The sequence below is a fragment of the Undibacterium sp. GW821-FHT11B02 genome (assembly GCF_058808955.1).
The window spans coordinates 576715-630348 of sequence record NZ_JBXASD010000002.1 but is presented as its reverse complement, the minus strand read 5'-3'; the positions used below and the strand labels follow the sequence as shown (position 1 = coordinate 630348).

Genomic DNA, 53634 nt, shown 5'->3' with positions numbered 1-53634 from the left:
AATTTGTCATCCGTCAATTTGGTTTCCTGTATGCACAGGACATCGACAGGATTGGTGTCCAGCCATTGCAAGACTTGCGGCAGCCTGACTTTCAGGGAGTTAACGTTCCAGGTTACAAGTTTCATGTTTTTATCAATAGTGTTGATGCGTTTTTATCTCGCATCCAGGATTAAAGTGGCTGTGCTGGCACAGCTTGTCTGAGCGTTATTATACGTTTTCTATTTAAACAAGAACTGTTGCGTTGCAGGTGCCGGAGTTGTCAGCTTGTTGTCTTGCTTTATTGTATTTTATTAACAAAACAGAAAGGCCTCTGCCTGGTATTTCCAGACAGAGGCCTTTCTGTTTATTTCTAAGCTATATTGCAGCCCTAAACGCCGTGTAGATCAGCCTGCGCGGTTGATCAGGAAAGTGGTCAGCAAAGGCACTGGGCGACCAGTGGAGCCTTTGGCTGCGCCAGATTTCCAGGCTGTACCAGCGATATCCAGATGGGCCCAGGTGTATTTCCTGGTGTAGCGTTCGAGGAAGCAAGCTGCGGTGATGCTGCCACCGGCCGGGCCACCAATATTCGCCATATCGGCAAAATTGGATTTCAGTTGCTCGTTATAGGCTTCTTCGATAGGCATGCGCCATGCGGTATCACCAGTTTGCTTGCCCGCTGCCAGCAATTCAGCAGCCAGTTTGTCATGCGCGTCGTCATGGCGGGTGAACAGACCGGAATTATGGTGGCCCAGGGAAGTCACACAAGCGCCAGTCAACGTAGCCACGTCAACCACGGCTGCCGGTTTGAAGCGTTCAGCATAAGTCAGGGCGTCACACAGGATCAGGCGGCCTTCGGCATCCGTATTCAGGATTTCGATGGTTTGGCCAGACATGGAAGTGACGATATCGCCAGGGCGGGTGGCGCTGCCGGATGGCATGTTTTCGCAAGTAGGGATGACGGCGATGACGTTCAGCTTCAGCTTCATTTCACCAATGGCGCGCATGGTGCCCAATACGGAGGCTGCACCACCCATATCGTATTTCATTTCATCCATGCCAGCACCGGCTTTCAGCGAAATACCGCCGGAGTCAAAGGTAATGCCTTTGCCAACCAGGACAACTGGCGCATCCTTGGCTTTGCCGCCATTGTGCTTGAGTACGATGAACTTCGGTGGTTCTACCGTGCCATTGGTCACAGACAGGAAACTACCCATTTTGAGGGCTTGTATCTGTTTGCGATCAAGCACTTCAACAATCATTTTGTACTCGGTCGCGATTTTCCTGGCGGTATTTGCCAGATGAGTAGGCGTGCAGATATTCGGTGGCAGATTACCCAGTTCCTTGGTCAAATCCATGCCATTGGCCAGGGCTTCACTTTGTGACAAGGCATGTTTGGCAGCAGTTGCTTCTGCAGCAGAGACTGCAAATGCGACTTTTTTGACACCGGCAGTAGAGGTGTCTTTCTTGCTTTTCAGTGCATCAGCCCGGAAAATACTTTCGCGGAAAGCCAGGACGGCACAACGAACAGACCAGCCCAGGTCACGATCCTTGACTGCTGGCAGGGCCAGAACGGCATCATTTGCACCCAGACCAGCCAGTGCGCGGGCGGCAGCTTGTACTGCCTGATTAAAGGCTTTATCGCTGACAGCGGCAGCTTCTTCACCCAAACCTACCAGCAAAATGCGTTCGGCGGCGACGTCGGCTACTTTACGCAACAACAGAGAAGTGCCTGGTTTTCCTGTAATATCACCAGATTTAAGGGCAGCGGCGATGTCGCCAGCCTTGTCCAGGCTTGCTGCAACAGTGGAAAGTTTCTTGTTTTCGAACACACCGACTACGATACAGCCGGTTTTAATTGCTTTATGGGCGGTCGAGGCACTTTTTGCGTCGATTGTTTTTATGCTAAAGTCCACGTATTACTCCTCTTTGTAAGTCTCGTAAAACAGACATTATAATCCTACTCATGATTTTTCAGCGCGCGCTTCGACGTGAATTAAACAGTGCCGCAGGCGCAGTCTTCACTACGTTATTCACCATCACGATCTCCGTGATGCTCATTAAAATCCTTGGACATGCGGCAGGAGGTAAAGTTGCGTCGTCCGATGTGGTGGCCCTGATTGCCTTTACCGCCCTCATGAACATGCATATTTTGCTGTTGCTGACGGGCTTTATTTCCGTACTACTGGTGGTCACCCGTAGCTATCAGGATTCTGAAATGGTGGTCTGGTTTGCTTCGGGCCTGAGCCTGACGCAGTGGATCGCGCCGGTGGTACGGTTTGGGGCTCCCCTTATCATTCTGACCGGCTTGCTGAGTTTTATCGTCACCCCCTGGGCTAACCAGCAAAGTGTGGAATTCCGGGAACGCTTTGAAAAACGCTCGGATATCGCCAAGGTGGCGCCCGGCAAGTTTCAGGAATCAGCCTCGTCAGACCGGATTTTCTTTGTCGAAGAAGTGGCTGGTGACCTCAGCAAAGTCCAGAACATCTTCATCAATACCTATAAGGATGGCCGTTCCAGCATCGTCGTTGCCAAGGAAGGCATGATAGAAATCGACAAGCTGGGCGACAAATTTCTGGTCATGAGCCAGGGGCGCCGTTATGACGGTGCACCAACTGCCCCTGATTTTCAGATGATGCAGTTTGAAAAATATGGTGTACTGGTATCCAGCCAGAATGCTGCGGTGGCCAGCGACAAGTCGGCCAAATCCATGCCGCTGATGGCTTTGCTGGAAAATCTTGACAGTACCAGAATGGGGGAATTGTTGTGGCGTATTTCCCTGCCAGTCATGTGTGCGGTATTGCTGCTGCTGGCTATTCCCCTCGGTTATGTCAATCCCCGCGTTGGCCGCTCGGCCAACCTGATCGTGGCATTGCTGCTGGTAGTGATTTACCTGGCTGTTACGAACATTTTGCAGGCGTTGGTGGTGCAGGAACGCAGCACTTTTGCCATGGCCTGGTGGCCGCACCATTTGGCGCTCACCATACTGGTCATTGGTTTGTTCTTATGGCGTTTGAAAGTGAATAGCCGCTGGCATCCGCTAGTGTTGTGGTCCCGCTGCAAATCGAGCTTCCGCGGCAAAGAAAAGTGTCCAGCATGAAAATTTTACAAAGATATTTTGGCGTGGAAATTTTACGCGCCGTGTTATTCGTCATGCTGGCATTGCTGGCCCTGTTCTCGTTTTTTGACTTGGTGACGGAATTGCAATCTTCTGTCAACAAAGGGGGGTACCAGCTCAAGCATGCGGTGTTGTATGTCTTGTTGGGTTGGCCAGGCTATATCTATGAATTCATGCCGATTGCAGTCTTGATCGGTACCATTTACGTGCTGGCGCAATTTGCTTCCAATTCCGAATTCACCATCATGCGCGCATCCAGCATGTCCACCATGATGGCTGGCAGCATACTGCTGAAGATAGGTATGCTGTTTGTGTTGCTGACTTTCTTGTTTGGCGAAGTGATTTCCCCGGTATCAAGCAAATTTGCGGAGAAAATCAAACTCAATGCCATCGGTGAAGCGTTGGCGCAGGAATTTCGTACCGGCTTGTGGACCAAGGATCTGGTACGGGAAAATGGACTGACCGGTGAAGTAATCGGTTCATTGTTCCTGAACGTTAAAGAGATACTGCCAAACCGGCATTTGAAGGGTGTCCGGATATTTGAATTTGACAAAAACTTCCACCTGTCCCGTGAAGTGACCGCGACAGATGCTGAATACCTGGAGAAGAATACCTGGCGCTTGTTTGACGTAACCGAGACATCTTTCCCCAAAACCCTGACCAGTGAAGACATCGCTGCGGTGAAAAGCCAGAAGCTGGATAGCCGCGATATCGTGTCAGAAGTCACGCCGGACATTTTATCCGTCCTGTTTGCTGACCCTGACCGCATGTCTGCCACTGATCTTGCTGCATTTACCAAACATCTGGCAGACAATAAACAAGATGGCGAACGCTATGAAATCGCCTTCTGGAAAAAGATTACCTACCCGTTTGCGGTACTGGTGATGATGGCGCTGGCTTTACCATTTGCCTATCTGCATGTCAGAAGTGGCGGTGTCAGTCTGAAGATATTCAGCGGTATCATGATAGGTATGGTGTTTTACCTTATCAATGCATTGTTTTCACATGTGGGCCTGCTTAATACCTGGCCGGCACCGGTGACGGCGCTGGTACCCAGTGTGTTGTTTCTGGTGATTGCCGCTATGGGTTTGCGTTACGTGGAAAGAAATTAATGGCAATGAAATCGGCAATGATACTGTTCGCCCACGGTGCACGTGACCCCAGATGGGCGCAACCTTTCCAGCGCTTGCAAAAAATGACGCAGGATAGTTTGCCCGACACGACAGTAGCACTGGCTTTTCTTGAATTCATGCAGCCATCACTGCCTGAGCTAGTTACCAGCCTGGTGACAGAAGGATGCCAGCAAATCACACTGGTACCGATATTTCTGGGACAGGGGGGCCATGTGCTGCGTGATTTGCCTATATTGGTGGACGAACTGCGTGCCAGTCATCCGGCACTCGAATTCAAACTCGTCAATGCAGCCGGGGAAGATGAAAGTGTTTTGTCTGCTATCCGCGATTATTGTTTGGGCGCTTTGTAATTCCCCGTTTTTCATGCTGTAAGCAGATATGATTTGTAGCAATTTTCTGCCACAAATATTTTGACCTCAGGGGCTATATAAATATGGCATTGCTGAAATCGGTACTGACATTCCTGTTATTTACATTATTGAATCTGACAACTCCTGACAGTCATGCCGCTCAGGTATTGGCTGTAGGGACAGAGTTTGCCAATGTATTCGAACGTAATGCCAGCGGTGAATTTACCGGTCTGGGTGTGGATATTTTGCGTGCACTGGCGAAGCAGAATGGTGACGACATCAGGTTTGAAATCTATCCTTGGGCCAGGGCGCAATGGATGGTTGAAAATGAACAGGCGCAAATACTTGTGGGTCCATACAAGACTGCCGAAAGAGAAGGTAAATTTATCTTCGCAAAAAGGGCCTTTTATCGTGACCTGATGGTCCTCTACATACGCAAAACTATGGAAGTGCGGTGGGATGGCAATTACACCGCTATTCCTGGTCACAGGCTGGTTGTCATCAATGGCTGGGTATATGGTCCGCAATTCGAAAGTCAGCGTGCCAGCATCAAGCCCGTGCTTGCCAACACGCTCACCAATGGCTTGAACATGCTGGCAGCAAAGAGGGTGGATTTTCTGGCAGCGAATGTACGCAATGCTGAAGCCACCATGAAGGCCATGGGCATCAACAATGAGCTACAGATGCTGGAACCCTATATGGACACACAGGACGGTTATCTGGCATATTGCAAAAATACGTCCTGTGAACAACTGCACAATCGTTATGATGAATTGTATGAGCAGTTAAGGGCAGGTGGCGCTTTGCAATCGATGGCGCGCAAGCTGGGTGTCAGATTGCCACCTTGAAATAAGTGGATAGTCTCTCAGGAGGATGCACGTGAGCGCATTGCTTCACCCATCATCACCAATACAGGTCCGGTACTGCCGGGCAAGCCTTTGGCCAGTTCATCCAGGCTCATGGACAGACTGCGTTCATCCGGACGGCTGCAGTTTTCGATTATGATCACAGGCAGATTGCCAGGGAAATTGGCTGCCAGCATACGCTGGGCAGTCATCATGGCTTCCTTACCCCCCATATACTGCACCAGAGTGTCGCATTCAGGTATGCGCGTGTCGGTACTTTCGCCAGGCGCCGTACTCGACGTGAACAGAGCCACGCTACGGGCGATACCTCGTTTGGTCAGTGGCTGACGTACACTGGCTGCAGCGGCTAGCGCAGTGGTAATGCCAGGGACTATTTCATAGGCAATTCCAGCTGTTTCCAGCGCCGTCAGTTCTTCGTCTGCGCGGCCGAACAGCATGGGGTCACCCCCTTTGAGGCGCACCACCAGCTGATATTGTGCGGCTGATTCCAGCATTTGCTGATTGATATGTTCTTGCGCAGCAGAGCGTTGCCCGCTACGTTTGCCTACCGGTATTTTGACAGCCTGCGGGCACAGATCCAGCATTTCAGGCGTGACTAATGCATCGTACAGCACCACATCTGCTGCTGCCAGCAAACGGGCACCTCGTACGGTAATCAGATCTGCGGCACCTGGGCCGGCGCCGATCAGATAGACCTTGCCTGTGGTTGCGGTCACTACTGAATTCACCAGTTTAACCAAGACGTATCATGCCTGCGGCAACCGTTTGATGAGTCACTTCATCGATGAGGATAAAGGCACCAGTGGAACGCAGATCCCGGTAATCATCTGCAGCCAACGCCTGGGCGACATTCAGCGTCACAGTCGCAATATCATTCAGTTTGAGGCTGTCTGCCGGGCGGCGTTCCTGGGTATTGATATCCAGCAGGGTATCGATGGCAGTGACCCTGGCGGCGATTTGCCGGGTCGTGTGTTTCAACCAGTATTTGCGGCGGATATCCAGCGCATCTTCTGACAGCCAGCACAAATCGGCATTCACGGTTTTCAACAGGGTTGCCGGACGATCTACACCCACCAGCATGTCACCGCGTGAAATGTCCACATATTCGTCCAGCAAGATGGTGACTGATTGACCAACCACCGCAGTATCAAGTGAAATGTCCAGCGTCAGGATATCTTTAACTGTGGCAACCTGACCACCAGGTTGCACCAGCAATTTGTCACCTTTGCTGACCTTGCCAGCTTCAATACGGCCCATATAACCACGGAAATCATTCGCTTCATGACCATTGTGGCGCGCCACCAGTTGCACTGGGAAGCGGAAAGGTTCGTCGTGGCAGGCGTCGTATACGCTTAAGGATTCCAGCAATTCAATCAGGGTTGGTCCCTTGTACCAGGCCAGCTTGTCACTGGCAGTCACCACATTGTCACCTGCCAGGGCAGACAATGGGATGGGGCGTATGTCTCTCAGACCCAGTTGCGTAGCGAATTCCTGATAGGCAGCGATGATGCGGTCATACACGACCTGATCATAGTCGATCAGATCCATCTTGTTGACGGCAACAATCACGTGTTCTATCTGCAGCAGATGGGCAATGGTGGAATGGCGTTTGGTTTGTGTCAGCAAATCCACACTGCCATCATCATTCAGTTTGACCTTGGAAACGTCGATCAGGATGATCACCGCATCTGCAGTTGAAGCACCAGTCACCATATTGCGCGTGTATTGTTCATGGCCAGGTGTATCGGCGATGATGAACTTGCGTTTTGGTGTGGCGAAATAGCGATAGGCCACGTCGATAGTGATACCTTGCTCGCGTTCAGCTTCCAGTCCATCTGTCAGCAGGGACAGGTCTATCGTGTCACCCACAGTGCGTTTATGTTTGGCGCGCGAAATGGCGTCGAGCTGATCTGCAAAAATACCCTTGCTGTCAAACAGCAGGCGACCGATCAAAGTGCTTTTGCCATCATCCACTGAACCAGCCGTGATGAAGCGCAAGAGGCCACGTTCTCTACCAACGGCGGCAGTCAATTGTTCTACGGCGTTCATTAGAAATATCCTTCTTTTTTACGTTTTTCCATTGATGCTTCGGATGTCTGGTCATCCATGCGGGTAGCGCCACGTTCGGTAATCTGGGTAATCGCTGTTTCGGCAATGATGGCTTCCACAGTTGCCGCATCAGATGATACCGGGCAGGTGCAAGAGATATCGCCGACAGTGCGGAAGCGTACGATCTGGGTTTCTACCGTTTCACCGGCGCGTGGTGGCGTCAGGTCAGTCAGCGGCACCAGCAATCCATTACGGGGGATGACCTGGCGTTCATGGGCAAAATAAATTTGTGGCAGTTCCAGCTTTTCGCGGGCGATGTATTGCCAGACGTCCAGTTCGGTCCAGTTCGAGATTGGGAACACGCGCATGTTTTCACCAGCATGAACGCGGGTGTTATACAGATCCCACAATTCTGGGCGTTGTGCTTTTGGATTCCATTGACCGAATTCATCACGGAAAGAAAATATCCTTTCCTTGGCGCGGGCTTTTTCTTCATCGCGGCGGGCACCGCCTATGCAGGCATCAAATTTATGTTCAGCAATGGTTTCCAGCAAGGTCACGGCTTGTGCAGCATTGCGTGAGTCGGTTGCAGGGTTGCGCAGGCGTACTGTGCCGCGACGTATGGATTCTTCAACCGAACCAACGATCAGGCGTTCACCCAGTTCAGCCACGCGTTTGTCACGGAAGGCGATCACTTCAGGGAAGTTATGGCCAGTGTCGATATGCACCAGCGGGAAGGGAAATTTACCCGGGCGGAAAGCCTTTTCTGCCAGACGCAACAAGACGATGGAGTCTTTGCCGCCGGAAAACAGCAGCGCAGGGTTACTACATTCGGCCGCGACTTCGCGCATGATATGGATGGCTTCCGATTCCAGCCAATCCAGGTGGCGATTGCTCGCAGCATCAATAAAATGGTTTTCCACGACAGTATTCATGATTTTTCTTCTTCAGACAGCTTGTTTAATTCGGATCAGTTTGCCATCGACTACATGCAGCCCGCATTCTTTTGAGTCCGGGTTTTCCCACCACCAGCGACCTGCTCTGACATCTTCACCTGGCTGTATGGCGCGGGTGCAGGGCTCACAACCTATTGATGGATAACCTTTGTCATGCAGAGGATTGTAAGGCACATTGTTGCTTCTAAGATAGTGCCAAACGTCTTCTTCTGACCAATCCGCCAAAGGATTGAACTTTTGCAGGCCATGTGTTGCGTCGTCTTCTTGCACAGCCAATTCGGTACGGGTAGCAGACTGGGCACGGCGCTGTCCGGTAACCCATGCCTTGTTGCCTGCCAGGGCACGCTTCAATGGTTCTACCTTGCGTATGCGGCAGCATTCCTTACGCATTTCCACGCTATCGTAAAAGGCATTCAAACCATTTTGGCTGACATAATTTTCTACAGCGGCGGCATCAGGCTTGAACAGCTTGATTTCTGTACCATAGGTTTCCTTGACTTTATCGAGCATGCCCAAGGTTTCTGCATGCAGGCGTCCAGTTTCCAATGAGAAAATCGTGATGTTAAGCTTATTGCGTAAAATCAGGTCAGTCAATACCATATCTTCGGCTGCCAGGCTGGAGGCAAACACGGCTGGTGCGTATTCAGCGGCAATCTTGTTCAGCGTAGCCCGGGTCGCGGCAAGACGTTCCTGGAAATCATTCATACTTGTGCTCCACTGCGTTCCGCGCGGCGGAACAATGGGTTCTTTTCATCCCAGGATGTCTGATATTTTTCAGAAAAATCAGTCAAGCCTTTGATGGCATCATGGATGTTCTTGTCTTCACGTGTGGCAAAGGCATTAAAGCCTACGCGCTGCATGTAAAACAACTGGTCGCGCAAGACATCGCCTATGGCACGCAACTCGCCACTGAAACCCAGGCGTGAACGCAAATTGTAGGCGATGGAATAACCACGGCCATCAGAGAACTTAGGGAAATCCACAGCCAGCAGGCTGAATCTGCCAATATCCTCTTTCAAATCCTTGGCCTGCTCATCGCTGCTGAACCAGACTGCCAGGTCGGTACGTTGCAGCAGACTTTCGCGCTGCAATAACCAAACCTTCAACGGCACGATAATTTTGCCAGCGGGTACGCTGACAGCATCCGGTGTTTCATCTTCCGCAAGGCGCAATACTGTCCAGTCGTCGCTTACTATGGTTTTGTCTTTAATGATTTCTCGCATAATGCACTTTCTCAATGAACCCTAGTAATTCAGTAACTGACGACAGAACCGGCATCTTCGCCATGATGCTCTGTCGTTTTGATCGGTGTTGCGTAGACAAATTCCTTGAACGGCGCTATACCCAGGCGTTGTGCCGTATCGATGAAACGTTCATTTTCAATGCGGTCACGTATATAGACCTGAACGATGCGTTCTATCACTTCCGGCATTTGGCCAGCAGAAAAAGATGGACCTATGATCTTGCCTATGGCTGCACTATTACCTTGTGCACCACCGATGGATACTTGATAAAACTCGCTGCCGTCTTTGTCCACGCCAAGTATGCCAATATTGCCTACATGGTGATGGCCGCAAGCATTGATGCAACCAGACATATTCAATTCAAGATCACCTATGTCATGCAAATAATCAAGATCGGCAAAACGGTCGGTGATATCCAGTGCAATCGGGATCGATTTGGCATTCGCCAGTGAGCAGAAATCGCCACCCGGGCAGCAGATCATATCGGTCAGCAGGCCAACGTTGGGTGTTGCCAATCCCTGGGCTTTCGCTTCTTGCCACAAGGCGAACAGGGCAGATTGCTGTACGTCTGACAGCACAATATTTTGCTCATGCGTGACGCGCAGTTCTGAAAAACTATAACGGTCTGCCAGGTCAGCCATAAAATCCATTTGGCCAGCTGTCGCATCACCTGGGGGAACACCGGGTTTTTTCAAGGACAAAACCACGCTTGCGTAACCAGCGACCTTGTGCGGTTTGACATTGCGTTTGATCCAGTTGGCAAATGCCTTGTTGTCTGTCTTGTGCTGTTCATAGGCTGCGTCGCTTGCTGGCAAGCTCAGGTATGCAGGCGTACTGAAGTACGAGGCCACCCTTTGCAATTCTTCCTGCGTCAGCGTACCCGGACCATCTTTGATATCGGCCCATTCTTCTTCAACCTGTTTGGCAAATACATCTGCACCAATGGCTTTGACAAGAATTTTGATGCGTGCTTTATATTTATTGTCGCGTCGTCCGTGCTGATTATAAATACGCAGGATCGCTTCCAGATAGGTCATCACGTGCTGCCAGGGCAGAAATTCGCGAATCACACTACCCAATATAGGCGTGCGACCCATACCGCCGCCAACCATGACCTTGAAGCCGACTTCGCCAGCTTCGTTGTGTACCACGGTCAGACCAATATCATGTACCGCAATCGCAGCACGGTCTTCCAGTGCGCCATTGATGGCGATCTTGAACTTGCGCGGCAAGTACGCGAATTCAGGGTGGAAGGTAGTCCATTGACGCAAAATTTCGGCATAAGGACGTGGGTCTATCACTTCGTCAGCCGCAACGCCAGCAAATTCGTCCGAGGTGATATTGCGCATGCAATTACCGGAAGTCTGGATGGCATGCATTTCTACACTCGCCAATTCTTCCAGAATCTTGGGTGAATCTTCCAGGTTGATCCAGTTGTACTGGATATTTTGGCGGGTAGTAAAGTGACCATAGCCACGGTCGTATTCGCGGGCAATATGGGCAAATTTGCGCATCTGATTCGACGACAGCATGCCGTAAGGTACGGCAACGCGCAGCATGTAGGCATGCCGCTGATTGTACAAACCGTTTTGCAAACGCAAGGGCAGAAATTCTTCTTCTGTCAATTCATTAGAAAGGCGACGTGCTACTTGATCGCGGTATTGTACGATACGTTCTTTAATGATTTGGTGATCGTGCTGGTCGTAACGATACATCTTTAATTACCCATAAAATGCGCGTGTAAGTACGCGATAACAAATACAGTTAGAAGACAAGTTTGGCGGCAACCAGAGTCAAAGTGGTTGCCAGCAAGCCACGTAAAAATTTTTCAGGTACGGCACGTGCTGCCATGGAACCCAGGGTGATACCAGGCAGGGAGCCAATCAGCAAACTACCCAGCAAGACCCAGTCTATTGAACCCAGCCACCAGTGTCCAAAAGCGGCAATGGCGGTCAATGGTACGGCATAGGCGATATCAGTACCAGCAATGTGGGCAGCAGACATCCGGGGATACAGCATAACCAGCAAGGTAGCACCGATGGCACCGGCACCAATGGACGAAATGGTCACCAGCGTTCCCAACAAAGCGCCAGCGGCGATAGTTGCAGCAGCCAAATTTCTGCCATGCAATTGTTTTTCAGGATGCTTGTTTAGCCAGGTCAGCATCTTGCTTTTGAACAGCAATGCAACCACGGTCAATAACACTGATACAGCGATGGAATAACGTATGAGTTGACCAATTTCTTTGTCCAGCGCGCCAAAATGTTTGAGAAACAAGGTGGCAATGACAGCAGCAGGCAAGGCGCCAATGCATAACAAGCGCACCACAGTCCATTCAACTGTGCCGCGCAGGCGATGGGTGAAGGTACCAGTGGCTTTGGTGATCGAAGCGAAGGCGAGGTCGGTTCCTACCGCGACTGTTGGTGAGACACCAAACAGCAGGGTAAGCAAGGGAGTCATGAGCGAGCCACCACCTACGCCGGTCAAGCCGACCAGGGTGCCAACAGCAAATCCCGAAAATATATAGGTTAAAGTCATATCGCCTCGCGCAAAGTAGGTGCATCGTAATGAATCCAGGCTATATTCCAAACTACTTACTATTCATTTGCTTATATACGTATTTGACATATACAAAATCGCTAGCCTGATATTGTCTTTAGTGTAATTCATGAACTGCAAACAAATTATTTAAAAGATAATTTAAACAGGAAAGCCTGAGTTTTTGACATGTTTTTTGCCTGAATGACATTGGAAACCAGCATTCGTGAGTGTTAATCGTTTGCTGGTGCAAGAAGGCTTTAGAACCTGTTCACGATCTTACTGCGCGGGCGTGATCGGAGCTCATGCGCTGCTCAAAATGCTCATGTACTAGAGTACATTCCGCTTTTTGCGCTGCGCTTAGTTACCCTTACCCCGCTGACGTCCGCTCGCTACAGATCGTGAACAGGTTCTTAGGCCTTCAAATATTAGCTTAGCTGTTGCCGCATGGAAATGCCAGCTATTTACGACAACATTTTTAACAATTCTGCGTACTGATGTTTTTTGAAAAACAAACGCATGGCTTGTGCCTATTGTGACGGGAAATTCGATTGATAAATGTCACTCAAAATGGGGTTGTTTCCTGTGCAATCAGTCAGGATTTAAAATTTTACGTATAATCAACATGCCGAATAACTCGGTAGGTTGTACGTCTTCAGGGCGGGGTGTAATTCCCCACCGGCGGTAAAATCACAGTGCAACTGTGAACAAGCCCGCGAGCGCTTGCATCAAAGGCAGGTTCAGGAAATAGCTGAACCTGTTTGCAAGGTCAGCAGATCTGGTGTGATTCCAGGGCCGACGGTCATAGTCCGGATGAGAGAAGATGCGCCTCATACAAAATGCCTATGGTCAGGACCATGGGCGTTTGTGTCTGGCTATTCGTTTTTTTACTCCCTGAAACGTCTTTTGCACATTTACTTTTGCCGGAGCGTTTCATTATGTTGAATACCATTATTACCCATCCTTCTTCCAGTTCAGCCGAACCGGAAATGCTTTCCCTCAGTCCATTCGAACAACGCCTGCCCAGAGCGCTGGAAGACCTGCGTAACGGTCGCCCGGTGTTGCTCATGGATGATTTTGACCGCGAAAACGAAGCAGATCTTATCGTCGCTGCCGAAAAAATAACGCTTGAATCCATGGCCAGACTGATACGTGATTGCAGTGGCATTGTTTGTTTGTGCCTGACTGACGACAAGTTACAACAACTCGATTTACCTCCCATGGTCAGCAACAACGAAAGCCGTTATGGCACGGCCTTTACCGTTTCTATAGAAGCCAGACAGGGCGTAACCACGGGCGTTTCTGCCGCTGACCGTGTCACCACCATACTGACTGCCATTGCCCCAAATGCCAGGCCAGAACATCTGGCCCGCCCTGGTCACGTGTTTCCCTTACGGGCTGCACCCGGTGGCGTTCTCAGCCGGCGGGGTCATACTGAAGGTTCAGTCGATCTGGCACAAATGGCAGGCTTGTTACCAGCAGCAGTCTTATGTGAATTGATGAATGCTGACGGCAGCATGGCTAAGGGTGAACAAATCATCGAATATGCAGTCACCCATGATATGGTAGTCCTGACGATCGATGAGTTGGCGCGCTACCGTGCTCAAACCAGAGTGTAAAATCGGGACATATAAGTCGTAGTTAATATCAGAGGTGACGGTCATGAATTTACTCAGGAATCTGCTATTGCTGGCAATTTTGTCGACCATCACACTCGCGTATGCTGAGCCAGCCGCCTGGTATAAATGGCGCAGTAAACTGAATACCCATGTAGTCTGTTCCCAAACCTCACCAGGCGAGGGCTGGGAACAACTGACTACCGCTTACCGCGATGCCCGCTGCGAAAAGCCAAAGAAAGATTGACGGCGTTTCCTGTAAATCTACTTGCACGCGCCTGCTTCTTTGCATAAAGTTAATTCGTCGGCAAATGGCATGCTTATATCTTTACCATAAGCAAGAAATGACGCCAGTTTTTCGTTCAACTCCACGATTCGCTTCTTCATAAGCCAAGGATAATCAGTTTCTCAGACCGCACACAAAACGATTTTAAAAATTGTTTGTTGCTGGCGAAAAATTGACTGTCCTGTAGCACTTACCAGATGGCAGCCACACCATGAAACCAGGAAACGAAGGAGTTACCATGTTGAACGAACGTGAGGCAGAGAGCTGCTACCTCGGTCAGTTTATTCCCTTGCAATACCATCACAACATGTTGATGGATTTAAACCGTATGGATAACTTCAAGGCGGCAATACGACGCCAGGTTTTTGAAGGTGCCAAGGTGCTGGAGCTGGGTGGCGGCACTGGTGTGCTGTCCTGGTTTGCTGCACAGGCTGCTTCCAAGGTTTATTGTGTCGAGTTCAATCCGGACATGGTGGATGAGGCAAGACGTTTGCTGGCCATGAACCGGTATGGTGAAAAGGTTGAAGTTATCCATGCCGATGCATTTGAATACCTGCCTCCAGAGCCTGTCGATGTTGTCATCTGCGAGATGATACACGTTGCGATGTTGCGCGAAAAACAGGTTGAATGCATCGAAAACTTTAAGAAACGTTATATGGCCAAGTTTGGTGGTCCGCTGCCTATATTCATCCCTGAAGCGGTGGTCATGGCAGTACAGCCCTTGCAGCAGACCTATGATTTCTCTGGTTACCAGGCACCTATTATCCAGTTCCAGCAAGCTGGTGTTTTTTCAGCTGATACCGTGGAACTGGCGCAGCCAGCCTTGTACAGCATTATCGACTTCAATCAAGACAATGAATTACAAATTCGCTGGGAAGGCAATTTCACCATAGAACGTGCAGGTACAGTCAGTGCGCTGCGTTTTGTCACCAAAAACATCCTGGCGGTGTTAATGGAAACCTCATCCACCATAGACTGGCTCAATAACTATATGGCTTTGCCGGTGGCACTGCCAGTGGCAGTGAAAGAGGGCGATATTCTGCAAGTCAGCTTTCAGTATCGTGCTGGTGGCTCTATCGCATCCTTGCAGAATTCCATGCGTGTGGAAGTCAAATCCACCGCATCGACACGTGCCAGTCATTTGTCGCTGGCATATGGCTAAGTAGTTTTGGAAATCTAAAAGAGCCTGCATTTGCTCATTTTTGTTCATTCAAATGCGGGCTCTTTTTCTTTGATGATACAGGTTCATTCAGAAGAAATATCTTCATTGTCTCCGGTATCTGCCAGTGCCTGTTGTATCAGCTCGTCATCAGTAATCGGTGGTAAGTCATTGAGTTCTTCTGGCGTCGGTTGATCTGCTAATTCCAGTGCGTGGTCACCAAGAAATGCCAAGTCCGCCTGTACTGTTTTTGGGGCATCATGCGAACGGACCTGTACTACCAAGCCGCCGTCATTCGACAGGTCTTCCACACTTTCATCGAGATTATATTCATTGCTGTCTCCTTCGCATGCCAGGGCTTGCTTTAGCAAATCATCGTCTGATATGGGCGGAAGCTCAGTCAAATCCTGATCCGTTATGTTCTCACTATGTGGACGGGGAAAGGCAGGCAGAGTGGTACTTGTCGCCGGATCTGACAAAACATTTGAAATATTGGTTTGGCCTTGCTTATTTAAATTATCTAAATTTTTTAGATAAGCAGCAAAATCGCCGTTTTCTGGAGCTTTGTTATTCATCATCTGTAGAGTCGTTCAGTGGTCGACAAAGGCATTGCTTGCTAGAGCAGAGGTTCAAGGTTGGGGCTCCTCCGTAATAAATGAAATTCATCAGCAAGCTTGTACCAGGACACCAGATTTTTGCAATATAACAAGCCAGGCTTGCAAAAAATAACATGTAAATAAACCCAGTGATTTTACATTGCCAATATACTATTTGTATATTGGTGAAACTATTTCCTTCACGTATGGTCTGAAATCCTTGTTGTTGCCTTATTTTCTGCTTCTTACCTGGAGTCAAACAATGCATTTGCGTTTTGCTTTTCCATCTGCCCCAAAATTACTGATTACCCATCTTGTTGCCGCTCTCATGGTATCCGGGGTGGCTCAGGCAAAGCCTGCCACAGTCAAGGCGGCACCGCTTAAATCAAAACAGACGGTGCCGGATTTGATCAAGGCTTCCAGCCCTACAGACTGGCGTCCTTTGAATCCGGACAATACTCTGTACATGGAACTGGAAAAGGGCCGTGTCGTGATCGAGCTGGCACCCGATTTTGCACCCAATCATGCGAAAAACATCAAGGCACTGGTACGTGAGGGCTATTTCGATGGCCTGGCCATCGTGCGCTCACAAGAAAATTATGTTGCGCAATGGGCAGACCCGGATGAAAAACGGGAGGTGAAAACAGCCAGGCGTCAGCTGGAAGGCGAATTTACTGTCAAATATCCATCCAGCATGCCCTTCACCCGTTTGCCTGATGTTGATGGTTTTGCCCCGCAAGTCGGGCATGCGAATGGCTTTCCGGCTGGGCGTGATCCCAAGGCAGGCACAGCATGGCTGGCACACTGTTATGCCACCGTAGGTGTCGCACGTGGTACAGAATCGAATAGTGGTGATGGCACCTCGCTATACGTCGTCACTGGCCATGCACCAAGACAACTGGACAGAAATATTACCGTGGTCGGTCGTGTCATGCAGGGCATGGAATTGTTGACGACGCTGCCGCGTGGTAAAGGCAATCTTGGTTTTTATGAAAAAGCCGAAGAGCGCACGCCTATCAAATCCATCAAGATTGCGGCTGATGTACCCGAAGCAGAACGCAGCAAGCTGGAAATTATACGTACCGATACAGCGACATTCAAATCCATCGTCGAAGCACAAAGAAACCGTGGCGGTGATTGGTACAAGGTACCGGCGGGCTATATTGATCTGTGCAATGTACCTGTGCCGGTACGCGCACAAAAATAAGCTGTTTGCGGTGAGCCTGGTCGGTTAAAGAGGCAAACGAAAATGCAGGCCCAGAAAAATTTCTGGCCTGCATTTTTACTTTGCCGCGATGATGTTGGTCAGGCGTTTTGGTCTGGCGTGTCTGCCTGTTTTGCTTTGGCAGACAGGGTAGTGACATCAACCCCGTTTCTCATCGCTTCCAGTCCAGATGGATCGGCATTAAACCAAAGCCAGCCGGTATCGGTTGCACCCTTGTTGAGACTCCATTGCTTGAATTCGCCAGTGATATACACACTGACAACCCCCATGGCAAGAACGGCAACGATGATGATGACAGAGAAATACGCCATCTTGAACAACGAAGCGCCAGGAAAGGCGCTGTATGCAAATGTCATCAACAATCCCATAATGGCCAGGATGCAGACGGCAAGTTTGATGATCGTAATACGCAATTGGGACATCTCGGTTCTCCGGTAAAAGGATCAATAGGCGTTTGTTGCAATTGCAACTTCATTCTACGCTAAATTCATCGAATTCGCCGGGCATTAGACAACAGGGGGCGCTACCTGCTGCCCGGCGGATAGCCATTTACCTCTACATTATTTATTGCCCGGGATTATGAAGCTCTGCATGAATCTCGTTGATTCCCGCTATCAGCTCATCATTGAGACTGACTTCCAGTGCATCAATGTTTTCCTTCAATTGCACCAGATTTGTCGCACCGATGATAGTGCTGGCGACGAACCAGCGCGAATAGCACCAGGCCAGCGCCAACTGACTGGGTGTCAAGCCGTTGGCACGTGCCAGTTCTGCATAGCGCTTGCTGGCAGCAAAGACGCTGGCACGCAGGTAGCGCGGGCTCCAGCTAGGTGGGAACAACGTCAGGCGGCCAGATGCCTGGGCATTGTCTATGTATTTGGCGCTGAGTTGACCAAAGGCCAGTGGGCTATAGGCTAGCAGCCCAACTTTTTCGCGGTAACAGGTTTCATCCAGACCCTGTTCAAAAGCACGGTTCACCAGGTTGTAGGCATTTTGTATGCTGGCGATACGTGGTGCACCCTGCAGGTCGGCTTGTTTGACAAATTCGCTGACACCCCAGGCACTCTCATTTGACACACCAAAAGCGCGGATCTTGCCTTCCTTGACCAGTGCATTCAAGGCGGCCACAGTATCTGCAATGGCGGTGCAAGGGCGTTCCAGTTCTGGGTTAAACTGCTTTTGACCAAAGATGGGAACATTGCGGCTGGGCCAGTGCAATTGATACAGATCGATATAGTCAGTCTGCAAGCGTTGCAAGCTGGTTTCTACTGCAGCACGCAGGTTTTTTTCATTCAGATCCGTCTCGCCATTGCGCATCCAGTTCATGCCACGCGAAGGGCCGGCAGCCTTGGTCGCCAGTACGACATCGCTGCGCTTGCCGGATTTTTTCAGCCAGCTGCCTATATATTGTTCCGTCCTGCCCTGGGTTTCGGCGCGTGGCATGACAGGATACATTTCTGCGGTATCGATAAAATTGATACCGCGTTCCAGCGCATAATCCAGCTGCTCATGCGCCTGCGCTTCGGTATTCTGTTCACCAAAGGTCATTGTGCCCAGGCAGATTGTGCTTACATTTAATTGGCTGTCGCCCAAAAATACTTTTTTCATGTTTGCTTTCATCTGAACTTATTTGCTTGGTCTATTTGCTTGGTCTATTTGCTTAGTCGTATCGCGTCGGCACATTCTCTGACCAATGCCGGGCCCTGGTAAATCAGGCCAGAATACAATTGAACCAGTGCGGCACCTGCCTGCATTTTCGTCACCGCATCGGCACCGGAGAAAATCCCGCCTACACCTATGATGGGCAATTCATTTCCCAGTTCTGCCTTCAAGGCACGTATGACACGATTGGATGCCTCAAACACTGGCTTGCCCGACAGGCCGCCTGCTTCTTCAGCATGGGGCAAGCCTTGTACCGCGTCGCGGGTAATCGTGGTGTTGGTGGCAATGACACCATCCAGCTTGTGCCGCAACAAGGCTTCGGCAATGGTCTTGATTTGTTCCGCATCGATATCCGGTGCAATTTTAAGCGCAACTGGCACATAGCGCTTGTGCTCGTCCGCCAGACGTAGTTGGGCTTCCTTTAATTGCGACAGCAAGGCATCGAGTTCACTGGCCCCCTGCAACTGACGCAGGTTCTTGGTGTTGGGCGAAGAGATGTTTACTGTCACATAACTGGCATAAGGATAGACCCTGGACAGACAATGCAGATAGTCGTCGGCTGCGCGTTCTATTGGGGTGTCGGCATTCTTGCCTATGTTCAGCCCCAGTACACCTTGCTTGTCCTGATAAAAGCGTGATGCCTGTACGTTGCTGACAAAGGCATCCACACCTCCATTATTGAAGCCCATACGGTTGATGATAGCTTCTGCCTGTGGCAGGCGAAACATGCGCGGCTTGGGGTTGCCAGCTTGTGCACGTGGCGTAACGGTGCCGATTTCAATCGAGCCAAAACCCAGAGCGGCCAGACCATCAATGTAGGCACCATCCTTGTCCAGGCCAGCGGCCAGACCAACCGGATTGGGAAAACGCACACCCATGACTGTGTGCACATCGTCGGTGGGTTTGCTGCCCAGCATGCCGCCCAGGCCCAGTTTGCTGGCGCGTTGTAGGGCGGGTAAGGTCAGGTGATGAGCGTTTTCCGGGTCCATTGCAAACAGGGCAGGGCGGACCAGGGAATAAAGAAGTTTCGCGGGCATGAAGTTATGAAGGGAAGAATAGGTGAAAAAATAGTGGTGTTGCTAATGCTGATACGGTGAGGACTGTATGCAGTGGCCGGTATCAATTGTCCGATAGTGCTAAAGTTCCCGCAATGTTTGCCAGCGCCCCTGCATCAGTGCATCCAGCGGACGGAAATTGGTTTTGTAAGCCATCTTGGGGCTGGCCGCAATCCAGTAACCCAGATATACGTACGGCAGCTTTAACAACCGGGTTTGTTCAATCTGCCATAGTACATTGTAAGTGCCATAAGACGCCGAGGCATCATCCGGGTCATAAAAGGTATACACCGATGACAGGCCATCCGTCAGCACATCGATAATGCTGACCATGCGCAAGACTTGCTGTTCATCCCTGAACTCCACCAAACGGGTATTCACCCGGCTTTGCAACAAAAACTGCGCATACTGATCGCGACTGTCATGGTCCATGCCGCCACCGGCATGGCGTTCACCCTGATAGCGCTGGTACAGCTCATAATGTTCTTGTGCATAACTGAGGCTGGTGACGCGCGCAGTCAGGTTGCCGTGTTTTTTCCAGGCACGGCGCTGGCTGCGGTTGGTTTCAAATTCCTCCACGCGAATACGGACTGGCGTGCACGCCTGGCAGTTATCGCAATGTGGCCGGTAGATAAAGATGCCGCTGCGCCTGAAACCACTCTTCACCAGTTCTGAATACGCATCCGCGTTGATCAGATGTGCAGGCGTAGCCACTTGCGAACGCGCCTGCAAGCCTTCCAGATAACTGCAAGGGTAGGGCGCTGTCGCATAAAACTGTATGCTGGCGAAGGGTAATTCGTTAAGTTGGGTCACAGACTGATCTTGTTGGTGATGGTCCAATTCGTAATGGCGGGCAAAACAGTGGCATGCTCAAGCCAGCGCAAAAACTCGCTTCGTGCAATCGGTTTTGCGCCCAGAGATGCCAAATGTCCCGTCTCTTGCTGGCAGTCTATCATTTTCACGTCATGTTCACGCAAGAAAAACACCAAGTGGGCCAGGGCGATTTTAGACGCATCCGTAACCCTGGCAAACATGGACTCGCCATAGAACATGCGCCCTATGCAAACGCCATATGCACCACCTACCAGCTCACCATCCAGCCATACTTCTGCCGAATGAGCGTATCCCTGTTTGTGCAAATCACAATAACCGGCCACGATATCTTCAGAAATCCAGGTGCCTTCTCTGTCTTTGCGCGGCGCGGCACAGGCGCGCATGACCTGTTCAAAGGCGGTGTCAAAGCGCACCTGCCAGCGGGCGTCTTTACTGACCTGCCGCAGGCGCTTTTTCAGGCTGGCGGATACCTTGAAGTCTTGCACCTGCAGCACCATACGCGGGTCGGTAGACCACCAGAGTATCGGCTGCCCCTCAGAAAACCAGGGGAAAATGCCATTCTTATACGCATACAACAGGCGACTGGCCGACAGATCGGCTCCGGCTGCCAGCAAGCCGGCTGCACCGTCTTTTTCTGTCAGCGCCGCGCTGGGGTGGGGGAAAGGGCTATCTGCTTCCAGCCAGGGGATCACGTTGCCATCCCATCACGATGCACCAAGAAGACGCCATTTTTTAGTGCAGACACATGTCTCATTAAATCATTCAAATTCAAATTCTTCATTAAATCAATCACTTATCAATTTGCACTAAATTGGAACGTATTTTGCTTTATTGGTGCGCCATTTATATAAATCTGCACTTTTATTGGGAGAATTTTTGCATGACTGCACAAAATAGTAGCGCTGATGCACTGTTTATCTTGCTTGGCGCGATCATGATTCTAGCAATGCATGCCGGCTTTGCGTTTTTGGAATTAGGCACCGTACGCAAGAAAAACCAGGTCAATGCCCTGGTCAAGATTCTTGTTGATTTTGCTGTATCTACCATCGCTTACTTCTTTGTCGGCTATACCGTCGCCTACGGCGTACAGTTCTATTCCGGGGCTGAGGTGCTGGTTGCCAAAAACGGTTTTGAACTGGTCAAGTTCTTTTTCCTGTTGACCTTTGCTGCCGCCATACCCGCCATTATCTCAGGTGGTATTGCAGAACGGGCAAAATTTCACCCGCAGTTGATTGCCACGGCCTTGCTAGTGGGGGTTTTATACCCTTTCTTTGAAGGCATCGCCTGGAACCAGCGCTTTGGCGTACAGGCGTGGTTGAAACTTGCATTCTCTGAAGAATTTCATGACTTTGCTGGTTCGGTAGTCGTACACGCGTTTGGCGGCTGGGTTGCCTTGCCTGCTGTATTACTACTGGGGGCACGCCGTGGCCGTTATATGAAAAATGGTGCCATTGCTGCCCATCCGCCTTCCAGTATTCCTTTCCTGGCTCTGGGCGCATGGATACTGACGGTCGGTTGGTTCGGCTTCAACGTCATGAGCGCACAAACGCTGGATAAAATGAATGGCCTGGTTGCCATTAATTCCCTCATGGCCATGGTCGGCGGCACCCTGGTGGCGTTCTTGATGGGTAAGAATGACCCCGGCTTTGTTTATAACGGCCCGCTGGCTGGCCTGGTGGCTGTGTGTGCCGGTTCTGACCTCATGCATCCGCTTGGCGCGCTGGTCACCGGTGGTATTGCTGGTGCCATCTTTGTCTGGATGTTTACCTGGACCCAGAATAAATGGAAGGTAGATGATGTCCTGGGTGTCTGGCCCCTGCATGGCCTGTGCGGTGCCTGGGGCGGTATCGCTGCCGGCATCTTTGGCATGAAGTCTTTGGGCGGCCTGGGTGGCGTCAGTTTCATGTCGCAACTGTTGGGTACGACCATGGGCGTGGTGATTGCCTTTGTTGGCGGTTATGTCATCTATGCCAGCCTGAAAAAGGTCATAGGTATACGCCTGGAGCCAGAAGAAGAGTTTGAAGGCGCAGATTTGTCGATACATAAAATCTCATCGACGGCGGAACGAGAAACCAGTTGGTGATGACGAAAAAAATGGGCGATCAATTCAAATCGCCCATTTTTATACTTATACCAGTTTCAGTTGTGCATATTAGCCGTGCCGTATGGGCTTAAAAATATCATGCGCATGCACTTCATATTGACCACCCTGTTTTACCTGCGCCAGATTGGCAAAGAAAAATTTCAGCGTGTGTGTCGTGGTCGGAAAGGCGATATCTTCCCACGGAATTTGTTCTTCAGAAAATAACGCCACTTCGAGACTTTCCACACCCGCCACATAATCCAGATCAAGCAAGGTGGCGCGATAAAACAAATGTACCTGATGTACATGTGGCACGTTCAGGATCGAGAACAGTTCATGCAGCTTGATATTGGCACCTGCTTCTTCCTCCGTTTCGCGCTGCGCTGCCTGTGAAGTGGTTTCATTGTTTTCCATAAAACCGGCAGGCAGGGTCCAAAAACCCAGACGCGGCTCAATCGCCCGCTTGCACAACAAGACCTTGGTTACGCCATCTTCTTCCCATACGGGAATAGAGCCAACCACCATCTTTGGGTTTTGGTAGTGGATAGTGCCGCAAGCCGGACAGACATAACGTTCACGGGTGTCATCGGCAGGAATTCGCAAGACGACTGGGGACGCACATTCAGAACAGAATTTCATGAGAAAAAGAGTGGAAATTGGCGAATCCTCAGAGTGTAACACCTGTCCGCCCAACTACCGCAATAGTCCGAATCCCATAAAAGGATTGCGCAGAGCAGCAAAACAATGTATAGTTTCATTCTTCAGACGCGGGGTGGAGCAGTCTGGCAGCTCGTCGGGCTCATAACCCGAAGGTCGTAGGTTCAAATCCTGCCCCCGCAACCACATTAGACGATGCGCCACCGGCTGCGATCAGCAGTTTTTCGGTGGCGTTGTCGTATGTAGCGTAGATACCGTCGTCCTGTTTCAGGATATGGATATCACCAAACAAGTCACCAATGATTTTACGGGCGCGCTGGGTATCAGTGTCCAGGGTTGCTTGCAAATCCATCAGAATACGCTTGATACGTCCCTGCACTTCTTTCGCATTGGCTTGCGCTGATGGCCCGGCGACCTGGTCAATTTCGGTTTGAATACGTTTTTTCTCATTTTCAGCAGCGATCAGACGTGCTTTTAAAGCATCAGACAGGCCGATGGCCGCGATGGCGTCCACCAGGCGTGTGATTTCCTCAGTCAGCTCACGCATGCGCGCTTTGCCGGATGATAAGCCGGTTGCCTCCATCTTCTTGCGCTCAATAAGGTTCTTTTGAACCTGAGCCTGCAGCTCTTCCAACGCAGATGGCGACAATAATTCTTCACGAATGGCCGCAACCAGTCGCTTATCTGTCAATTCACGAGAAATATTGATGCCCTTGCAGACGTTTTCACCCCGGTCCTTGCGATTGTTGCAACCGTACAACCGGGTATTCACCGCGATCATGGCCCCGCCGCAGTACGGGCATTTCATCAGGCCACCAAACAAGGTACGCGCAGGCGATCCGGAGCCACGGCCACCACGCAGCCGATGGCCAGACAAGCGCGTCTGTACACTATTCCAGACGCGCTGGTCCACAATACGCAAATCCGGCACCTCCGTAATGATCCACTCATCCTTTGGGCGGCTGATCCGCTGGCGCTGGCCCGTATCCGGGTCTTTTACCCATTGTGACCGGTTCCAGACGTAGCGGCCTACATACAATTCATTGTTCAGGATGCCGCTGCCCTTATTGGCACAACCATAAATAGCAGAGACAGCCCAGGTACCATTCCTGGGCGATTGCACCCGTTTTTCATTCAACATGGCCGCGATCCGCTGGGCGCTGACACCTTCAGCGTGTTTTTCAAAGATGAAACGCACCCAGCCCGCCTGCTCCTGGTTGATAACATAGGTACTACCGGCATCTGATTTAACGATGTCATACCCGTAAGACTTACCACCGGCCACAAAGCCCCGGCCAACCTGGCCAGCCTGGCCGCGATGGGTCTTATGGCGTAAATCGTCCAGATACAGCTCGTTAATCAAGCCCCGGACGCCGCGCATGATCTTACGGCCACCCATGCGGCTGTCATAGCCATCTGACACGCCCAGGATAATGATGCCCTGGTGCTCCAGCCTACGGACGATTCTTTCCTGTTCTACCTGGTCGCGTGAAAGCCGGTCGAGACCTTCCACGACCAGGACTTCAAAACGCCCGGCCAGCGCGTCGGCTAACAGCCGTGCGCCACCGGGTCTTTGTTGTACGGGGGTACTCCCTGAAATGCCGTCGTCACCCAGGACGGAGACGACGGTAAAACCTTCAGCTTCTGCGAGGCGTCGGCACTGTCCGGCCTGATCCTCTATGGATGATTCGCGTTGTTTGTCAGTGCTGTATCGGGCGTATAGGGTTGCGCGCATAATTTTCTGCAGTATGTTGATTGCAAAGATTATCACGCAAGTCTGTACCCGACTCACCACCCGACAAAATACTGTCTGTGATTTGCTCGGCCAGCAACTTGATGAGCTGCTGCCAGGCTTGCGGATTTTGAGTCTTTAGCATTCTTGGATTATAGTAAATTACCTGGGGTTAAAACCATTATCAGCCAGTGAAGCGGCAATCTTTATTGCCGCCTCCTGCATCATGTAGGTTTCTTGCTCACTGACAGCTAGTCCTCTGAAATCGCACAACTTGGCGCGCTTCAGAAACTGAGCCATGGCCTGCGCCTGGTCTTCGTTGAGGTAAGTAATCAGTTTGATGATTTTCATATTTATCCTTGGTGTGGATCTGGATTAAAACGGGCAGAACCAGCGATACAACTGATCCAGCGCATACTTGTACGAATTGGCTTTAGCGATGTGCACCCGACCGCTGTAAAACCGTTTTTGCTTCATTGCCCATCTGGCTTTCTTGCGTTCGATTTTGATTTTTTGTTTTAATCGTTTTACTGTTATCCAGAGTTGTGCATCTATTTCCTGAAACGTCATGCCCGTGATCAGCAGCGTTTCGCATGGAGCCGTGAATTTCTGTTTTTCGATTTGTTGTTGATTGTTCATATTTCCCCCACGGTGTTATCCACAACCTCGGCCACAATCGCGGCCACGGTTTCAGCATCGATACCCAGCGTTTCAGCCACTTCTTTGCAGCGGTCGGCGTTACCCTTGCCTGGGGCGTAAGTGATGGCGAATACCTGCAAAATACGGTGTTTGGCAACAATCATTGATCACCCCTCACCGGGTTCACGGTAACGCCACAGGCGCCCCAAAAATCATAGGCAGCGTCGAACACGGCACCGGCCTCTGGGGCGATGGCGAAGTATTGAAACTCGCCTATGTCGGTTTTTACTTTGACTCGGAAACTCATTTGTTCTGTCCTTTCAGTGGTGATTTTTCACGCTGGAACACCCAGCATTTAACGGAGACAGCCGGGGTTGCAACTTTGGATTCCGTGCAGCGCAGGACACTATTCACTACCCTGTTTGCCTCTATAAATTTGCGGTGGCTGCTGGTCTTCAGTACTTTTTTCAGGTCGCGCAATGGCGGCACCTGTTGGCGTTTCTCGGTGGCCACCTGCAGGAAGTGGTTCAGATTCACGGCGATCAGGCCAGTGTCACGCGAATGATTCAGGATCGACATAGCGCCGTTGTCCAGGTAGTCGAAGGCTTCCCAGAATTCCTGCACCAGGATATGGTCGTTATTGATGACTTGCTGACGCTCCTCGGCCATGGTCACAATCTGCGCTTTTAATGCGGCCTGTTGCGATTCAGACAGCTTCACTACCAGCGCCAAAGCATCAGCCAGTGCCAGCATCTGGGCGTGGGTTTCTACCAAGCGTGGCATCTTGATATTCGCGTTTTGGCGCAGTTCTTTCAGGTATGCGGGCGTATTCGTACCCACCAGCTCCATAATCGCTTTCTCGCGCTTGGTGGCGGCCAGAATGAAGCCTGAAACCTGTTCCACAGACATATACTTCAGCTTGTCCGCTGCCTCTCCGGACGCGGCAGTCTGCGTAGACCGGTCAAAATACAAGTGCACAATGCGTGACAAAATCGCCTCAGACGCATTCACCGGGTTGTTTTGCGATATCACGATAGAACCCCGGAAAGGCGGCTCGTAAGTCTCATTGCCACCGGTCGCCATACCCCTGGCCCGCGTACTGCGCCCGTTATAGGCGGTCTTCAGTTCGTCCCAATCAAAAGATTTGACGTGGCTTTTGTCGTCACCCATGCGTTCACGGTCAGATTCAATCAGCACTACCGGCAAGCCCGATACCTGGCTAAAGTTACGCGCCCGGGCGGCCAGGCTGGATTTGCTGGGGTCAAAGCCTTCATAGCCATTGCGGCCAAACAGTTTCCACAGGAATTCAATCAGGGTTGATTTACCTGCCCCGGCTTCGCCCACCACCTCCAGGAAGGGATAAGACGATTGTTTTGCCCGGATCTGTTCGGCAAACAGCGATCCAAACCAGAAAGTGAGCGCGACCAGCCCTTTTGCCCCAAAAGCTGTCCAGATCAAGCCCGGCCAGTCGGTGCGGTAGTCGTTGCGGTCGCGGTTAATGGTCAGGTGCACGGATTTATTCAGTGATTTGATCGACAGCTTGCCGATATCAAAGAAGTCTTCGCCGTTGACTTCATTCAACACGCCGTCTTTCATTGCCACGTCACCCAGCACATAACAACCGTGTTCAAGGCTGTAACCTATGTAATCAATCGTGTCCACGCGCTTGATGTTGTAAAGCTGATCGGCCAGAATGCGCTTTAACTGGTTACTGCTGCCGTTGTACATAGCCCCACCGGCCATACCCAACAGACGTTTATTAAATTCCGCAGAACACGCAATCTGCGCCGCAGTAAACGTGTTCTTGACTGGCTTGCCGTCGTGCGGGAAAGTCACCCGGAAGTAATACCAACTCTCATTCGTAATCAGGTTTTCCTGAAAATACAGCGCCTTCGGCAAACAATTGGCAATTTCCCGTACGGTGCAAGATGTCACCAGCGCCTGGTCACGCAAGGCATATTCCGACAGGCTTTTTGCCTCTTCGCTGTTGTCTTGCTGTTCCCTGGCCTTGTTGTACCTTTCAAGATCCAGACGGAACCAGAACAGGCGGTTACCAAAATCAAAATAGAATTCTGTCTGGTCGCCTTCATGCTTATAGATCAGCAAAGCCTTCTCGGTAGGCGTTCTGGCCAGCAGCAAATCACCGTGATAGCGGTATTGCTCGATATCCTTCTCAGTCAGCGCGTCACGCTGGTGGGCATCATTCCAGTCAATCTTATTCTTACCTTGCTGTGGTATCTGTGCCGCCACACACTCCCAGCCCGCAGCCTTCGCCTTTTCCACATGCTTCTTGCTAAAGCTACGCCCTGCAGTGTCACCGTCCAGCGCCCACACCAACACACAATCTTGATTGCCACGCGATGCGGCATAGTTGCGTAGCGCCTCGTCCGGGTAGTTATTGCAACTGCCCAGGGCAACGGCTGGGATGTCGTGGTGCATCAGCGCCAGCGCGTCAAAAATGCCTTCTACGAGCCACAATTCCTTAACGTCTTGAATTACCACCGGGTCAGGCTTCCACCAGGAGCCGTAATACTTCATGCCGGTTTTGAAATTGGCCTTCTTCTTGCCAAAGCGGTGCGGCTGGTCAATGATCCTTTCCCAATAGCCGTTACCAAATGGGAAACGCACGGTCGCGCTGCCGATCTTTAGCTCATAGTCCTGGTAATACTCTTGCGTATACATCCCCTGAACCTTGGCCAAGTCAAAGCCGCGCCCATGCTGCATATAGGCGTCTGCGGCTATGTTGGGGTTCTTGTTCTCTGGTGTAGCCGGGTAACGATCAGACCAGTTATCAAACAGATCCGGGTACAGTTCCTTGACGTGGAAAGTCTCGCCGCAATTGTTCAGGCGGCCACAACGCAACACCCATGGGTTGTCTGCATAGGTGTAGAGTTCTTTTTTCTTGCAAGACGGGCATTCTCCGCCGCGCAGCATGCCTTGCTTTTCTGGCTTGAATTTAAATTCATCCAGACGTTGCATAATTTCGTGGTGCAGCGATGAATCCATTACGCGTCCACCTTGCTGCCGTCTGCTGTTTCTATGTCATTGATGGCGCGCTTGATGCTGGCTACGAGCATGCACAGACCTTCAAATACTTCTTTCTCAGTTGGCTCAATATGATCAACTTCGGCCAATACGCTGATCAGCTTGTCTTTCAATGCGTGTAACTCGCTGGGATACAGCATCGTCACCATTTTGATGATGGGCTGACGGTCGCGCTCAGGTAAATCTAAAAGATAGGATGTGGTATTCATATTCATTCAATCAAAGTCACCGCTGGCGCGGCGTTTAAAGTCATTTATGGGGTGGCTAGCGGATGTCGGCAGGCCATGGGTGGGCTTGACATCGCGGCGTTGCCCAGATGCCGTGGCCGGAACACCAAACAAATGCGCCGGCACACGGCCACGCCAGCAATGCGCCACCATTTCCAGGCTATGGCGTAAAAGCTGTGGCATTTGCTCAAATGGCACCGTAATGCGTAAAGCAGCGTGCACCTTGCGCAGCTCGTCATCGGTCGTAGTTGGGATAGGCATGATTTTGTGTGACGCGTCACGGAAATTAATGAAACTGCTCAACATTGAGCAGGCTGCGGGCTTCTTCCAGCAGGCGTAACTTTTTGGTATAGGCTTGCTCTGCCTCCACGTCTTCCAGACGTTCAGCAATTGCATGCAGTCGCATGGTTTGCGCCAGCTCGGTACCGATGGCCCCCATCAGGGCCACAAACACGTTATCCGGTAATTTCATTACGCTTGCCTCTCAGGAAGTTGAATTGACGCTCTTTTAGCCGGTCGCGGTATTCTCTGGCGCGCTGGGCTGCTGTCTTGGCGTTGGCTTTACGTGGGCGGCCACGGCCAGGCTTGGTGAAGGCATCTATGGTGAATTTGTCTTCAGGCTGTTTCATGCTCACCATTCCCCGGCCATGCCGCCCAGGTCGTGAATCATTTCGCCAATCAGCGTCAGGCTATACAGACGGCTGATCATTGGGCCGCGACGGGATGAAACAAGCTCTTTGTGTATTTCCCGTGCCAGTACAAAACGGGTTGCAAATGTCAAACGCATGGTGGCCTCCAAAAGATTTAGGCAAAAAAAGTCCCTCATGCCTGAAAACAGGCATGTTGATTAAATAAGAGTGGTTAAACTGGTGCTGCTGGTGTGACTGGGGGCAGCGTCACCCGACCGATAAATTCAGCGATAGCTGATTCAAGGCGGACTGTCTGACATGTCTTGAAATAGGAATTCTGACCTTGTAGTCAGGCGTAGCTGACAAGGACAGCGTGCGCAGCACTTCAAGGCCCGCCACAAAGACGTGGCCGCATTCCTCGTTATTGCAGCGATAGGTAATTTCTTTAAACATTGGCGACATCGTGCGGCTTTTGATGGCACGCACGCGCTGTGCGCAATGAGGGCAAGGCAAACCGATTACTCTCATTCCGTTGTCCTTTCTAATTCAGCAGGTGGTACTAAAAACATGGAACGGCTTTGGCCTGTCATTCTCTTCGCGCCTAAACGCAAGGCGCGCTTGGCCAAGAATTCAGCCGTTTCATCCAGATCACGCAAGCCCCATTGAATACGCACCGTTTCAAGCATTGCTAATTCTTCGTCGTTCAATTCGGTATTCAGTTCGGGCATCTTCTCGGCGGCTTAAAAGTGACTCGTTGGCGACTGTCAAAATTATGACTTTGTCGCTACTATAGGATTGCCATCTTGATCAAGCATGGAGGCGGCTTCTTTCAGCACCAGCTCGCGCAACAGTGCAGCAGGCTGCTCACCTTGATACTTGGCAATGGCCATGACTAAATCAAACTCATAGTCGTCAAAACGCAAAGTGAGTTTGTTATTTTTAAGGCGCTTAGGGTCTAGATACATGACGTGTCCTATCCTGGTTGTTGGGCGCTGTTGAGTTGATGCTCGTAGTCCTTCAGGCCACGCAGGTACATGACACGAAGGAAGGAGGCTAAAGAACGTTCCTCGGCTGTGGCATAGGCATTTGCCTGCGCAAACTCTTCCGGGGATAGGCTGATTGGCGTACGAGTAGCCTTTTTAATTCTTGCGGCACGCCGGAACGATGTGTGAGTGTCAATGGACATGTTGTATCATTGTGTTACGTTAGGAGTAACGTGAATATAGTCCTCAAATGAGGACTTGTCAACTATTTTGAGATTCATATGAGTGATTTAGGGGATAGGTTACGAGATGAGCGCAAGCGCTTGGGTCTGAACCAGATAGATTTTGCGATTTTGGGCGGTGTTAAGAAAAATGCTCAAATGAACTATGAAAGCGGGGAAAGAAGCCCCGACGCTGACTATTTATGTGCTCTGCTCAAAGCAGGTGTGGATGTGATGTATGTGCTTACAGGATCAAGGGCTGCTGAAAGTTTAGCGTCAATAGAGAACGAACTTTTAGCAGGATTCAGAAAACTGGACCAACGTGGTCAAGCTGGTGTAATTGCTCTGATTGGCGGAGTGAGCCCAGTAAAAGACGGTCCGCGAAATGTCTTTCATGGCGGTGTTGGTCAAGTTGTGAAAGGCGATATTACTACACCTCAAACATTCGTTTTCAACAATAAAACCAAGGGATAATCAGTGCTTGTCGTACCGGTTGCCATCGTCATAGTTGCCATATGCGGCCTGTGTTATGGGCTTTGGAATACCGTTCTGGGCGTCCTTGTTCTCATCGGGCTAGGATTCTTCAGTTGGTTTTACCAAGGGATTGCGCATCGTTCTTTATGTAAAAAAGAAGGCCGAAAGGTCGGCACGATCCGGTACCACATGCACCTTGTTGAGCAAGAAGAAAAAGCAAAAAGAGGCAACCCCGCCTGCATTGATGAGGAATTTATCGAAGCTAACAGCACCATGATTGTTAGTTCTCAAGTTACTTATCTGGAATCTATTCACGGGTCGAGTCACAAGACCAATACAAGCGAATAACCCAGCAGTCCGGGCGGCGCTGTATATCGACTTGCGCCGGGTTTCTGACCTGTTAGACGCTGACATACCAGAGCTGGGTGAGTTTGATCAGTCAGACGCACGCGACATGCCTACAGTTAAATTAAAAGCAGTTATTTAAAACAGCATATGCTGTTGATCTATATGAGTTGGTAATGACGAAAAACAATGAGTTTAAAGGTGATATTGGTCAGGTTGTAATGGGTGATTCAAAGATTGGGCCGTCGTTGAATAATGTAATGACTGTCAACCTGGGCGGCGAAGAAGAAAAACATCTGACCAGACTGCAGCGCAATACGATTACCAAAAAAGTAAAAGATTTGATTGCAGTATCTGGATTGGGTCATTTAGAAATTTACCGCGAATTGCTGACCAAATTTGGCGCTACAAACATGGATAATTTCCCGCGCAACAAATTTATGGATGCCTGTGAAATTCTCGATAAACGGCAGGCAGAATTTACGGGTGAAGACGTGGTAACTGAACAAACAGACCAACTAGCACCTATCCAAATCAAAGAAATTCCCTGCGAAACTTGCCATACAAATGCCGTACTGCTGAAAAAGACCAATTTCAAATTGCACGTCCTGTTTGGCTTGATGGTGCTGATGCTCATCACTGAAGCCACTTTCATACTGTTTGCATCGCCTGAAAAAAGCGTACCGGAAAAAATTATCAGTGAAAGGCCTGCAGATGAAAATTGTCACTTTGACGGTAAAAATCATTCTATCGGTAGTACGGTAAGAATGGCTGATGGCATTATTCGGCAATGCATGGATGCGCCGGGTGACGCGCCATCCTACTGGGAAATACCCACTAACGGCAGGCATTGATTCTGATATCTCTTTAAACCTATGTTGCATCCAATTTCTTCGTTCATTTAAATATTTTTATGCATAAATTTAAAGCGCTTTTGTTTTCATTTGCTGAAACAGTCTATTTGCTCACGCCAATTTTTATTTGTCTGATTTTTCTTGGCGCATACAGTAGTCGCACTCTGGACGGTAAATATGTTTCCTGGTGGACGTTGTCGGAATGGGGATTCATGGCAACATTTCTATACGTTTCAATTCTGAGGGAAAATTTTCGTGCTGCCACCTCAAGTTCAAATCCCGAAAGCCATTTACGTATTTTCATTATTGGTAGTCTTGCTGTAAGTAGTAGCGCTGTCACTGGTATTTTATATGCTGTGAATGTTGGCTTGATTTCATCACCGCCTGGCGTTGGTTTTTTGGGGAATATTCAGGCAGTGTTAGTTGTCGGCGCACTTGGGTTCCATTGGCTATTTCGGTATCACGAGTATGTCCAGGCTAAAACTCCTTAAAAAAATGAGTAAACATCAAAGCCATGATTTAAATGGCTTAATTCGCAAATCCTTTCTTCCTAATCTTTCCTTGTTTCCATTTCAAGCTGAGTAGTAAATCCCTGCGCGCTCAGGCTGTGGGTGGTTTTGATGATGATCCAGTCCGTATCCCCGATAGGTGCTTTTAAGCCGGGAATGCGTACACCCATCATGGGCGTCACATCCGGCCTACCCAAGGCCAAGGTAAATTGCAAAGTCGCCTTACCACGCTCCACCCGGTTCCATTCCGCCTTGGCTGCTTCCTCTGCCGCTTCCTGATTGGCATAGGTATGCCGCAGGCGTTTGGGGTTGTCGTCTTCGCCTATCAGCTCACTCTTTTCTTTGGCATCGTTAGCGTCATGCCATTGCGCCCGCACCCCGCTGTAAGCGTCACGGCTGGCGGTGTGGTAGCGATGTTTATCACCGTCGCGGCGTTCCAGTGTGATGGTGGGCAGGCTTTCGCCTTTGCTGTTGCTGCCCTCATCAATGGGCAAGAAGAGCAGCGCATCTTTCTTGACGGTGGCGACGGCATCAAAGCGTTTCCCCAGCCGGTTTAAAAAATTCACATCGGATTCATTGGTCTGGTCGATGTGGTCAATGATTTTTCCCTGCAGGCTCTGGCTGACCTTGGGTGTCAGTCCATTATCCCTGGCAATCTGTCCCACAATATCGCCCACGGTCTGTTGATCAAAGCTACGGTCTTTACGGGTGCGTACTGGTTTGGCCATTTCTGCACTGCGGGCGCGCAGGACCAGCATGTCTGGTGCGCCTTCGTGTTCCACTTCATCCACCACGAAAGTGCCTTTGTCCACCAAAGGACTGTTTTGCCAGCCAAGCTGCAAAGTAATCTTGACGCCTTTACGCGGTATCGCCACGCGGCCATCACTGTCGTCTATGGTGATGTTGAGTTCATCCACGGCGTTTTCTCGTGCCTCGGTCAATGTCAGGCTGACCAGGCGCGGATAGATTTTGTTGGTGATGTCCTGGCCGTCCAGGGTGATGGCGAATGCCGGTTTATGGTAAGTCGTCATGCTAAGTCTATCTCTTCCCAATCAATTACGTCTTCACTGTCTGGCTGGCCGGTATGCGGGTCCACCTGGTCGCCCAGGTCTACGCGCTTCAAACTCAGTGAGAACTCTATGCGTTGTGGCAAACCATCCTCAAAGAAGATGCTTTTGCCTTCTGTCAGGTGCGTGATTACAAATTGCCCATAGATACGCCCGGTGCCTTCCACCAGCACATAGGCGTCACCCACGTCGGCCATCTCGCGCAAGTCGTCCAAAGATGCCGGGTCACCCGCAAAGGCCGGGGCCATCCAGCCGGACAGGGTAATGGTGTCGTCACCGGGGCCGATGTACTGGTGGGCATCACGTTCCCCCACGCGGCTGGTGTTGGGGTGCTTCCATTCGCTCTGGCGTTGAAACTCTTGATAGGCAGCGGTAGGCAGGCTAAAAACAAACTGGCCTAAACTCATCATCATGGTGCTGTGTCCTTCGTTGGTTAGCTTTCGTCATAGTCATGCATGGCAGACCGGCGCTGCTGGCTCTTTTGTCGTTCGCGCCTGTCCAGCTCGGCGGCTACGGCCTTGGCTATCGCTTGCGGGTCAATGCCTGCAGGTGGGTTAATGACAATCTGGATGCTGTCCGCACTGTGGTAAGTGTTGCCAGGTGCGCTGGTTTGCTGTGCCACTGGCGGGCGGCGGTCAAACTGCAAAGGCGCTGCCTGGCGAGTTAGTTCCGGCTGTTGTGCAGCAAACTGCACCATGGCGGCTGGCTGCTGGTTGAATAAGGACGGTGGCAATTGTGCAAAGGCTGGTGTCATGGTGGCACTGAGGGCCATGCCAGTGCCGATAGCCGTCATTTGCCGGGTCACGCCGCTAAGTTTGTCCAACGGCAGCGCCTGGGCCTTTTCTATGCCTATCGACAGCCCTTGCATGGTGAATTGCCCCAGCTCGGCAAACACTACGCTGGGGGAATGAATGCCCAGCTTTTCTTTAAACCAGGACACTACATTGTCTGCCACGTTGCTGATGGTGTCGCGCACGGTGGCAGCGGCGCTGGTGATGCCATTCACCAGGCCATTCATCATGAAGCTGCCAAACTCGGTGAACCTGGCCGGGATGTTGATCCCAAAGTATCCCAATACGCCCGCCATAGCGCGGTGGAACAGGCCCAAGGGGTTCCAGTTGAGCACAAATGCGCTCATACCCGTGATGCCGCCGTTAAAGGCTTGTTTGACCTCGCCCCATAGTCCTATGAAGAAGGCGCTGACCTTGCCCCAGTTGCGATAGATCAGGTAAGCCGCCACCGCAATGGCGGTGATAGCCAGACCAATGGGATTCAGCAACAAGAACCGGCCCGCCACCAGGAAGGCACGCCCCAGCCATATGACCGCGTTACCCGCCAGACGCACAGCAGGCAACAAACCACGCAGCCAGCCCCCTACGCGTGCCAGGAAGGGGCCAATACGCGCAAAGGTTGCCCCCAGCCGGGTAAAGGTAGCAGCCAGCAAACCGCCCCTGATACCCAGCATCACCATCCCAAAACGCACCATGGCCAGCGGCCCCAGCAAGGTTGCCAGCATGATGGTGGCACCACCCATCACGACCAGAGTTGCAGCCAGGCCCGCAAAGCCCACCGCCAGCACTTTGGTGATGGTGCTGTGTTCTTTCATAAAGGTAGTGACGGTTTTTAAACCACTGGCCAGCTTTTGCAGGGCGGCGCTGTAGATGGGTAATATCTGTTCGCCTATTTCTTTCTGGGCGCTACGTATTTTGGCGAGGGCTTCCAGCTCTTGCCCTCTGGATGTCGTTTTACCGCGCTTGTCCAGGGTATCGATATCGTCTGCACCGGCGTTTAACCTGGCGTTTTTGTGGATCTGCTCACGCTGCAAATACATTTGCGTGAACAGGTTAGACGCCGTGCGGTTGGTCATGATGGTGGCAATGCTATCTTTAATCCGCTCCTGGTCAGTGATGCCCTTGGCGGCCAGTTTGGGCAGCAACACCGTTTCCAGCCAGGCCATGGGGTCAGTCTTCAGCAAATCGCCACCGGCCAGCGCACCTGGCTTGATTTGTTTGATCATGCCTATCTTGTTGTATTCCACCTTGCTGGTATCCAGCAGATCCAGCCTGCCCATCTCTTGCGCGGCGCGTACTGTGGTCTTGCCCTGGTACAGGTTGGCATAAGCCGACATCAGCCCGGTACCGACCCGGTTACCGCCCATTTCTTGTATCAGCGGTTCCATTTTGTAAAAGAAGGCTTCATCCTGCAGGGATTTGGCCGCCACGCCGCCGGTCTTGATAAAGTTCAGCCATTCATTGGGGCCAACGCGGCCACCGGTGGCGGTGAGTACCTTTTGCACAAGGTTGGCTTCATGTTCAAACTTTTGTTGATTGGCCAGGCCGCCGCGCAGTTCGATAACCTTCAGCATGTTCATGAAGGTCTGGCCTTTTTCTGCGCCTTCTTCCTCCCCATAAAACGCGGCATTGGCAAATTTCATCTTGGCCAGAGTAGGTAAAACCATTTGTGCATGGTGCAGGTCGGCAAATACCGTGAGCGAATCGCGCATCAGTTCCAAGTTTTCCAGGCTGCTGGTGCCGTAGGTTTTCATGGCCTGGCTGTACTGGATGGCGTCGGCAGCGGTTTTTTCACCTAAGCCCAGGGCGTGGATGCGCTGGATCTCGGTTTCAAAGTGTTTGGATTCGCCCAGGGATTTGACCATGGGCATGCCTATGGCCGTGCCTGTCATCACCATATCAAAGCCGGTGGCCTTGGCATTGGAGGCGGCCATGCGGGTTTTTTCCATGCGTTGTTTTGCTGCTGTCACTTGTTCATGTCGCTTGGCCAGCTCGGCCAGTTTGGTCTTTTGGGCGTCGATCTGGCTATTGGTACTGGTGATGCTGTTGCGCAGGGTACGTTCATGGCTGCTTAAATTGCTGGTGCTGACGCCTGCAGCGTGCAGCTTGTCGCGTAAGACTTGTAATTGCTGGCTTTCGCGCTGGTGTTGTTCTTTGATCAGCCTGGCGGCAGTCGTGGCGCGGTTAAACTCTCGCGTCATCGCTCGCGTGGGCTTTTCTGTGGCGGCCAGTTGTTCGGCCAGCTCTTTGACCTTCAGGCGGGCCGCATCCAGTCGCCCGCCAGTTTCGCGTAATCCGGTATGCATTTGCCGGAAACTGGTCACGCTCTTTTGTTGGGTGTCCAGCTCTTTTAATTTGTCGCGCAAGGCTTTCAGCGCCTTGCCGCTGGCGCTGCTTTCCTTTTGTATGGATTTAAGCGGAGCGGTGACTTTCTCTATCATGCTAAAAATAACCTGCAATTTTAAATCTCGTTCAGACATCGTTATTTCGCTCCACTTATTGTTACTCCACACCGCTTCTGACTCTGGCGCGTTCGCGCCAGTCCATTAATTCCAAAAGACTTAATTCATTCATGGCAGACGGTGGCCAGTGGAACACCACGGCCACATCTGCCATAGCGTCTTCTACTCTTTCAGGTATGCCATGCGGTCCGCTTTCTTGATAAAAAAAGCGGCCACCTCTGCACCCAGTTCCATCAAGTCAGCCGGGTCAAGGTTGCTGACATCTTGTTTGGTCAGTATCGGGCTGGTGATGCGTGGCAAGATTTGCTGCAAGGCGGCCACGTTCAGATTAGCCAGCTCCACCAGCGAGACGCCGCGCAACTCGCCTGCGTTTGGTTTGCGCAGGGTGATTTCTGTAATTTGCATTTCACCGCGTTTGATGGGTTCATCCAGGGTGATGGTTTTGTTAGTGATGGTGTTTTCGGATGCTTGTGCTGTTGTCATGGTGTTGCTTTCTGTTTAAAGTAATTGGCGGTTTGCGATACTGGTTTGCTGCTTACATGCCGATGGCGGCGCGCAGTTCGGCGCGGCGGTCTATGCCGCCAACGAGTTCCACGCCATTAATAAAATCCAGTTCTATGATGTCCTGGCCATTGATGACCAATTTGTAATAGCTGCAGGTGGTTTTATATTTGTGGTCGTTCTTGTCGCCCATCTTGGCATTGCCCATTTCTATCTCTTTATGGCGGCCACGGACCACCACTTCCACGGCGGTGACTTCGGCGGTGTCATCATTCTGGTAAGCCCCGGCGAAACGCAGTTGCACGCCGTTGTGGGTGGTGATGCCATATTGCAAGAGCGCATCTTCCAGCAAGCCGCCTGCAGTCCAGTCGAGTTCTATTTTTTCGTTATGGAAATCAATTTCAATGGGGCCGGACATGCCACCGGCGATATAGTCTTCCATCTTGCGTGACAGCTTGGGCAAGGTCAGTTCTGGCACCTGGCCCAGATAAGACTTGCCGTCATTGAACAGATTGAAGTCCTTTAATTTGCTAGGTAATCCCATGTTTTACTCCAGTGGTTATGGTTGAATTAGTTGGTGATTTGCTTGGCAAAGTCAGCCAGGTAACGGTCAGTGATGCGTTGTTGCAATACCAGGTCTTCGACTGGTGGTACGGGTGTGTAATCGTAGTCAATTGTCAGTGAGCCTATCTTCAGCGAATCCTTGCTGTTGGCTGCGGCATCGAACCAGGCTTTGCCGTCAATGATCAGGCCCGCCGTTTTAAGGGCGCGGAATTTGGCATTGATGGATTCGATCAAGTCACGTACCAAGGACGGGTGCATGGGCTTGTCCACGTAAGTAAAATGCACTTCGGCTATGGTGTCGGCCAGCACTTGCGCGGTGCGGGTGTAGTTTTCAAAAAAGAAGAACTCGGCTTCCTCGGCTGTGCGGCTACCCCAGAATCGGTAACCGGTTTTGTTGATCAGGGTGGTGACGCCTGCAGCGTTCAAGACACCGGCATCTGTGGCTGATGATTGCAGATCCCAGAACACGTCCCGCGCTATCCCAGTAGGGCCATTGACGACGACATTGGATAAAGACTTGTGCCAGCCAGTGTCATTGTCGATCTTGGCGCGCAAGCCCAGCGCATAGGCTACGGCGGGGATGGATGCGCTGGCACTGGCGGCGGTATCAAAGTGCACAAAGTCTGGCCAGATGATCATGACTTCGCGCTGGCCGAAGTGCTGGCGGTAGGCAATCGCTGCCTCCTTGGTCTGTGCGCCCCAGGCGCTGGCGTACACAAAGGCGCGCAGCTTTTGGGCGACGGCGGCCAGCTCGGTGGTGACGGCTTGCGTATCGAGACCAGGCGCGCCCAGAATGCGGGGCTTGATACCAAACTTGGTTTGGGCGGCCAGCAAAGCCTTGACGCCTGTGTACTGGCCGCTGGGCGTTACGGTGCCGACCACATTAGCGGTTTGTGCGGCCTCATCCACATCACTGGCAACCCGCACAACAATAGTGACAGGGTTGGTTTGTTGTGCAATGGCGTCCAGCGTGCGGGCTAAGGTGCCGGTGTTACCCGCCTTGGCAATAGACGCTTGAATATTGGTCAGCAGCACCGGCGTATTGAGTGGGAATACTGTTGCGTCTGCATCGTCAGCCGTGGCTACCAGGCCAATGACAGCCGTGGAAACGGTACGGATTGGGCGTGTGCCTTCGTTGATTTCGATGACGCGCACGCCATGGTGATAAGTTGTTGCGGGCATTTGTGTGGCTCCTGTGGTGAATAAATTTAAACGTCAGGCAAGGATGGCTGCAGCGCGGCCAGGCTGGATCAGCCCGGCGATTTCCAGCGCCTGCAAGCCGGGGGCGGCTTCGGCTGGTTTGATCCAGTCTGAATTCTCCAGACGCATGACCCATGCCTTTAAGCTGGCGTTGGCGTCTGCAGCAGCCAGAATGGCGGCGGTTTCTTCTTTGCTGAAACGGTCTAAGAATTCTCCGCGAGTGATGCGGTTGGGGGCTGGTACGGCCACGTCCACCGACCAGGTGAAGGCTTGTATGGCTGTGATATCCGTCATGGCATTGACGGCCAGCTCTGCGGCGCTGCTTGAGCGTCGAATTGCCTCCCGTTCTGCCAGCACCTGGTCAATGTCGGCCAGACTGCCCCAGCCTGCGGCGTCACGCTCCTGGGCGCGTTGTAGCTTCCAGTCTGTGGCGGCAATCAGTTGCGCGGCTTCAGCCTTGATACCTGCGCAGCGGCTTGCTTTGGCGGCGGCCAGTGCTGTATCCATGTTCAGGGTGATTGTTGTCTTGCCCTTGGACACTTTGACCAGGTAGTGCGCCAGCAAGGCCGGGGTAAAGTCGTCCGGCGCGGGTACCAGGCGCACACCGTCCCATGCCTGCAGGTTGTCGTCCTGGGTGTAGCCGGTGATTTGATTGGCTGTGTCTACAATGAGTTGTGTCATGGGTATTCCTTTTGATTTGCCTTAAATAACGAGATAGCCGATAGACATGTAGTAAATGCCGGTGCTGGCGTCAGTGAAATACATCGCGCCGGTTTGACTGCCGACTTGTTTATTAGCGGTCGTCAATGTCGGTGAACTGGAACCGCTGGGCGTGGCAGCGTATTGACTGGTAGTGCTGGTCAGATAGAAGTTACCTGCGCCACTGTTATAGGTACCCGCCATGGCCAGGGTCAGGAACTTGCCGCCTATGCCCGCGTTTTGCTGGCTGGTATTGGCGTTGTAGCTGCGTTGCGTGACAGTCATCTTGTTGGTGAACAGCCATTGATACAGGGCGGTTGCGCTACCGGTCAACGCTGTGGTGATACCGGTATTGCCGTGTAAGGCTGTGCGTATGCCAGCATCAGCAAAGAAGGTGGTGGCCATCACGGTGCGGCCTGCAGTGATTTCGCTTGATACAAAGTTCCAGGCATCTATAGCGGCGGTGGCGTCGGCAAACAGGTAGACCATGATTGTGGTCAGCTTGGTATACAGCGCAGTCATGCCGGCAGACGACTTGCCCAGCTCGCGCAAGGCAGTCAGGCTGGCCCCGATTGCGTCTTGTGCCGGTGTGTTGGCGGCAATGGCGTTTAACCAGTTGGTGCTTGCAAAAATCAATGTCATGGCCGCTTGCACGCTGGCGAATTTGTCCATGGTGGTACGGCTGGCTGCGGTAAGTGATAAACAGCCAGGTATTGCGGCGATATACGGCACCAGGTAGGCGGCTTTGCTTTGTATCCATGTCTGCATGACGCTGGATGCAAGGATATCTGTCCATGCCAGGGTGCTGCCCATGAGTTTGGGACGTAGTACATCGTCCTGCAGCGCCACTTGGATGGTGCGGGCTTCATCGGTGCACAGGCGTTGCCAGGTGCTGCGGTGGCTGGCGTCGGTCAGCCATATATCGATATCTGCGCTTGTCATGGCATCAAACAAGGCCAGGGTATCGCGGCCTATGAGTGCTGCATTGATGACCTTATCCAATGCCCCAAACAAGGCACCATTGATGACCATGGCGTTGGTATTGGCTTGCGCCAGATCCACGCCTTGCAGCAAGGCACGGGCGCGGGCAATGTACTGGTCGCGGAAATCGCTTAAATTCGTTGAACTCATATCAAATCAATCCTGCAAAGATAAGGGTGGTCAGGTCGTCAATCTGCGCTTGCAGGTTGACGGTGGTGGTTTTGTCGGCCTTCGCGTTGTCTAACTGATTCAAGCCCACGGCCACGGCGTTGATGTCTGCATCTATCGCCGTGAAGGCTGCACGCAGGCGGTCCACCTCCTGCGCGCCGTTGTTCTGGATGTGGGGCAACGGGTATTGCCGGTTGGGAGTCTTTTGATCAATCATGACTATCCTCAGATGACAATGACACGCAAATTGCGGTGACGTGGCCGGGCTGCGGTGTTGCCGGACAGGTCCAACCTGGCGCGCAAGCGGTCGGCGCTGATGCCGTTCAACTCGTAAGTCAGTTCGTGCCAGTCGGTGGCGATGTCACGGCTGGAAACATAGGGGGCTGCTGTGTAGACTGGTGCGCCTGCAGCTTCTGGCGCAACACTCACGGCCAGGGCAGCACCTGCAGGTAAATAGCAATCCACCACGATGCGGGCGCGCACGTTCTGGCCTGCAGGAACCAGCGGGCTGATGTAGTTGCCCTGGTTAGCCACAGTGCCAGCCAGCAGCGTGACGCCTGGGTGCAGCACTGGCGACAAGCTGGCCGTGCCGGTTAATTTGGCCGTAACGCTGAATTGCCCGGTCATGGGAGCTGCCAGGCGCACCGGCTGGCCGTCGTCCACGTTCATGACGCTGCCACCCGGCAAAGTAATTTGATATTCAACACGGGTCTGTGCGCTGGGTGTTTCTACCAGGCTTAACAGCATCAGGTCTGTGACGTTAGCAAGATTGGCATTGCCCAGGTCTATGGTGCGGGTGCTGGCGGTAAATTCAGCGGCCAGCAGGCGAAACGCTAAATCTCTGTCCTGGTGTGGTGTCCAGGTAGTGGCGTTACTCGATGACAGCAGCACACCCACGGTGTAAGGCTGGCTGGCCACCCATTGCCCTTTATGGTCGTCATACTTGCCCAGCTCGGCAATGCTGGCCGCTGTGGTGGCATCGTCACATAAAATGACCAGCGCATAGTCCACGCCACCGGTGAGCGAAACCGGGTAATCGAAATTTATCCTGGTTGCCTGGCCGTCGATATTGATACTTGATGCAGCAATGCGTGTTTGTGCGATGACTTTCTGGTTAGGAATGCCGACGCTGGTTTCACGTATTTGCACGGCCAGCAGAGAATTGCCCTTGGCTGTGAACCACAGGTCCAGCCCGGCAATCTGCCTGTCAGCGGCCAAGGTAAAAGTTTGTGCCAGCGGGTCAGCCTTGAGGAATGTCACCCATCCGGATGCATGCACAGTCACCAGTTGCTTTACATCTTGGATTTCGACGCCGGTACCGCTGTAGATAGCCACGCCAAAGCTGCCAGCACTGCCGACGAATTCCACGCGCTTGCTGCCTGCAGGTACTTTGGCGGGTATCTGGAAAGTGCCGGTGATGGTGCCGGGTGTAGGCACGGCCACGGCGGTGGGGACTATGGCAATGCCGTCAAAGCGCAAGGTCTGGATGGTTTCGCCAGCTTCAAAACCCTTCACAGTAAAGCTGACGCTGATTTGACGGATGGTTTCAGCGGCCTTGCTCACATGGCTGATGTCGCGTGTAATCTCGTTGGTGCTGTCGTAGGCTTCGCCGTTTTCGACTATCCACAGGCCCACGCGGCGGGTGATGTTTTCTGTGATGGTTTCGGTGGTGGGGCTCATCCATTGGGTATCTATGTCGGTCCAGCGGTCTATTGCCGGGGTCAGGGTGACATCAGAGGGCAGCGGGTCAAAGGCGTCGTAGGGGTTAATCTTCATGCTACCGGTGCGCCATGGCTGTTCCAGCAGTGTGACCGGATTAAATGGCAAGGTCTGGGGCGCTGCCAGGCTGATGGATAGCAAGTTAGGCTGCACTGATACCGGCAAGGTCAGTTCACCGCCAAAGATGGCGGCGGTTTGGGGCAAGCCCTGGTCACGCACACTGTCCGATATGAAAGGATCTACCAGCAAGCCACGCTTGGCAGTGGCATCGCGCAATTGGGTACTGGATTCAAGGCGCTGCTGGGCTACCAGCTCGGTCAACATATCAAGGCGTTTGCTGTAGGCGGCCAGGGTTTCCATCGGCACGGTACGCACGCTGTCTATCATCACTGTGCGCTGACCAGAGCGCCAGTTTTGTAAGACAGATGCCAGCGGCAACAGATTGGCCGGTACGCTGGGCGGCCTTGGGTTGCGGTCTGCGGCCACACCAGACAGCCAGACCAGCGCACCGGCGCTATCCATGCACAGACGGTCTATACGGGGCAGCATGCGGTTATAGCTGATCAGGATAGCCGTGCCTTGCACCGCGCCGGTAACGGTGCAGCCGTCGGCGTCTATGGCCGTGGCTGGCACGGTGGCCAAATATTGGTAGGTGACCTTGTAGGTGCTGCCTGGTGCGGGTTCTGCACCTGGCAAAGACCAGTCTATCTGCTGGGCGGTGAATTTCCAGTCTACGTCCTTGGTGTAGGTGGTTACGCCTTGCTTCACTGCCAGCACGACCAGGACAGAACCGTCTTCCAGCGGGTCGAGTGCACCAGTAAAACCACCATGCGCCACATCTATTGTTTTTTGCGCGGTGATGGTCACGTGGGTGACATTCGCTGCCGGGGCGCGGTCAAAGTTCACGCGCTGGGCGGCGGTGCCAGTGGACTGGTGCGGCTCGTTTTCGATGTAACGCAAGTCAGGCGTGACAGCACGCACCAGGCGGCGACTGGTGGGCAGTTCTACCGCAAAGCCAGACACGCGGGCGCGGCCTTCGCTGACGGTATACACCTGTTCACCGCTGGGTAAATCGTCTGCAGCAGTGACGTTCAAACCATTCACCACATAGCTGCCACCGGATGAATCGCGGTCATACCGGGCTAATGCTTGCGTGACGCCATCCAGCTGGGGCGGTGGTTCTTTGCTGCGGACGGTGCCGTCTTCGACGGTATAGACCGGGTAAAAGTCACCGGTCTGGCCATCACCGGCAAAGCCCCAGACAAGCAACTTTTGCAGGCGACCAGCACCGGCTTTGTCAAAACCACGGGTATTCTGGGCGCGGTTGCGTAGTGTTGGGTCTTCCAGCTCGGTGATGATGTGTTGCTGCAGGTAGACGCCGACAATGACGATGCCGACCACCGCAATATTCAATGCTGCAGGCGGCACGCCACGTACCGCACCATCGACGTACAGCGCGCCGGATTCGCAAGTGGTTGCGCCTGTCGTGGCGTTGACGACGATACGGGCGTCACGGATCACCGCGCCGTCAGCCAGCAATACATCCGCCACGCCTTTAATGCGGGCTTGTAGCAGGCTTTGTGTTTCGTTCAGTTCGTCTGACTGGATAACGTGGTCAGCGCGGAACAGCATCGTGTCAAACTGTCTGGCTGGGTTGTGCCGGTTCAGGTAGCCAGCTAAGTTAATGTTTTGATCCATGTAATAAGGTCCAATCAGAAAGGCAAAACGTAGCGGTAGACTTGCTCAGTCGCGCCGGAACGTATCAGGCGCGGGATGTGGTCCAGCATGTACAGGCGGCCAGGCGTCACTACTTGTGCGGGTGTGAAGTAGCGTTGACCTACTGGCAGGGCTGCGGCGACTTCGGTACCTATGAATAAACCTAGCTCGCGTATGCTTTCGCCGGTGCCGTCGCCATAGTCAAAGACAAATTCCAACAGCAACCAGCGGGAAGGTGTGTTGACGATGCGGTACAGGTCACCACCCGGCACTTTGATGGTGTTGGCGGCGTTGGGGTCGCTCTCTGGTACCACGAATTGCTTTTGTGAGGCGATGCGGCGGCCTATCTCGTCCATCAGGGCGCTGGCGGTGATGGGTTCAGAATCCGGGGCGGCGTCCCATGCGGGCAGGCCACGGCCCCAGGCCAGGTGAATAGGACGGTTTTTAATCAGTTCGGCCAGCTCGATGCGGCCATTGTCTTGCAGGACTGCCATGTCAGTATCTTTCTAGGGAATGGAAATAAGCGGGTAAGAAACAGCCCAGCCATTGGCCCACTGGTCGGCCCAGCCATACACAGGCAAGGCCGGACTGGTGACGCTGGTGGTGGTACCTGGTGCAATGGCTTTGATAGGTGCAGGCATGGCGCGTACCACCAGTACGGCGCAATAACTGGCGTGGTGACCAGGTACCAAAGGCAGCAAGGCTGGTTGATTCACCATGCCGCTGGACAGGTCACTGATGCTGACCACACTATTCAAGCGGATCTCGCTATCCAGTACCCAGCTATCCAACTGCATCAAGGCATCGTCAACGATGGTGTTTAACTGGCGCGGGCGGTGGGCGGTAATCGGGGCCAGCGCAGGCGGCGCATTCACTGCACCGGTGTGCGTTTCACCAAATGACAGTTTTACGCCGTCAGTTGCAGGGTCACCGGACCAGATGCCAGAATCATCATCAAACAAACATTGATCCAAGCTGGTGGCATCCAAGCGGCCAGCGCGTAAATCAAGGCCGTGGTACAGACGATAAAAGCGGCTGTGCGCCGGTATTGATGCATTCACCACCTGGCGACTACGTGCCAGATCCAGCGCGGCGGCTGTGGTGCCGGGGTCGATGTGGATCAGGAATTCATCTTCTTCTATCGTCACCTGGTCATACCCCAGCCAGGACAAGGCACGTACCACACTGGCGGCGCTGCCGCGTTCCAGCAGCCAGGGCAAGCCAGCGGTGATCAGGTCGGCATTGCTGGCGAAGTGCAGCGAGAATTGCGCCAGGTTCCATTCAGCGGCAAGCCAGGGCTGGAAGGCGGCAGGCATGGTGCTGGTGATGTTGGCCGGTGCGTCTGCAGCCGTGTCCAGATCCGCACGCGGCGCGATACGTACAAGATTGCGTTCCAGCTCGCTGGCGTTGGGTGGCAGCAGTAATGCAAGGTCAGTTACAAGCGCAGTCATGCCACACCGCCATCTGTCAGGGTGATGACACCGACGACGGCGTATTCATCAGCGGCCAGCACGGTATTGCCAGCGGGTTGGTCAGCGATGGGAAATTCAACGCGGGCAATGCCGGGCTGTTGCAGTTGGGCTGTTACCCAGGACAGCGGAACACTACGGCCCAGGCTGGCATAAGTGGCAAGCGAAGCAGTAAAAGAGGCGGTAATTTTTGTGACGATATCAGCGGGCGCGCTGGTTTCGCGCCATAGGGTTGCGGTGACGTTCAGGGCCACAGGCCGGGCCACGGCCACGCTGACAGGTATACCCAGCGGGCGGGCGTTGGGCGCATTCATGGCGGCCAGCACGGTGGCGCTGGTGGCCGCTGCCTGGGCTGCATCAATCAGCCACAGCACCACATTGATGCTGCCTGGTGTTGGGCTGCTGACATTGGCATCACGCACGTTGGTGCTGGCAGACAGGGAAAGCAGGCGGTATTGCTCTGCTGTGCCATTGCCAGCCAAGGCGGCAATGCGCAACTGTATGCGGTTGCGGTAACGGTCGTCTGTTTCACCTGGCAGACGGGCCAGATTGTAGAAAGCGCCTTTATGGTCCAGATCCGGGCCGGTGGCAAAGGCCAGCAGGTTGGAACGTGCCACATCGTTGATATGGCCACGCAACAGCAGTTCACGGTAAGCAAAGGCTTCCACCTGCTTGACCAGCGGTTCAGACGCCAAGCCCAGCACATCGGCGGCGCTAGGATGGCGCTGCAGCAAGTCTTGTTTGTGCACGGCGACCAGTGCTTCATAGTCCAGTTCTTCGACGACTGCAGGCGGTGGCAGCTTGGTGAGGTCTATCATGCTTGGCCCTTGACCGTGACAGGCAAAGACAAGCTAAACGCCTTGGAGGCGCGTACCAGTTGACCTTTTAAATCAATGATGACTTTGCCGGGTTGGTCTGTGCGGTACAGCTTGACTTGGGTGAGTTTGATGCGGGGTTCCCACTTCAACAAGGCTTCAGCCGTGGCGGCATACAGGCGCACTTGCGTGCTGCCGTTGTGCGGCTGGTCGATCAGTTCAAACAAGCGGCTGCCATAGTCGCGGCGCATGACACGGGTGCCTATGGGGGTGGTCAGGATGTCGACAATGCTCTGGCGTAAATGTGCCATGCCTGCGATGCGTTCACCTGTAATGAGATTCATACCTGCCATAGCAATGCCGCCTCAGTCAGGAATCAAAAACCAGCTACGGCCAGTGCTGGGGTGGGTGCAACTGGCATGATGCCCGGCGCGGCATACGGGTATGCCGTTCAGTGTCATCCATGTGGAACCCTCTACCATTGTCGGGTTGGCGTGTGGTACCGGGCCATGCGGGACAATGCGGTCACCCAGCACCACGACAGGCACGCCATCGACAGCAAAGAAGTCTTGCCCACCAGCGCGGTGCGGGCCGCCTGCACGGTCCAGGGCTTTTACGGCGATGCCATAACTCATGATTTGACGCCCTCAAATTTAGGTGTGCGAAGGGTCACACCATCGTTACGCAGTTCCAGCGTGGTAGCACCAACGACAAAGCTAAACTTGCCCTCTGCTGGCAAGGTGATGACGTAGTGATGCTCTGCGTGGTTGTAATCTACCGTCGCGCCGTCCGGGTATTCGGTGCGGGTGTTGTCTGGGTTGGTGTCTGGTGCAGGGTTGTGATTGCTGGCGATGCCGGGCAAGACTACGCCTGCAGCAAAGTCGCCAGAGGGGGAAAATAATATGCATTGTTCGCCCAGCGTGGGCGGGTTCCACGTCTTTGTTTTACCGGCCCGCACGGTTGCCAGTGGCAAGAAGCCGGTTTTAATGTTGCCAATTTGCAGGCGTACTTGAGGTACGGGGGCATGCTTCACTTCGGCAATGGTGCCGAGGCGGATCAGGTTTTGGAGGCGGCGAGAGAGGTCAGCGAGATTGAATTCCATGCTGACTATGGTGACGGGTCAGCTTGAAATGGTCACGTGGTACAGGGTTGCTAATCTTGATAGCAACCTGCTGTTTGCTTCGCGTGCGCGTACGGTAAGAGATAATCCTATTAGGACGCGGCGACGTACCGAATGCGTCAACATTCAGTACGCCACCGCACCAGCAGATAAGGCTGCCAGATTAGCCGATGACCGCGTCACCTGTGCACAGGCGCGCCAAGGCTAACACATTTTGGTAATAAAAAAAATGCAGGATATCCGCTGCGGGACATGCTCCCGAAAACTCGGTGAGGGTGAATTTGTCACCCTCACCATCAAATGCCCACGTTGCAAAACAATGAACCACTTGAGAGCCACGCGCCCCGCACCTGATTGCCATCGAGCGACAAGAATAGAAAACGCCCATGGCCCACAAGCAAATAGCAGCACCAGCAAAGAACGGTTATCAATACCGTGAACAATTCGGCATCGTCGTAGTTTGTAAAGACGAACACCATCAGCAAGAAGTATTCAACACACTGAAGCAACAGGGCTTAAAGCTCAAGGTGGTGAAGGTATGAAAATCGCCATTCGCCACCAGTGCAGCGACTTCAGCAGCTACCGCGCCGAGCGCGTCAAATCCTTATTCAATGTCGAGTCAGGCGCAAATTTCACGCTTGACGCTGATTTACCCATAGATGGCAATGACTGGAAAATAGGCGTTGTCGTCGGCCCCAGCGGTAGCGGCAAATCAAGCATAGGTAAGCAACTGTGGGGTGAGGAAGCCATCTATAACCCCGCTTGGCCAGCACGCAAGCCGCTGGTTGATGCGATAGCGCCCAAGGGTCAATTTGATGAAGTGACGGCGGCCCTATCATCTGTGGGCTTGGGCAGTGTGCCTACCTGGTTACGGCCTTATCACGTCCTGTCAAACGGTGAACAGTTCCGCGCCAACCTGGCGCGCCTGGTGGTGGAAGCACCGGCGCGGGCTGTGCTGGATGAGTTTTCTAGTGTGGTTGACCGCCAGATTGCAAAGATTGGCGCAGGCGCATTTGCCAAAGCCTGGCGGCGCACCACCGGACAAGTTGTCCTGCTGTCCTGCCACTATGACATTCTGGATTGGGTGCAGCCTGATTGGGTATTCGATACCGCAACAGGCCAATTTTTACGGGGGTGGGACCGGCCCCGCCCGCGTATCGATGTCGAATTGTGGGAAACCAACTGGCAGCATTGGCCGTTCTTTGAGCCACATCATTATTTGAAGTTGCCCAAGATGATTGCGGCCACCAACTACGTCGCCACGGTGGACGGCCAACTAGTTGCGCATTTGGGTGTATCAACACGGCCCGGCCTGATTGAAGCCCGCGCTTGCCGCCTGGTGGTGATGCCTGAGTGGCAAGGCGCTGGCGTGGGTATGCGCTTTCTGGATGCTGTGTGCGATTTGTGGTTGCAAGGCCAAAACAGATATAGCAAGCCTATGCGGACACTTTTTCATACAAGTCACCCAGGACTTGCTGCAGCTTTACGCAGAAGCCCGAAATGGACGCAAGTGTCCGGCAAGCTGGTGGGGGGAAGCCGTGCCAGGTGTATCGAATCTATCAAACGTTCAGAAAAGCGCAGAAGTGCAGAGCCTACCGGCAATGCTGGCTTTGGTGGCCATTTCCGTGCGGTGCAAGGTTTCAGATATTTAGGGGAAGACGTATGCGAATAATGATTGTGGGGCAAAAATGGCTTGCAGCGGAGACATTGAAACTCTGTCTGCGTTTGGGGCATACCGTCGTCAAGGTGGTGGCCCCTGCCGCTGATGACAGGCTGATTCAAACGGCAATTGAGAGCGATACGCACGCCGTTGCCATCGCTGGCCGTCTTGAAGGGCATCATGTGCTTGACGGTACTGATTTAATCATTGCGGCACATACACATTGTTTCATCACCGCAGAAGCACGGCAAAAGGCGCGTTATGGTGCAATTGGCTATCACCCCAGCTTGCTACCACTGCATCGTGGTCGTGATGCCATCAAATGGGCCATACGCATGCATGAGCCGGTGACAGGTGGGACTGTGTATCAGATGGATGACCGGGCTGACGCCGGGCCTGTCATTGCGCAGGACTGGTGTTTTATCCGGAAAGATGAAACAGCAGAAAGTTTGTGGCGGCGGGAATTAGGACCTATGGGTATTGCTTTGTTTGAGACTATATTGAAGCGTTCTGATTTTGGCAAAATGAATTGTGTCGTACAAGACGAAAATTTATCCACATGGGAGCCCGCATTAGCAGGAACGAAATTGCCGCTTAGCCAAGCTATCTAAAAAGCAAAGGAGTTGATTGTTAGAAATTGGTAGTTTGATGTTGAGCCAACCCTGAATCTGCGGGGGGATTTAATTGGTCACCCCGCGTTAATGCAAGCCGGTTTTGAAGACGATTTTCTTTTAGTTGGATTATTTACCGGAGAATTGATTCTGATGGAACGAACAATATCCCGGTGTCCGCTTTCAGCGTCTTGCCATGTCGAATAGCGCCGCACGGTTCCGGCTTCTGTATCGGTAAAAATCATGGTCTTAAAAAAATACGGAACACCCTGTTTCGAGAGTTTCAGCTTTCCGGTAAAAATGGTGGACACCAACACATCATCGTAATCGTACTTTGCGATAACTCTTTTTGCTTTTAGCATCCAGTACGTCCAATCTAGGAAATTGACAGGCTTAGGTGTTTTGTTATCGGTATCTAAAATGTAATATTTCTTTGCTTGCATAGATTGCGTTCAGGATGCGAACCCAAATCCGAAAATCCAGGTATTGCGCATCATTATGTTCGTGAACAGATTCACACCAGCTTCAACCCCATCGCCTGATCTGGATCAAGCGCGGCCCGCAATTCCACAACGGCACCGTCTTGTATGGACACCACACGTTCAGCCGCATTGATCGTTTCTGGCCTGTGCGCCACCATGATCCGGGTTAATTTCAATTGGCTAAGTGCCTGGTTGACCTTGTGTTCATTATTCACATCCAGGTGGCTGGTTGCTTCATCCAGTGCCAGCACCTTGGGTTGTTTGTACAAGGCACGGGCAAGCAAGACGCGCTGCTTTTGTCCACCGGACAAGCTGCTGCCCATATCGCCCACCAGCGTCTGAAAGCCCATGGGCATGGCGCTGATTTCCTGATGGATGGCGGCCTGCATGGCGCTTTCTTCGACACGTTCCTGATTGATGTGGCTATCAAAGAAGCTGATGTTATCCATGATGGAACCGGCCAGTAACACATCGTCCTGCATCACCGTTCCCACCAGTTGGCGGTAAGTTTTAACACCTAACTGGGTAATCGGTATATTGTCAATCAGCACTTCGCCTTCTGTCGGCTTCAACAAACCAAGGATGATCTTGCACAAGGTCGTCTTGCCACAGCCACTGGGGCCAACCAGGGCAATGCTTTGTCCTGCCGGGATGGTCAGGTTAATATCCTTCAAGACCCATGGTTCGCCCTCTGCATAACGGAACTTGATGTTTTTGAGAATAATCTCAGGATGGATGCGTGAGATATCGGTTTCAATGGCTGTCTCTGGTTCAGCCTCTTCCAGCACGATATCGGCCAGCCTTTCACTATGCAGACTGAGCATGCGGTAACTGATAAAGACATCAATCAGGCTGGAAATGCGGCCAGTAAACGTACCGGCATAACTGGAAAAGGCCATCAGCATGCCTACCGTTAGTGCGTTTTGCATGACTAATCCAGCACCGATATAAAACAGGGCTAATCCCTGTATACCAAAGATCAGCGTATTGCTGACCTTGAAGATGATGGACAGTTTTTGCGTCTTGATATCGCGGTTTTGCACATCCATCTTCAGATTTTGCCAACGCGACAGGCGTTCAGTTTCACGGCCAAACAATTTCAATGGGGTGACGGCACGCATGGTTTCCAAAAAATGGCTGCTTTCTTTGGATGACAAGACCAGTCTTTCTTTCGATGCTTCACGAAACGGCTGGTAGAAAGCCCAGCGCAAGCCTGCATACAAGACCACAGCGCCCACCACCAGCGCGCTTAATTTCATGCTATACACCAGCATCATGACAAAGGCCAGCAAGGCCATCAAGCCATCCAGTGCGCTTTCAACAAACATGGAAGTCAGCGTGCCTTGTATGGCACCGATAGAACCAAAACGGGACACCACGTCACCGAGATGGCGTTTTTCAAAATACACGACAGGCAGGCGCACCAGGTGGGCAAACACGCGCACAGACCATTGCAGGCTGATATCCATACTCCAGCGCATCAAGAACCAGCTACGCGCCAGGCCGATGGCATTTTGGGTGATCATCAACAAGACAAAGCCAAACACCAGCACGGTCAATAATTCTTTGTCGCCACTGACGATGACTTCATCAATCACAAACTGATTGAACAAGGGCGAGCAAATCGCAAAGATTTCCAACGCCAGTGCCAGGGCAATAACTTTGACAATGGCCGGACGCAGGCCAACGATGTGACCAGTCAAATCACGCAGGGCAACTTGCTTCTTTTCTTCTTTGGGTTTAAAGGCAGGGCTGGGTGCCAGTTCAAGGGCCACACCGGTAAAATGTTTGGATGCTTCTTCGACAGAGACGCGGCGCTCACCAACAGCAGGGTCAAGTAAAATCAGCGTCTGCTTACCGCGCCAGTCTTTGCGCACGGCTTTCAGTACCACGAAGTGATTCAGGTTCCAGTGCAGGATGCAGGGTACGGCCAGTTGATCAAGCTCATCCAGCTCCAGGCGCAAAGGACGGCTGCTCAACTGCATGGCCGATGCATGACGCATCAGTTGCGCCAGCGTTGCACCTTTGAGACTGATAGAGAACTGGCGACGCAGGTCCGCGAGGTCAGTGTTGTAGCCAAAGTGGCTGGCGACCATGGCGAGGCAGGCCAGGCCGCATTCGCTGGATTCGGTTTGGAGTAGGGATTTCAAAATCAAGTAAAGGCATTAACAAATCTGGTTAGCCGCTTTGAGCAACATTGAGTCATATAAAATCTTTTATAAATGACAGGCCCCGAATCATTACTTCTAACGCCAAATTATGGAAACTATGGATAGCTGTAACAACGATAAATGCATCCTTATAGCTATTCTTTTCCCAGACTATAAATGATGCTGCAAGAATTAAACCGCCAAAAAGTGCATTTACTATTGAGACGAAACCATTGTGGTAATGAAGTGCCGCAAATGGAACTGACATTACAAATAATTTTGACCAACCATTGAAATTCAATCGGCGTGCAATACTGAAAGGAAGTGCCTGAAATAAAAAAGTTTCAAAAACTGGTGCAAAAATAACTGCGCTGAAAAGTGAAACTCTTACTGCAGGA

General features: G+C 52.1%; 69 protein-coding genes, 1 tRNA gene, 1 pseudogene and 1 riboswitch (2 of these 72 cut by a window edge). Of the genes and pseudogenes, 19 read left to right on the top strand and 52 right to left on the bottom strand.

Annotated elements, in window-relative coordinates:
- Together xth and AC1RVX_RS06120 are read right to left on the bottom strand one after the other, a co-directional pair.
- Window positions 1-125 carry the beginning of an exodeoxyribonuclease III gene (gene xth / locus AC1RVX_RS06125; RefSeq protein WP_493215678.1) on the bottom strand. It extends 640 nt beyond the left edge of the window, so only the first 125 of its 765 coding nucleotides appear in the window; its start codon is at window positions 123-125; its stop codon lies beyond the left edge, outside the window.
- 258 nt (window positions 126-383) lie between these two features.
- Entirely contained in the window at window positions 384-1892 is a 1509-nt protein-coding gene (locus AC1RVX_RS06120; RefSeq protein WP_493215677.1) for a leucyl aminopeptidase, read from the bottom strand.
- 50 nt (window positions 1893-1942) lie between these two features.
- Here AC1RVX_RS06120 and lptF point away from each other — a divergent pair, with 50 nt between their 5' ends.
- The 4 genes from lptF to AC1RVX_RS06100 all read left to right on the top strand — a co-directional run bounded on the left by lptF (window position 1943) and on the right by AC1RVX_RS06100 (window position 5425).
- Entirely contained in the window at window positions 1943-3076 is a 1134-nt protein-coding gene (lptF, locus tag AC1RVX_RS06115) for an LPS export ABC transporter permease LptF (protein ID WP_493215676.1), read from the top strand.
- Window positions 3073-4206, top strand: a complete 1134-nt coding sequence (gene lptG / locus AC1RVX_RS06110; RefSeq protein WP_493215675.1) for an LPS export ABC transporter permease LptG — start codon at window positions 3073-3075, stop codon at window positions 4204-4206. Before lptF ends, lptG begins: the two co-directional genes overlap by 4 nt.
- A complete protein-coding gene (locus AC1RVX_RS06105) occupies window positions 4206-4577 on the top strand; it encodes a sirohydrochlorin chelatase (protein ID WP_493215674.1) in 372 nt (123 codons plus the stop codon). The genes lptG and AC1RVX_RS06105 overlap by 1 nt, the downstream gene beginning before the upstream one ends.
- 83 nt (window positions 4578-4660) lie before the next feature.
- Window positions 4661-5425 carry a substrate-binding periplasmic protein gene (locus tag AC1RVX_RS06100; RefSeq protein WP_493215673.1) on the top strand — a complete coding sequence of 255 codons (765 nt, stop codon included), beginning with the start codon at window positions 4661-4663 and terminating at the stop codon, window positions 5423-5425.
- 17 nt (window positions 5426-5442) lie between these two features.
- Here AC1RVX_RS06100 and cobA read toward each other — a convergent pair whose 3' ends face one another.
- Genes cobA through AC1RVX_RS06065 form a run of 7 tightly spaced genes read right to left on the bottom strand, consistent with a single transcriptional unit; the run spans window position 5443 to window position 12230 of the window.
- Window positions 5443-6159 (bottom strand): uroporphyrinogen-III C-methyltransferase, encoded by a 717-nt coding sequence (gene cobA, locus AC1RVX_RS06095; RefSeq protein WP_493215672.1) that lies wholly within the window; start codon window positions 6157-6159, stop codon window positions 5443-5445.
- Window positions 6160-6175: 16 nt separating this feature from the next.
- Window positions 6176-7492: a sulfate adenylyltransferase subunit 1 gene (locus tag AC1RVX_RS06090; protein WP_493215671.1), complete on the bottom strand. Its 1317-nt coding sequence runs from the start codon at window positions 7490-7492 to the stop codon at window positions 6176-6178.
- Complete coding sequence (gene cysD / locus AC1RVX_RS06085; protein ID WP_186949290.1) at window positions 7492-8427, bottom strand: sulfate adenylyltransferase subunit CysD; 936 nt, start codon at window positions 8425-8427, stop codon at window positions 7492-7494. The genes AC1RVX_RS06090 and cysD overlap by 1 nt, the downstream gene beginning before the upstream one ends.
- Before the next feature lie 12 nt (window positions 8428-8439).
- Complete coding sequence (locus tag AC1RVX_RS06080) at window positions 8440-9153, bottom strand: phosphoadenylyl-sulfate reductase (protein ID WP_493215670.1); 714 nt, start codon at window positions 9151-9153, stop codon at window positions 8440-8442.
- Window positions 9150-9671: a DUF934 domain-containing protein gene (locus AC1RVX_RS06075; RefSeq protein WP_493215669.1), complete on the bottom strand. Its 522-nt coding sequence runs from the start codon at window positions 9669-9671 to the stop codon at window positions 9150-9152. The genes AC1RVX_RS06080 and AC1RVX_RS06075 overlap by 4 nt, the downstream gene beginning before the upstream one ends.
- Before the next feature lie 29 nt (window positions 9672-9700).
- Window positions 9701-11407, bottom strand: coding sequence for a nitrite/sulfite reductase (locus tag AC1RVX_RS06070; protein WP_493215668.1), 1707 nt, complete (start codon window positions 11405-11407; stop codon window positions 9701-9703).
- Between the two features lie 49 nt (window positions 11408-11456).
- A complete protein-coding gene (locus AC1RVX_RS06065; protein ID WP_493215667.1) occupies window positions 11457-12230 on the bottom strand; it encodes a sulfite exporter TauE/SafE family protein in 774 nt (257 codons plus the stop codon).
- A 647-nt stretch (window positions 12231-12877) separates the two neighbouring features.
- Window positions 12878-13059, top strand: a riboswitch (FMN riboswitch).
- Between the two features lie 106 nt (window positions 13060-13165).
- Here AC1RVX_RS06065 and ribB point away from each other — a divergent pair.
- The 3 genes from ribB (at window position 13166) to AC1RVX_RS06050 (ending at window position 15294) form a co-directional block, all read left to right on the top strand.
- A complete protein-coding gene (ribB, locus tag AC1RVX_RS06060) occupies window positions 13166-13849 on the top strand; it encodes a 3,4-dihydroxy-2-butanone-4-phosphate synthase (RefSeq protein ID WP_493215706.1) in 684 nt (227 codons plus the stop codon).
- Window positions 13850-13892: 43 nt separating this feature from the next.
- A complete protein-coding gene (locus tag AC1RVX_RS06055) occupies window positions 13893-14093 on the top strand; it encodes a hypothetical protein (RefSeq protein WP_493215666.1) in 201 nt (66 codons plus the stop codon).
- A gap of 277 nt (window positions 14094-14370) precedes the next feature.
- Entirely contained in the window at window positions 14371-15294 is a 924-nt protein-coding gene (locus AC1RVX_RS06050; protein ID WP_493215665.1) for a class I SAM-dependent methyltransferase, read from the top strand.
- Between the two features lie 83 nt (window positions 15295-15377).
- On the opposite strand, the gene AC1RVX_RS06045 is transcribed toward AC1RVX_RS06050, so the two are convergent.
- The gene (locus AC1RVX_RS06045; RefSeq protein ID WP_493215664.1) at window positions 15378-15869 is read right to left on the bottom strand and encodes a hypothetical protein; all 492 of its coding nucleotides are present in this window, start codon (window positions 15867-15869) and stop codon (window positions 15378-15380) included.
- 280 nt (window positions 15870-16149) lie between these two features.
- On the opposite strand from AC1RVX_RS06045, the gene AC1RVX_RS06040 reads away from it, so the two are divergent.
- Window positions 16150-17094, top strand: coding sequence for a peptidylprolyl isomerase (locus AC1RVX_RS06040; RefSeq protein WP_493215663.1), 945 nt, complete (start codon window positions 16150-16152; stop codon window positions 17092-17094).
- Window positions 17095-17192: 98 nt separating this feature from the next.
- Here the strand turns inward: AC1RVX_RS06040 and AC1RVX_RS06035 are convergent, their stop codons facing one another.
- From AC1RVX_RS06035 to aat, 5 genes are all read right to left on the bottom strand, one after another.
- The gene (locus AC1RVX_RS06035; RefSeq protein ID WP_493215662.1) at window positions 17193-17534 is read right to left on the bottom strand and encodes a hypothetical protein; all 342 of its coding nucleotides are present in this window, start codon (window positions 17532-17534) and stop codon (window positions 17193-17195) included.
- Window positions 17535-17676: 142 nt separating this feature from the next.
- Window positions 17677-18720, bottom strand: coding sequence for an aldo/keto reductase (locus AC1RVX_RS06030; protein ID WP_493215661.1), 1044 nt, complete (start codon window positions 18718-18720; stop codon window positions 17677-17679).
- A 44-nt stretch (window positions 18721-18764) separates the two neighbouring features.
- Entirely contained in the window at window positions 18765-19811 is a 1047-nt protein-coding gene (locus AC1RVX_RS06025) for a quinone-dependent dihydroorotate dehydrogenase (RefSeq protein WP_493215660.1), read from the bottom strand.
- A gap of 99 nt (window positions 19812-19910) precedes the next feature.
- The gene (locus AC1RVX_RS06020; protein ID WP_493215659.1) at window positions 19911-20642 is read right to left on the bottom strand and encodes an arginyltransferase; all 732 of its coding nucleotides are present in this window, start codon (window positions 20640-20642) and stop codon (window positions 19911-19913) included.
- Window positions 20639-21355, bottom strand: a complete 717-nt coding sequence (gene aat, locus AC1RVX_RS06015) for a leucyl/phenylalanyl-tRNA--protein transferase (RefSeq protein WP_493215658.1) — start codon at window positions 21353-21355, stop codon at window positions 20639-20641. The genes AC1RVX_RS06020 and aat overlap by 4 nt, the downstream gene beginning before the upstream one ends.
- 188 nt (window positions 21356-21543) lie before the next feature.
- Between aat and AC1RVX_RS06010 the strand changes: the two genes are divergently transcribed.
- The gene (locus AC1RVX_RS06010) at window positions 21544-22746 is read left to right on the top strand and encodes an ammonium transporter (protein WP_493215657.1); all 1203 of its coding nucleotides are present in this window, start codon (window positions 21544-21546) and stop codon (window positions 22744-22746) included.
- 69 nt (window positions 22747-22815) lie between these two features.
- Here AC1RVX_RS06010 and AC1RVX_RS06005 read toward each other — a convergent pair whose 3' ends face one another.
- On the bottom strand, window positions 22816-23385 hold the full coding sequence (locus AC1RVX_RS06005; protein ID WP_493215656.1) for an NUDIX hydrolase: 570 nt from the start codon (window positions 23383-23385) through the stop codon (window positions 22816-22818).
- 127 nt (window positions 23386-23512) lie between these two features.
- On the opposite strand from AC1RVX_RS06005, the gene AC1RVX_RS06000 reads away from it, so the two are divergent.
- Both AC1RVX_RS06000 and AC1RVX_RS05995 read left to right on the top strand, forming a co-directional pair.
- Window positions 23513-23589, top strand: a tRNA-Met gene (locus tag AC1RVX_RS06000).
- Window positions 23590-23677: 88 nt separating this feature from the next.
- Window positions 23678-23806: a hypothetical protein gene (locus AC1RVX_RS05995; protein ID WP_493215655.1), complete on the top strand. Its 129-nt coding sequence runs from the start codon at window positions 23678-23680 to the stop codon at window positions 23804-23806.
- Between the two features lie 267 nt (window positions 23807-24073).
- On the opposite strand, the pseudogene AC1RVX_RS05990 reads toward AC1RVX_RS05995, so the two are convergent.
- From AC1RVX_RS05990 to AC1RVX_RS05915, 16 genes and pseudogenes are all read right to left on the bottom strand, one after another.
- A pseudogene (locus AC1RVX_RS05990) lies at window positions 24074-25138 on the bottom strand (recombinase family protein); the annotation flags it as partial.
- A complete protein-coding gene (locus AC1RVX_RS05985) occupies window positions 25104-25280 on the bottom strand; it encodes a hypothetical protein (protein ID WP_493215654.1) in 177 nt (58 codons plus the stop codon). The pseudogene AC1RVX_RS05990 and the gene AC1RVX_RS05985, both read right to left, overlap by 35 nt.
- Window positions 25281-25297: 17 nt before the next feature.
- Entirely contained in the window at window positions 25298-25486 is a 189-nt protein-coding gene (locus tag AC1RVX_RS05980; RefSeq protein ID WP_493215653.1) for a DUF7706 family protein, read from the bottom strand.
- A gap of 24 nt (window positions 25487-25510) precedes the next feature.
- Window positions 25511-25774 (bottom strand): hypothetical protein, encoded by a 264-nt coding sequence (locus tag AC1RVX_RS05975; RefSeq protein ID WP_493215652.1) that lies wholly within the window; start codon window positions 25772-25774, stop codon window positions 25511-25513.
- Window positions 25771-25938: a hypothetical protein gene (locus AC1RVX_RS05970; RefSeq protein WP_493215651.1), complete on the bottom strand. Its 168-nt coding sequence runs from the start codon at window positions 25936-25938 to the stop codon at window positions 25771-25773. The genes AC1RVX_RS05975 and AC1RVX_RS05970 overlap by 4 nt, the downstream gene beginning before the upstream one ends.
- Complete coding sequence (locus tag AC1RVX_RS05965; protein WP_493215650.1) at window positions 25935-26081, bottom strand: hypothetical protein; 147 nt, start codon at window positions 26079-26081, stop codon at window positions 25935-25937. Before AC1RVX_RS05965 ends, AC1RVX_RS05970 begins: the two co-directional genes overlap by 4 nt.
- A complete protein-coding gene (locus tag AC1RVX_RS05960) occupies window positions 26078-28780 on the bottom strand; it encodes a toprim domain-containing protein (protein WP_493215649.1) in 2703 nt (900 codons plus the stop codon). Before AC1RVX_RS05960 ends, AC1RVX_RS05965 begins: the two co-directional genes overlap by 4 nt.
- Window positions 28780-29028, bottom strand: a complete 249-nt coding sequence (locus tag AC1RVX_RS05955; RefSeq protein WP_493215648.1) for a hypothetical protein — start codon at window positions 29026-29028, stop codon at window positions 28780-28782. The genes AC1RVX_RS05960 and AC1RVX_RS05955 overlap by 1 nt, the downstream gene beginning before the upstream one ends.
- Window positions 29029-29034: 6 nt before the next feature.
- The gene (locus AC1RVX_RS05950; RefSeq protein ID WP_493215647.1) at window positions 29035-29307 is read right to left on the bottom strand and encodes a hypothetical protein; all 273 of its coding nucleotides are present in this window, start codon (window positions 29305-29307) and stop codon (window positions 29035-29037) included.
- Window positions 29308-29332: 25 nt separating this feature from the next.
- A complete protein-coding gene (locus AC1RVX_RS05945; protein WP_493215646.1) occupies window positions 29333-29518 on the bottom strand; it encodes a hypothetical protein in 186 nt (61 codons plus the stop codon).
- A complete protein-coding gene (locus tag AC1RVX_RS05940; RefSeq protein WP_493215645.1) occupies window positions 29502-29675 on the bottom strand; it encodes a hypothetical protein in 174 nt (57 codons plus the stop codon). The genes AC1RVX_RS05945 and AC1RVX_RS05940 overlap by 17 nt, the downstream gene beginning before the upstream one ends.
- Window positions 29676-29677: 2 nt before the next feature.
- Window positions 29678-29833 carry a hypothetical protein gene (locus tag AC1RVX_RS05935; protein ID WP_493215644.1) on the bottom strand — a complete coding sequence of 52 codons (156 nt, stop codon included), beginning with the start codon at window positions 29831-29833 and terminating at the stop codon, window positions 29678-29680.
- 109 nt (window positions 29834-29942) lie between these two features.
- The gene (locus AC1RVX_RS05930; protein ID WP_493215643.1) at window positions 29943-30203 is read right to left on the bottom strand and encodes an Ogr/Delta-like zinc finger protein; all 261 of its coding nucleotides are present in this window, start codon (window positions 30201-30203) and stop codon (window positions 29943-29945) included.
- Complete coding sequence (locus tag AC1RVX_RS05925; protein ID WP_493215642.1) at window positions 30200-30403, bottom strand: hypothetical protein; 204 nt, start codon at window positions 30401-30403, stop codon at window positions 30200-30202. Before AC1RVX_RS05925 ends, AC1RVX_RS05930 begins: the two co-directional genes overlap by 4 nt.
- A gap of 42 nt (window positions 30404-30445) precedes the next feature.
- The gene (locus AC1RVX_RS05920; protein WP_493215641.1) at window positions 30446-30640 is read right to left on the bottom strand and encodes a hypothetical protein; all 195 of its coding nucleotides are present in this window, start codon (window positions 30638-30640) and stop codon (window positions 30446-30448) included.
- Between the two features lie 8 nt (window positions 30641-30648).
- Window positions 30649-30861: a hypothetical protein gene (locus tag AC1RVX_RS05915; RefSeq protein ID WP_493215640.1), complete on the bottom strand. Its 213-nt coding sequence runs from the start codon at window positions 30859-30861 to the stop codon at window positions 30649-30651.
- Window positions 30862-30939: 78 nt separating this feature from the next.
- On the opposite strand from AC1RVX_RS05915, the gene AC1RVX_RS05910 reads away from it, so the two are divergent.
- The 4 genes from AC1RVX_RS05910 (at window position 30940) to AC1RVX_RS05895 (ending at window position 33043) form a co-directional block, all read left to right on the top strand.
- Window positions 30940-31353, top strand: a complete 414-nt coding sequence (locus AC1RVX_RS05910) for a helix-turn-helix domain-containing protein (protein ID WP_493215639.1) — start codon at window positions 30940-30942, stop codon at window positions 31351-31353.
- A gap of 3 nt (window positions 31354-31356) precedes the next feature.
- The gene (locus AC1RVX_RS05905) at window positions 31357-31701 is read left to right on the top strand and encodes a hypothetical protein (RefSeq protein ID WP_493215638.1); all 345 of its coding nucleotides are present in this window, start codon (window positions 31357-31359) and stop codon (window positions 31699-31701) included.
- Window positions 31702-31874: 173 nt separating this feature from the next.
- A complete protein-coding gene (locus tag AC1RVX_RS05900; protein WP_493215637.1) occupies window positions 31875-32552 on the top strand; it encodes a hypothetical protein in 678 nt (225 codons plus the stop codon).
- 59 nt (window positions 32553-32611) lie between these two features.
- A complete protein-coding gene (locus AC1RVX_RS05895) occupies window positions 32612-33043 on the top strand; it encodes a hypothetical protein (RefSeq protein WP_493215636.1) in 432 nt (143 codons plus the stop codon).
- 59 nt (window positions 33044-33102) lie between these two features.
- Here AC1RVX_RS05895 and AC1RVX_RS05890 read toward each other — a convergent pair whose 3' ends face one another.
- The 17 genes from AC1RVX_RS05890 to AC1RVX_RS05810 form a co-directional block, all read right to left on the bottom strand.
- On the bottom strand, window positions 33103-34092 hold the full coding sequence (locus AC1RVX_RS05890) for a contractile injection system protein, VgrG/Pvc8 family (RefSeq protein WP_493215635.1): 990 nt from the start codon (window positions 34090-34092) through the stop codon (window positions 33103-33105).
- A complete protein-coding gene (locus AC1RVX_RS05885) occupies window positions 34089-34541 on the bottom strand; it encodes a phage tail protein (RefSeq protein ID WP_493215634.1) in 453 nt (150 codons plus the stop codon). The genes AC1RVX_RS05890 and AC1RVX_RS05885 overlap by 4 nt, the downstream gene beginning before the upstream one ends.
- Before the next feature lie 20 nt (window positions 34542-34561).
- Window positions 34562-37360 carry a phage tail tape measure protein gene (locus AC1RVX_RS05880; RefSeq protein ID WP_493215633.1) on the bottom strand — a complete coding sequence of 933 codons (2799 nt, stop codon included), beginning with the start codon at window positions 37358-37360 and terminating at the stop codon, window positions 34562-34564.
- Between the two features lie 61 nt (window positions 37361-37421).
- Complete coding sequence (locus tag AC1RVX_RS05875; protein ID WP_493215632.1) at window positions 37422-37535, bottom strand: GpE family phage tail protein; 114 nt, start codon at window positions 37533-37535, stop codon at window positions 37422-37424.
- 8 nt (window positions 37536-37543) lie between these two features.
- Window positions 37544-37864 (bottom strand): phage tail assembly protein, encoded by a 321-nt coding sequence (locus tag AC1RVX_RS05870; RefSeq protein ID WP_493215631.1) that lies wholly within the window; start codon window positions 37862-37864, stop codon window positions 37544-37546.
- 52 nt (window positions 37865-37916) lie between these two features.
- Window positions 37917-38426, bottom strand: coding sequence for a phage major tail tube protein (locus AC1RVX_RS05865; protein WP_493215630.1), 510 nt, complete (start codon window positions 38424-38426; stop codon window positions 37917-37919).
- A gap of 26 nt (window positions 38427-38452) precedes the next feature.
- A complete protein-coding gene (locus AC1RVX_RS05860; RefSeq protein ID WP_493215629.1) occupies window positions 38453-39628 on the bottom strand; it encodes a phage tail sheath protein in 1176 nt (391 codons plus the stop codon).
- A 33-nt stretch (window positions 39629-39661) separates the two neighbouring features.
- Window positions 39662-40327 (bottom strand): hypothetical protein, encoded by a 666-nt coding sequence (locus AC1RVX_RS05855; RefSeq protein WP_493215628.1) that lies wholly within the window; start codon window positions 40325-40327, stop codon window positions 39662-39664.
- Window positions 40328-40348: 21 nt separating this feature from the next.
- A complete protein-coding gene (locus tag AC1RVX_RS05850; RefSeq protein WP_493215627.1) occupies window positions 40349-41476 on the bottom strand; it encodes a hypothetical protein in 1128 nt (375 codons plus the stop codon).
- Between the two features lies 1 nt (window position 41477).
- Window positions 41478-41711: a hypothetical protein gene (locus tag AC1RVX_RS05845; RefSeq protein WP_493215626.1), complete on the bottom strand. Its 234-nt coding sequence runs from the start codon at window positions 41709-41711 to the stop codon at window positions 41478-41480.
- Between the two features lie 8 nt (window positions 41712-41719).
- A complete protein-coding gene (locus AC1RVX_RS05840) occupies window positions 41720-44911 on the bottom strand; it encodes a DUF4815 domain-containing protein (protein WP_493215625.1) in 3192 nt (1063 codons plus the stop codon).
- Between the two features lie 14 nt (window positions 44912-44925).
- Entirely contained in the window at window positions 44926-45423 is a 498-nt protein-coding gene (locus tag AC1RVX_RS05835) for a BW3TFN family phage tail fiber component (protein WP_493215624.1), read from the bottom strand.
- Window positions 45424-45435: 12 nt separating this feature from the next.
- Entirely contained in the window at window positions 45436-46380 is a 945-nt protein-coding gene (locus tag AC1RVX_RS05830) for a phage tail protein (protein ID WP_493215623.1), read from the bottom strand.
- Window positions 46377-47216, bottom strand: a complete 840-nt coding sequence (locus tag AC1RVX_RS05825; protein ID WP_493215622.1) for a baseplate assembly protein — start codon at window positions 47214-47216, stop codon at window positions 46377-46379. The genes AC1RVX_RS05830 and AC1RVX_RS05825 overlap by 4 nt, the downstream gene beginning before the upstream one ends.
- Window positions 47213-47557, bottom strand: a complete 345-nt coding sequence (locus AC1RVX_RS05820; protein ID WP_493215621.1) for a GPW/gp25 family protein — start codon at window positions 47555-47557, stop codon at window positions 47213-47215. The genes AC1RVX_RS05825 and AC1RVX_RS05820 overlap by 4 nt, the downstream gene beginning before the upstream one ends.
- A gap of 21 nt (window positions 47558-47578) precedes the next feature.
- Window positions 47579-47848 (bottom strand): PAAR domain-containing protein, encoded by a 270-nt coding sequence (locus tag AC1RVX_RS05815; protein ID WP_493215620.1) that lies wholly within the window; start codon window positions 47846-47848, stop codon window positions 47579-47581.
- A complete protein-coding gene (locus AC1RVX_RS05810) occupies window positions 47845-48315 on the bottom strand; it encodes a phage baseplate assembly protein V (protein ID WP_493215619.1) in 471 nt (156 codons plus the stop codon). Before AC1RVX_RS05810 ends, AC1RVX_RS05815 begins: the two co-directional genes overlap by 4 nt.
- A gap of 247 nt (window positions 48316-48562) precedes the next feature.
- On the opposite strand from AC1RVX_RS05810, the gene AC1RVX_RS05805 reads away from it, so the two are divergent.
- Genes AC1RVX_RS05805 through AC1RVX_RS05790 form a run of 4 tightly spaced genes read left to right on the top strand, consistent with a single transcriptional unit; the run spans window position 48563 to window position 50604 of the window.
- Window positions 48563-48772 carry a Com family DNA-binding transcriptional regulator gene (locus AC1RVX_RS05805; protein ID WP_493215618.1) on the top strand — a complete coding sequence of 70 codons (210 nt, stop codon included), beginning with the start codon at window positions 48563-48565 and terminating at the stop codon, window positions 48770-48772.
- On the top strand, window positions 48720-48875 hold the full coding sequence (locus tag AC1RVX_RS05800) for a hypothetical protein (protein ID WP_493215617.1): 156 nt from the start codon (window positions 48720-48722) through the stop codon (window positions 48873-48875). Before AC1RVX_RS05805 ends, AC1RVX_RS05800 begins: the two co-directional genes overlap by 53 nt.
- Window positions 48872-50005, top strand: coding sequence for a GNAT family N-acetyltransferase (locus AC1RVX_RS05795; protein ID WP_493215616.1), 1134 nt, complete (start codon window positions 48872-48874; stop codon window positions 50003-50005). The genes AC1RVX_RS05800 and AC1RVX_RS05795 overlap by 4 nt, the downstream gene beginning before the upstream one ends.
- A complete protein-coding gene (locus AC1RVX_RS05790; protein WP_493215615.1) occupies window positions 49996-50604 on the top strand; it encodes a formyltransferase family protein in 609 nt (202 codons plus the stop codon). The genes AC1RVX_RS05795 and AC1RVX_RS05790 overlap by 10 nt, the downstream gene beginning before the upstream one ends.
- A gap of 77 nt (window positions 50605-50681) precedes the next feature.
- On the opposite strand, the gene AC1RVX_RS05785 is transcribed toward AC1RVX_RS05790, so the two are convergent.
- From AC1RVX_RS05785 to AC1RVX_RS05775, 3 genes are all read right to left on the bottom strand, one after another.
- Complete coding sequence (locus tag AC1RVX_RS05785) at window positions 50682-51047, bottom strand: hypothetical protein (protein ID WP_493215614.1); 366 nt, start codon at window positions 51045-51047, stop codon at window positions 50682-50684.
- Window positions 51048-51118: 71 nt separating this feature from the next.
- A complete protein-coding gene (locus AC1RVX_RS05780; protein WP_493215613.1) occupies window positions 51119-53236 on the bottom strand; it encodes a peptidase domain-containing ABC transporter in 2118 nt (705 codons plus the stop codon).
- Window positions 53237-53288: 52 nt separating this feature from the next.
- Window positions 53289-53634: the 3' portion of a CPBP family intramembrane glutamic endopeptidase gene (locus AC1RVX_RS05775; protein WP_493215612.1), read on the bottom strand. 152 nt of this gene lie beyond the right edge of the window; only the last 346 of its 498 coding nucleotides appear in the window; its start codon lies beyond the right edge, outside the window — the gene reads right to left on this strand; the stop codon is at window positions 53289-53291.

Excerpts from the sequence above, each read along its gene's own strand:
- AC1RVX_RS05855 (WP_493215628.1), bottom strand. The coding sequence starts at position 40,327 with ATGACACAACTCATTGTAGACACAGCCAATCAAATCACCGGCTACACC.
- cysD (WP_186949290.1), bottom strand. The coding sequence starts at position 8,427 with ATGAATACTGTCGTGGAAAACCATTTTATTGATGCTGCGAGCAATCGC.
- AC1RVX_RS06080 (WP_493215670.1), bottom strand. The coding sequence starts at position 9,153 with ATGAATGATTTCCAGGAACGTCTTGCCGCGACCCGGGCTACGCTGAAC.
- AC1RVX_RS06030 (WP_493215661.1), bottom strand. The coding sequence starts at position 18,720 with ATGAAAAAAGTATTTTTGGGCGACAGCCAATTAAATGTAAGCACAATC.
- AC1RVX_RS05870 (WP_493215631.1), bottom strand. The coding sequence starts at position 37,864 with ATGACAACAGCACAAGCATCCGAAAACACCATCACTAACAAAACCATC.
- AC1RVX_RS05910 (WP_493215639.1), top strand. The coding sequence starts at position 30,940 with ATGAGTGATTTAGGGGATAGGTTACGAGATGAGCGCAAGCGCTTGGGT.
- AC1RVX_RS05805 (WP_493215618.1), top strand. The coding sequence starts at position 48,563 with ATGCAGGATATCCGCTGCGGGACATGCTCCCGAAAACTCGGTGAGGGT.
- AC1RVX_RS05830 (WP_493215623.1), bottom strand. The coding sequence starts at position 46,380 with ATGACTGCGCTTGTAACTGACCTTGCATTACTGCTGCCACCCAACGCC.
- AC1RVX_RS06075 (WP_493215669.1), bottom strand. The coding sequence starts at position 9,671 with ATGCGAGAAATCATTAAAGACAAAACCATAGTAAGCGACGACTGGACA.
- AC1RVX_RS06050 (WP_493215665.1), top strand. The coding sequence starts at position 14,371 with ATGTTGAACGAACGTGAGGCAGAGAGCTGCTACCTCGGTCAGTTTATT.
- AC1RVX_RS06035 (WP_493215662.1), bottom strand. The coding sequence starts at position 17,534 with ATGTCCCAATTGCGTATTACGATCATCAAACTTGCCGTCTGCATCCTG.
- AC1RVX_RS05955 (WP_493215648.1), bottom strand. The coding sequence starts at position 29,028 with ATGAATACCACATCCTATCTTTTAGATTTACCTGAGCGCGACCGTCAG.
- AC1RVX_RS05975 (WP_493215652.1), bottom strand. The coding sequence starts at position 25,774 with ATGAACAATCAACAACAAATCGAAAAACAGAAATTCACGGCTCCATGC.
- AC1RVX_RS05820 (WP_493215621.1), bottom strand. The coding sequence starts at position 47,557 with ATGAATCTCATTACAGGTGAACGCATCGCAGGCATGGCACATTTACGC.
- AC1RVX_RS06100 (WP_493215673.1), top strand. The coding sequence starts at position 4,661 with ATGGCATTGCTGAAATCGGTACTGACATTCCTGTTATTTACATTATTG.
- AC1RVX_RS05835 (WP_493215624.1), bottom strand. The coding sequence starts at position 45,423 with ATGGCAGTCCTGCAAGACAATGGCCGCATCGAGCTGGCCGAACTGATT.
- AC1RVX_RS05795 (WP_493215616.1), top strand. The coding sequence starts at position 48,872 with ATGAAAATCGCCATTCGCCACCAGTGCAGCGACTTCAGCAGCTACCGC.
- AC1RVX_RS06105 (WP_493215674.1), top strand. The coding sequence starts at position 4,206 with ATGGCAATGAAATCGGCAATGATACTGTTCGCCCACGGTGCACGTGAC.
- AC1RVX_RS06005 (WP_493215656.1), bottom strand. The coding sequence starts at position 23,385 with ATGAAATTCTGTTCTGAATGTGCGTCCCCAGTCGTCTTGCGAATTCCT.
- AC1RVX_RS05995 (WP_493215655.1), top strand. The coding sequence starts at position 23,678 with ATGGATATCACCAAACAAGTCACCAATGATTTTACGGGCGCGCTGGGT.
- AC1RVX_RS05920 (WP_493215641.1), bottom strand. The coding sequence starts at position 30,640 with ATGTATCTAGACCCTAAGCGCCTTAAAAATAACAAACTCACTTTGCGT.
- AC1RVX_RS05970 (WP_493215651.1), bottom strand. The coding sequence starts at position 25,938 with ATGATTGTTGCCAAACACCGTATTTTGCAGGTATTCGCCATCACTTAC.
- AC1RVX_RS05945 (WP_493215646.1), bottom strand. The coding sequence starts at position 29,518 with ATGAAATTACCGGATAACGTGTTTGTGGCCCTGATGGGGGCCATCGGT.
- AC1RVX_RS05810 (WP_493215619.1), bottom strand. The coding sequence starts at position 48,315 with ATGGAATTCAATCTCGCTGACCTCTCTCGCCGCCTCCAAAACCTGATC.
- AC1RVX_RS06010 (WP_493215657.1), top strand. The coding sequence starts at position 21,544 with ATGACTGCACAAAATAGTAGCGCTGATGCACTGTTTATCTTGCTTGGC.
- AC1RVX_RS05785 (WP_493215614.1), bottom strand. The coding sequence starts at position 51,047 with ATGCAAGCAAAGAAATATTACATTTTAGATACCGATAACAAAACACCT.
- AC1RVX_RS05865 (WP_493215630.1), bottom strand. The coding sequence starts at position 38,426 with ATGGGATTACCTAGCAAATTAAAGGACTTCAATCTGTTCAATGACGGC.
- AC1RVX_RS05885 (WP_493215634.1), bottom strand. The coding sequence starts at position 34,541 with ATGATGATGAGTTTAGGCCAGTTTGTTTTTAGCCTGCCTACCGCTGCC.
- AC1RVX_RS05980 (WP_493215653.1), bottom strand. The coding sequence starts at position 25,486 with ATGAAAATCATCAAACTGATTACTTACCTCAACGAAGACCAGGCGCAG.
- AC1RVX_RS06065 (WP_493215667.1), bottom strand. The coding sequence starts at position 12,230 with ATGACTTTAACCTATATATTTTCGGGATTTGCTGTTGGCACCCTGGTC.
- lptG (WP_493215675.1), top strand. The coding sequence starts at position 3,073 with ATGAAAATTTTACAAAGATATTTTGGCGTGGAAATTTTACGCGCCGTG.
- AC1RVX_RS05895 (WP_493215636.1), top strand. The coding sequence starts at position 32,612 with ATGCATAAATTTAAAGCGCTTTTGTTTTCATTTGCTGAAACAGTCTAT.
- AC1RVX_RS05890 (WP_493215635.1), bottom strand. The coding sequence starts at position 34,092 with ATGACGACTTACCATAAACCGGCATTCGCCATCACCCTGGACGGCCAG.
- AC1RVX_RS05845 (WP_493215626.1), bottom strand. The coding sequence starts at position 41,711 with ATGATTGATCAAAAGACTCCCAACCGGCAATACCCGTTGCCCCACATC.
- AC1RVX_RS05985 (WP_493215654.1), bottom strand. The coding sequence starts at position 25,280 with ATGCTAAAGACTCAAAATCCGCAAGCCTGGCAGCAGCTCATCAAGTTG.
- AC1RVX_RS05790 (WP_493215615.1), top strand. The coding sequence starts at position 49,996 with ATGCGAATAATGATTGTGGGGCAAAAATGGCTTGCAGCGGAGACATTG.
- AC1RVX_RS05825 (WP_493215622.1), bottom strand. The coding sequence starts at position 47,216 with ATGATAGACCTCACCAAGCTGCCACCGCCTGCAGTCGTCGAAGAACTG.
- AC1RVX_RS05880 (WP_493215633.1), bottom strand. The coding sequence starts at position 37,360 with ATGATAGAGAAAGTCACCGCTCCGCTTAAATCCATACAAAAGGAAAGC.
- AC1RVX_RS05940 (WP_493215645.1), bottom strand. The coding sequence starts at position 29,675 with ATGAAACAGCCTGAAGACAAATTCACCATAGATGCCTTCACCAAGCCT.
- AC1RVX_RS06025 (WP_493215660.1), bottom strand. The coding sequence starts at position 19,811 with ATGCCCGCGAAACTTCTTTATTCCCTGGTCCGCCCTGCCCTGTTTGCA.
- AC1RVX_RS06070 (WP_493215668.1), bottom strand. The coding sequence starts at position 11,407 with ATGTATCGTTACGACCAGCACGATCACCAAATCATTAAAGAACGTATC.
- AC1RVX_RS05925 (WP_493215642.1), bottom strand. The coding sequence starts at position 30,403 with ATGCCCGAACTGAATACCGAATTGAACGACGAAGAATTAGCAATGCTT.
- AC1RVX_RS06045 (WP_493215664.1), bottom strand. The coding sequence starts at position 15,869 with ATGATGAATAACAAAGCTCCAGAAAACGGCGATTTTGCTGCTTATCTA.
- AC1RVX_RS05935 (WP_493215644.1), bottom strand. The coding sequence starts at position 29,833 with ATGCGTTTGACATTTGCAACCCGTTTTGTACTGGCACGGGAAATACAC.
- AC1RVX_RS05815 (WP_493215620.1), bottom strand. The coding sequence starts at position 47,848 with ATGAGTTATGGCATCGCCGTAAAAGCCCTGGACCGTGCAGGCGGCCCG.
- lptF (WP_493215676.1), top strand. The coding sequence starts at position 1,943 with ATGATTTTTCAGCGCGCGCTTCGACGTGAATTAAACAGTGCCGCAGGC.
- AC1RVX_RS05800 (WP_493215617.1), top strand. The coding sequence starts at position 48,720 with ATGGCCCACAAGCAAATAGCAGCACCAGCAAAGAACGGTTATCAATAC.
- AC1RVX_RS05900 (WP_493215637.1), top strand. The coding sequence starts at position 31,875 with ATGACGAAAAACAATGAGTTTAAAGGTGATATTGGTCAGGTTGTAATG.
- AC1RVX_RS05840 (WP_493215625.1), bottom strand. The coding sequence starts at position 44,911 with ATGGATCAAAACATTAACTTAGCTGGCTACCTGAACCGGCACAACCCA.
- AC1RVX_RS05965 (WP_493215650.1), bottom strand. The coding sequence starts at position 26,081 with ATGAGTTTCCGAGTCAAAGTAAAAACCGACATAGGCGAGTTTCAATAC.
- AC1RVX_RS05850 (WP_493215627.1), bottom strand. The coding sequence starts at position 41,476 with ATGAGTTCAACGAATTTAAGCGATTTCCGCGACCAGTACATTGCCCGC.
- AC1RVX_RS05860 (WP_493215629.1), bottom strand. The coding sequence starts at position 39,628 with ATGCCCGCAACAACTTATCACCATGGCGTGCGCGTCATCGAAATCAAC.
- AC1RVX_RS05950 (WP_493215647.1), bottom strand. The coding sequence starts at position 29,307 with ATGCCTATCCCAACTACGACCGATGACGAGCTGCGCAAGGTGCACGCT.
- AC1RVX_RS05930 (WP_493215643.1), bottom strand. The coding sequence starts at position 30,203 with ATGAGAGTAATCGGTTTGCCTTGCCCTCATTGCGCACAGCGCGTGCGT.
- AC1RVX_RS05960 (WP_493215649.1), bottom strand. The coding sequence starts at position 28,780 with ATGGATTCATCGCTGCACCACGAAATTATGCAACGTCTGGATGAATTT.
- AC1RVX_RS06040 (WP_493215663.1), top strand. The coding sequence starts at position 16,150 with ATGCATTTGCGTTTTGCTTTTCCATCTGCCCCAAAATTACTGATTACC.
- AC1RVX_RS06055 (WP_493215666.1), top strand. The coding sequence starts at position 13,893 with ATGAATTTACTCAGGAATCTGCTATTGCTGGCAATTTTGTCGACCATC.
- AC1RVX_RS05875 (WP_493215632.1), bottom strand. The coding sequence starts at position 37,535 with ATGGCAGATGTGGCCGTGGTGTTCCACTGGCCACCGTCTGCCATGAAT.
- AC1RVX_RS06090 (WP_493215671.1), bottom strand. The coding sequence starts at position 7,492 with ATGAACGCCGTAGAACAATTGACTGCCGCCGTTGGTAGAGAACGTGGC.
- AC1RVX_RS05915 (WP_493215640.1), bottom strand. The coding sequence starts at position 30,861 with ATGTCCATTGACACTCACACATCGTTCCGGCGTGCCGCAAGAATTAAA.